Consider the following 57,671-nt stretch of genomic DNA (forward strand, 5'->3'; position numbering starts at 1 on the left):
TCCTTCAGCGGATCGAGATATTCCGGCTCGCCGGTGAGGAAGGACACCACCGAACGGTTCTTGAACAGGCCTCGCGTATTGCCTTCGCGAACGAGCTTCACGAGATCTGCGCCGAAGGTGACGTTGAGTATCGCCTCGGGATTGGCGGCGGCGACGGCCTGCACCACCGGGCCCGCGTCGATCTTGCCCTGCGGCGGCCACTGCTCGTCGACCCACACGATATCTGGACGCTTCTCCGACATCAGCTTCTTGAACACGGCGACGGCCGACTGGCCGTATTCATAATTCGGCGCGATCGTGGCCCAGCGTTTGGCCGGCAGTTTGGCGGCTTCTTCCACCAGCATCGCCGCCTGCATGTAGTTGGAAGGACGCAGGCGGAACGTGTAGCGGTTGCCCTTCGACCAGGTGATGGCGTCGGTCAGCGGTTCGGCTGCGAGAAAAAACACCTTCTTCTGATTTGCAAAATCGCTGACGGCGAGGCCGATGTTGGACAGGAACGTGCCGGTCAGCATCGCGACGTTCTCGCTCGACACCAGTTCGTTAGCCGCGGTCTGTGCGTCAGCCGGCTTGCCGCCGTCGTCCTTGGAGATGACCACGAGCTTCTTGCCGTTGATGCCGCCGGCGGCGTTGACCTCCTCAACCGCGAGCTGCCAGCCCTTGCGGTAGGGTTCGGTGAAGGCGGGCAGCAGCGAATAGCTGTTGATCTCGCCGATCTTGATCTCTCCGCTCTGCGCCATGGCTGAACTCGCCATGCCCGCAACCGCGATCGCCAATCCCGCTCCCAGCAAATAACGTCGTCGCATACCCTCACCCTCCAATGTTGAAGAAACTATCTTAATCCGTCTTCACCCTTGACTTCAGCAACCGTCAATCCGCCGACCCGCGGCAGCGGCCTGCCGCTGTCGGTGACGGCAACAGCGACCATGATCTCGTTGGCGCGCGGCGCGTCGTTGATCTGCACTTCCATGCCGTCGAAATGGCTGCGCACGAAGGCCGCGTCCTTGTGACCGAGCGGAATATCCAGCGTGGTGCCCGGACCGCTGCGCTTCTTCGAGGAGGGAATCAGCGCCGCGCCCTTGCTCAGCACCTTGCGCACCGGCGCGCCCATCTTCGGGTGCAGGATCGCGGCCGCGTGCTCGAGCTCGCCGTTCTCGCCGACTGCTGCGGCCTTGCCGTAGCTCTGTGCCTTGGCGCCGTCGATCCCAAGCGCCGCCACCGCGCGCTTCGACAGCAATTCGCCGAGTTCCTCGCCGATTGCGATCAACGGCGAAAGGTCTTCGACATACTTTCCGGCGAACGGATTTTCGATCACGGCAATCGCGGCAGCGCGCCGTGTCGGCGGAGCGATTGTCTTTCCCATCTCCAGATGGGTTTCCTCGACCACCGTGACGATCTTGCGAATGATGGCGCTCATTGGCCCTTTTTCCCGCTCAAGCATGAACTGCACTTTCTATCGCGCTTCCGTGATGGGCATGCAACGCTGGCGCCTGGCCATCAGTAGTTCCGACCACGAGCGTTTCGCCAAGCAGGCGTAACGCCGCGCCTTCGATCAATCCGGCAACCAGTAACTTCTGGGCGCAGGCAACCCCCGCCTCCAGCGCGGCTTCGACCTCGCCTTCGGTCAACGGCCCGACATCGCGGGTGACGCGGCGCGTGCCGAGATCGCTGTCGGGCTGCAATTCATTGGCCTGACAGCGGACAATCGCGGGGTGGCCGGGAAGATCCACGGCATTGGCGATGATGGTGGCTGCGGCATCGGCCATTGAGGCCGTTCGCGCCAGCACGGTAACGGCGTCGGCAATGCCGAGCGAGAAGCTGCGGCCATGGCGCCCGCTGGTCGCGACGCCCCGGACCGGGTCGTCGGCATCGACGATCATCGCGCGCATCAGGCCATGCCGGTCCGGCCGGTCCATCAGGCCGACGGTGAATTGTTCGCCGCCGGTCAGATGCAGCGCGATGTCACCGCCATTATTGACATAGGCGCGATCGAGACGCGCCGCGCCCAGCATCGCGCCGAGAATCTCTTCCGCGACGGAACCTGCCACCGCCGCCATCGGCGTGATGAAATGACCTGACGCAAACGGCGCCACCGCCGCATGCATGCGGCGCGCAACAACGCCCTTCAGTGGGCACTGCACAGGATCGGCCGCCTGGCGCAGCGTCGTCAGCTCTACGCAGAGCTCATCGAGCAGACCGGTGAAACGCCGCACTGCGGCGTCATAGGCGACGCGGACCTCCGCCTCCTGCCCCTTTGCCTCAATGATCAGATCGATTGGACCGTCCTGCAAATGCAGCCGCTTGCCGTCAGGAAGAAGCGCTAGTTGCGGGAGGCGTTTCATGCGTGCCGTCCCGGGATGTAGGGCATCGGGCGGATTTCGGTGTTGTCCTTGAGGGAGGCCAACGGACGAACGTAATCCATATGGCCGCCGAGCGCCGCATAGTCCGACAGCCGCAGCGTGAACTCGATCGGCGCCACCAAGGCAGGCGTTGGCACATAACCGAACGCGCCGGCCGGCATCTGCGTGACATCGACCATGAAGGTGATACCGCCGCCGGGCCAGACATAAACCGGAGCGCCGCCGCTGGTGACCCGCGTCAGTGCGTCCTTGACCGAGCGCGTCAGCCGCACCGGATTGTCGGTGACTCCAGCGCGCAGCGAACCGCCGGCGCCGCCCATGAACAACACCGTGCATAGCGCCGGTTCGCAATTTTCCTGGATACGCTCGACCGAAAGCTTCAGATCGAGCGGCATCTGCGTCTCAACCGGCCTGAGCGCCTCGTCGAGCACGTAATAAGCCGCATGCTCGCCGGTGGTCGAAACCATCAGCATGGTCAGGCCCGGGCGCGCCTCCTTTGGATTGAACGGGCCCAGCACCGACAAGGGATCGGAAATCTTGGTGCCGCCCCAGCCGGTGCCGGGCTCGGCGACCTGGAAATAACGGCCCGGCGTCGAGCGCCGCCCCTTCATCTTGATCCCGGTATCGGGAATATCGAGCAGCTTGCCGGCCTGATGTTCCGAGAGAACGCCGGTGATGTGGTCGTCCACGACAACGACCTCATCGACCTTGCCGTGCCATTGCTTGGCGAACATGCCGATCGTGGCCGAGCCGCAACCGACCCGCATCCGCTCTTCCGCGACGCCGTTGACAACAGGCGGATACCCGGCCTGCACCACCACGGTGGCGCCGCCATCGATCGTCAGTTCGACCGGCTTGCAATTGGAGAGATCCATCAGCGCGTCGCAGGTGACGCGTCCCTCTTTCTTGGAACCGCCGGTGAGATGATGCACGCCGCCGAGCGACAGCATCTGCGAACCATATTCGCCTGTTGTGACATGGCCGATCGCCTCGCCCTGCGCGCGGACGGTCGCGGTCTCGGGGCCGAGATGGCGATCGGTGTCGATCTTCACCTTGACGCCGCAATAGCTGAAAATGCCTTCGGTCACGACGGTGACCATGTCGACGCCGTCGATCTCCGACGACACGATGAAGGGCGCCGGCTTGTAGTCGGGGTACGTCGTACCGGCGCCGATCGCGGTCACGAACACATTGGGCTCGCGAACCAGCTTGCCGTCCCAATCGCCGCCGCCGGCCTGGAACGGCACCAGCCGTCCGCCGTGCGACACGGTTCGCTCCAGCACGATATGCGGATCGACGCGCACCAATACGCCGTCATGATTGGCGTAGCGATCGCACGCGCCCGCCGCGCCCGGCTTGATGTAGCACATCACCGGACAGGCATCGCAGCGGATCTTGTCGCCACCGGCAGTCGTTGTATCCGTCATCGTGAACAAGCCTGCTCGCTGGGAGGCGTCGATCATACCCGCATTCCCGCGAGACGATCATTTTGTTCGTACACGAACGATGTTGCGCGCGGACGGAAACCCTGTCAAGCGGGCGGAACGGCGAAAAAGCGCGGTTGCCGCATAAAAACTCATTTGCCTCGTACCGTTGTTTATAAAGTGGGCGGCAGTCGGCTCGCGGAACGCGCGGCTTGCACGTTTGTATACAAACGGTATCTTCGAAAGACGTTCCGCACGATATTTTGCAGCGCAACCGGACTTAGGGTTTCTTGGGGATCAAGGCGCAGAGCATGACGCAGAGCACGATGCGCCTGACCGTCAACGGCAAAAGCTGCGATGTCGACGCCGCGCCCGACACCGCACTGCTCTATGTGCTGCGCAACGACCTCGCCTTGAACGGACCGAAATATGGCTGCGGGCTCGGCGAGTGCGGCGCCTGCGCGGTGCTGATCGACGGCGAAGCGGCGCGTTCCTGTGTGATCCCGATTGAAGGCTGCGCCGGGCGCGACATTGTGACGCTCGAAGGCCTCGGCTCGCGCGAGCACCCCGATCTGGTTCAAGAGGCCTTCATCCGCGAGCAGGCCGCGCAATGCGGCTACTGCCTGAACGGCATGATCATCAGCACCAAGGCGCTGCTCGCGCGTAACGCACATCCTTCCGAGGCCGACGTGCTGGAGGCGCTACGCTACAATCTGTGCCGCTGCGGCGCGCATATCGAAATCATCCGCGCCGCGATGCGGGCCGCGGGCCATGCCGTCGGGGCCCGCGACTGATGGCAACGCCAGACACTCCAGCGAGCAGCGAAGCGCCGGGATCGCTGTCTGTCGTCCGACCGACAGAGCCGGGCGCGCTCGAAACCTTCATCAAGATTACAGCTGATGGTTCGGTCACCGCCTATAACGGCCATGTCGATCTCGGCACCGGAATCCGCACCGCACTCGGACAGATCGTCGCCGAGGAACTCGACGTGTCCTTTGCCCGCGTCGTGGTCGTGCTCGGCGATACCTCTGTTGTACCCAACCAGGGCGCGACGATCGCGAGCGAAACCATCCAGATCACGGCGGTGCCGCTGCGCAAGGCCGCGGCGCAGGCTCGACGATTTTTGGTCGCGCGTGCGGCGGAACGGCTGGAGGTGCCGATCGAGGATCTCTCGATTGAGGATGGATTGATCCGCGGCAAGGACAACCGCACTGTCAGCTATGGCGAATTGATAGCCGAGGATATCATTCGCCTCGAACTCACCGACGACGTTCCGGTGAAAGACGTCAGCGCCTATTCCGTCGTCGGGCAATCGGTGCCCCGCGTGGACCTGCCGGCGAAGGCAACCGGCGAACTGGTCTATGTCCACGACATACGTTTGCCTGGCATGCTGCACGGCCGCGTCGTGCGGCCGCCCTATGCGGGCATCGATGCCGGTCCGTTCGTCGGCACCAGCCTGATCGCGGTTGATGAGGCCTCGGTGCGCGATATTCCGGGGCTGGTGGCCGTGGTCAGAATCGGCGACTTCGTTGGCTTAGTCGCCGAGCGTGAGGAGAACGCGATCAAGGCGGCGGCGCAGCTCAAGGTGAGCTGGAAGCCGGTGCCTGTCCTGCCTGACCTCGACGATCTCCAAACGGCACTGCGCGCCAATCCATCGACGCCGAGGACGCTGATCGACAAGGGCGATGTCGATGCCGCCATCGCGTCCGCCGCCAAGCCGATGGCGCGGACTTATGTCTGGCCGTATCAGATGCACGGCTCGATCGGCCCGTCCTGCGCGGTCGCCGACTATCAGGACGGCGCGATCCGGGTGTGGTCCGGCACGCAGAACCCGCACATCCTGCGCGTCGACCTCGCGCTGCTGATCGAACGGCCGGAGGCCGAAATCGATGTCATCAGGATGGAGGCCGCCGGCTGCTATGGCCGCAACTGCGCCGACGACGTCACCGCCGACGCGCTGCTGCTGTCGCGCGCGGTCGGCCGTCCCGTCCGCGTGCAGTTGACCCGCGAGCAGGAACACGCCTGGGAGCCGAAGGGCACAGGGCAATTGATGGACGTCAGTGGCGGGCTGAACGCCGACGGCAGCGTCGCCGGATATGATTTCGCAACGCGTTATCCGTCCAACGGCGCGCCGACGCTGGCACTGTTGCTCACGGGGCGGATCGCACCGGAGCCCGCCGTGCTCGAAATGGGCGATCGCACCGCGATCCCGCCTTACGATTACGATCACATGCGCGTGGTGGCCCATGACATGCCGCCGATCGTGCGTGCCTCCTGGTTTCGCGGCGTCTCGGCGCTGCCCAATACTTTCGCGCATGAATCTTACATCGACGAGCTCGCCACCGAGGCCGGCGTCGATCCGATCGAATACCGCCTGCGCTATCTGAAGGACGCGCGGGCCGTCGATCTCGTCAACGCGGTGGCCGAGCGCGCGGGATGGAAACCGCGGCCGGTACGACAGGAGCCCGAAGCCGAGGGCGACATCGTGCGCGGCCGTGGCTTTGCCTATGCGCTCTATGTGCACAGCAAATTCCCCGGCTATGGCGCGGCGTGGTCGGCATGGATCGCCGACGTCGCGGTCAACAAGGCAACCGGCGATGTCAGCGTGACGCGCGTGGTCGCGGGTCAGGATTCCGGCCTGATGATCAATCCGGACGGCGTGCGTCACCAGATCCACGGCAACGTGATCCAATCGACCAGCCGCGCGCTGATGGAGGAAGTGTCGTTCGACCGCGCACAGGTCACGGCGCGCGAATGGGGCGCCTACCCCATCATCAAATTCCCTGACGTGCCCAAGATCGACGTGCTGATGCTGCCGCGGCAGGATCAGCCGCCGCTCGGCGTCGGCGAGTCCGCCTCGGTGCCGAGCGCTGCTGCCATCGCCAACGCGATCTATGATGCGACCGGTGTGCGCTTTCGCGAATTGCCGTTTACGCCGGAACGCATTTTGCGGGGATTGCACGGCGACGCGCCGGTGATGCCGGAGGCATTGCCTGCGCCGCAGCCCGCACCTGATCTCACCAAATGGCAAAACCCGTTTGCCGGACGGCGCGGCGTGCTGGCGACGGCGGCGGCGTTATGCGCGGCGGTGGTCGGCATCGGCGCCGCCGTGCTGCCGTGGCGCGCGATTGCGCCAATCGCGCGGCCGGATGCGTCGGTCTATTCGGAGGCGACCATCGCGCGCGGCCAGCAACTCGCGGCGCTCGGCGACTGCGCGGTCTGTCATACCAGCATCAATGGCGTGCTCAACGCCGGCGGCCGGCCGCTGGAAACGCCGTTCGGGATTATCTACAGCACCAACATCACGCCCGAAGTCGAAACCGGCATCGGCGCGTGGTCCTATCCCGCCTTCGAGCGATCCATGCGCGAAGGCATCCATCGCGATGGCAAGCATCTTTATCCTGCGTTTCCCTATCCGCATTTCGCGAAGACGACCGATGCCGACCTGCAGGCGCTCTATGCTTATCTAATGGCGCAATCGCCGGTGCGCGCGGAAAATCCGGAAAACAAGCTGGCGTTCCCGTTCAACATCCGCCCGCTGCTGGCCGGATGGAACGCGCTATTCCATCAACCAAAACCATTCCAGGCGGATGCAAGCAAATCCGACATATGGAATCGCGGCGCCTATCTGGTCGAAGGCCTCGGCCATTGCAGCGCCTGCCATTCGCCGCGCAACGCGCTGGGTGCAGAGAAGCAAAGTGCTTACCTCGCGGGCGGCTTCGCGGAAGGCTGGGAAGCCCCTGCCCTGACGTCGCTGTCGCAAGCGCCGATCCCCTGGAGCGAGGATGAGCTCTACGCCTATTTGCGAACCGGCGAGTCGCGCTTGCACGGCGTCGCCGCGGGACCGATGGCACCGGTCGTGAAGGAACTCGCCGCGCTGCCCGATCAGGACATCCGCGCCATGGCCGTCTATCTCGGCTCGTTCAACGAGACCGCTACCGATAAGCCCGCACAGGACGCGCTCGCTGCCAAACTCGAGGCCGCGACCAGCACCAGGCTTGTTGCGGCTTCCAGCGTCGGCGCACGGATCTACCAGGGCGCCTGCGCGGTCTGCCACGAGGTCGGCGGCGCGCCCCTGTTCGGCAGCCGGCCGTCGCTGGCGTTGAACAGCAATTTGCACAGCGCCGTGCCTGACAATCTGATCCAGGTGATCCTGCACGGCATCAAAGCCCCCGTGACCAGCGACCTCGGCTATATGCCCGCCTTCAAGGACAGCCTGACCGACGGCCAGGTTGCGGAGCTGGCCGCCTACCTGCGGCGACAATTTGCCCCGGATCGGCCGGGATGGGGCGATATCCACGCAACCGTTGGGCGAATCCGGCAGGAAATGGCGCGCTGAGCTGCCATGCCGCCGTCAAAAACCCACTGGTTGGGCCGTCGCGACCACGATACAGTTCCAGCATGGCAGTCACAGATATTGCATCCCGGACCTACAACCACGGCTGGCGGCTCGATCCAATCGTGCGCAGCCTGCTGGATACCGACTTTTACAAGCTGCTGATGCTGCAGATGATTCGGGAATTCTATCCGGATCAGCAGGTGACGTTTTCGGTGATCAACCGCAGCAAGCATGTGCGGCTGGCCGAGATCATCGATGAGGGCGAGTTGCGCGCCCAACTCGACCACGCCCGCTCCATCCGCTTCACCAAGAAGGAACTGATCTGGCTCGCCGGTAATACGTTCTACGGCAAGACCCAGATGTTCTCCCCGGACTTCATCAACTGGCTCGCCAATTTCCGCCTGCCCGAATACGAGCTGCGCAAGGTGGACGGCCAGTATGAACTGCATTTCCACGGGCCGTGGACCCACACCACGATGTGGGAAATCCCGGCGCTCGCGATCCTGAACGAACTGCGCTCACGCCAGGCCCTGAAAGGCCAGGGGCGGTTCGCGCTCGACGTGCTCTATGCCCGCGCCAAGGCAAAACTCTGGACCAAGGTCGAGCGGCTGCGCAAATTGGAAGGCTTGCGGTTGTCCGACTTCGGCACCCGCCGCCGTCACGGTTTTCTGTGGCAACGCTGGTGCGTCGAGGCGGTCAAGGAAGGCCTCGGCTCCTCCTTCACCGGCACCTCCAACGTGCTGCTCGCCATGGACAATGATCTCGAAGCGATCGGCACCAATGCGCATGAATTGCCGATGGTCGCAGCCGCCCTTGCGAATGACGATACGGAACTGCGCTGGGCGCCCTATCGCATCCTCGATCAATGGCGCCATACCTATGGCGGCAATTTGCTGATTGCCCTGCCCGACGCCTTCGGCACAAAGCCGTTCCTGCGCGATGCGCCGGAATGGGTCGCCGACTGGACCGGCTTTCGCCCCGACAGCGCGCCGCCGATTGCGGCTGGCGAAGACATCATCACGTGGTGGAAGCAGAAGGGCCGTGATCCCCGGGAGAAGCTGCTGGTGTTCTCCGACGGCATGGACGTCGGCTCGATCGAAGAGACCTATCGCCATTTTACCGGACGGGTCCGTGTCAGCTTCGGCTGGGGCACCAACCTCACCAATGATTTCGTCGGCTGCGCGCCGGATGGATCGGCCGATCTCGATCCGATCTCGATCGTCTGCAAGGTAACGTCGGTGGATGGACGGCCGGCCGTCAAACTGTCGGACAATCCGGAAAAGGCGACAGGCTCGCCGTCCGAAGTCGAGCGATACATACGCGTATTCGGAAATGCCGGCCGCGTCCGCGCCGCCGTGCACGTCTGAACCGGCAACACGCAATCCCTGGCTACCCAAACGATTTGACGAGGCCCGCATGCCCGCACCCAAGCCGCCTGCCTTTGAAACCCTGAGCCTGCATGCCGGCCAGCGCCCGGATCCCGTCACCGGCGCCCGCGCGGTGCCGATCTATCAGACCACGTCCTACGTGTTCCAGGATTCCGACCATGCCGCCGCGTTGTTCAACCTCGAACGCGCCGGACATATCTACACGCGCATTTCCAATCCGACGACCGCGGTGCTCGAAGAGCGGCTTGCGGCGCTGGAAGCCGGCGTCGGTGCGATCTGCACCGCGAGCGGCATGGCGGCGCTGCATCTGGCGATCGCCACATTGCTCAATGCCGGCGACCATATCGTGGCGTCCTCCTCGCTCTATGGCGGCACCATCAATCTGCTCGCGCACACGCTGCCGCGCTTCGGCATCACCACGACATTCGTGAAACCGCGTGCGCTCGACGAGTTCCGCGACGCCATCAAGCCGAACACAAAGCTTGTCATCGGCGAGACCATCGGCAATCCCGGCCTCGAAGTGCTGGATATTCCGGCGGTCGCGGAGATCGCCCATGACGCCAAAATTCCGCTGTTGATCGACAACACCTTTGCGACGCCGTTCCTCAGCCGGCCGATCGAACTCGGCGCCGACATCGTGATGAACTCGGCGACCAAATGGATCGGCGGCCACGGCATCGCAATCGGCGGCGTCATCGTCGATGGCGGCCATTTCGATTGGCACGATTCCGGAAAGTTCCCGGTCCTGACCGAGCCCTACGCCGGTTATCACGGCATCGTCTTCGACGAGCAGTTCGGCCAGGCCGCCTTCATCATGCGCGCCCGCACCGAGGGCTTGCGCGATTTCGGTGCGTGCCTGTCGCCGACCAATGCGTTCCAGCTGCTGCAGGGCGTCGAGACGCTGGGCGTTCGCATGGAACGGCATATGAGCAATACGCTCGCGGTGCTGGAATTCCTAAAGGCCAACAAGGCGGTGGAGTGGGTGCTGCATCCCGCGCTGGAAAATCATCCGGACCATCAATTGGCGCTGCGGCTGCTGCCGAAGGGCGCCGGTTCGATCGTCAGCTTCGGCATCAAGGGCGGAAGGCCCGCGGGCAAGAAATTCATCGAGACGCTGCGCATGGTCAGTCACCTCGCCAATGTCGGCGACGCCAAGACGCTGGTGATCCATCCCGCCAGCACCACGCATCAACAGATGGACGCGGCGCAACTCAAGGCCGCCGGCGTCGGCGAGGAACTGGTGCGGTTATCGGTCGGCATTGAAGCCGTGGCTGACATCATCGACGATCTCGGCCAGGCGCTTCGCGCATCGCAGAAGGTGTGAGCCATGCAACTGTCAGTCAAAGGGTCCGATACGTTTGTTGCCACCGGCGGGCGGCCGTTCGATCCGTCCTTGCCCGCGGTCGTAATGCTGCACGGCGCGGGTTTCGATCACTCGACCTGGGCGCTGCACAGCCGCTGGTTCGCCCATCACGGCTATGCCGTGCTGGCGCCGGACCTGCCCGGCCATGGCCGTTCGTCCGGCAATGCCTTGCCGACGATATCAGATATGGCCGACTGGACCGCGGCACTGCTGGATGCGGCCGGCGCGCCCAAGGCAAAACTGGTCGGGCATTCCATGGGATCGCTGATCGCGCTGGAAACCTCTGCGCGACATCCGGACAAGGTTTCAGGACTCAGCCTGATCGGCACCGCGGCCATGATGACGGTCGGCCCCGACCTGCTCAAGGCCGCGGAGTTCAACAATCCCGATGCGATCGACATGGTCTCGATCTGGGGTCTCGGCTTCAAGGCCGAACTCGGCGGCAGCCTCGCGCCGGGACTATGGATGCATCAGGGCGCGCAGCGCGTGCTGCAGCAGACCCGTCCGGGCGTGCTGTACAACGATCTCAACGCCTGCAATTCCTACGAGGGCGCGCTCGCGGCAGCCGCGGCCGTCAAGGTGCCCGCGACGTTCATTCTCGGCGAGCGCGACATGATGACCCCGGCGAAGGCAGGCAAGACGCTGGCGGCGGCAACGCCGAATGCGCGCGTCGTGGTGCTGCCCGGCGCCGGCCACATGATGATGGCCGAAGCGCCGGATGAATTGCTGGCGGCGTTGCGGCAGTAATACCGCGCGAACGACGGGTGTCTCTTCTTCCTTCTCCCCTTGTGGAGAAGCTGGCGCGAAGCGCCGGATGAGGGGTCTCTATCCGCCGAGAGGTCTCTATCCGCGGAGAACAACCCCTCACCCGTCCGCAACGCTACGCGTCGCGTCCACCCTCTCCCACAAGCGGAGAGAGGAAGAGCAGAGCTCGCTGATATAATAATTACTGCCTTGCCGCGCGCTTGCGCTCCACCGGATGAATATCCACCGCCCGCAACCTGCCCATGCGGAGCACGTCCATTTCCAGCTTGCGATCGATGCGGTCGCGGTCGAGTGCGCGGATCAGATCGTCGACGCCGTTGATCTCGACGCCATCCAGTTTGATCACGACATCTCCCGGCAACAGGCCGGCCTGTGCCGCAGGGCTATCAATCTCGATCTGCGCCAGCAGCGCGCCCATTGTGTTGTCGACGCCGGCCACCACCGCATGCCGCCGCGGGATCGGCGCGGTCTGGCCGGACACACCGATATAGGCGCGGCGCACATAGCCGTGGCGGATGATCTCCGACAGCACGAACTGCGCGGTGTTGCTGGCGACCGCAAAGCAGATGCCTTGCGCGCCCTGAATGATCGCAGTGTTGATCCCGATCACTTCGGCTGCCGACGACACCAGCGGCCCGCCGGAATTGCCGGGATTGAGCGCAGCGTCGGTCTGGATCACGTCCTCGATGGTCCTCCCGCTCACCGAGCGGATCGAACGTCCCAGCGCCGACACCACACCCGCGGTCACCGTCGATTCAAACCCTAGGGGATTGCCGATCGCGACCACGAGTTGGCCGCGGCGCAGGCTCTTGGAATTGCCGAGCGATGCATACGGCAGGTCCCGTGCACCGTCGGCGCGCAGCAGAGCCAGATCGGTGTCGGGATCGACGCCAAGCACGTGCGCGGCGGTGACAAAACCTTCGGTATCCCGCAGCCGGATTTCTTTCGACGATCCGACCACGTGGCTGTTGGTCAGCACGAAACCATCCGGCGAGATCACAATGCCCGAGCCAAGTCCGCCGCGCTCGCGCGGGCTACGCACTTTTGGGCCGGTTTCGACGCGAACGACGGCGGGGCCGACGCGCTCGGTCACGCCGATCACGGCGTTGGAATAGGCGTCCAGCAGGGCCTGGTCGCTATCAAGGGCGTGTTCGGTCGCGCGCGATGACGATCCGTCATCGGCGTTATCTGGGGTAAAATCCAACATGGCGAATTCCTTCGCCCGTCAGATGGTTACGGGATTACCTTGCCGCAAGAGCCTCAACCTCCGCGCAAACCTGCCCTGAGCTTACGTGGCCCGCCGCAAGTTCGGCGGCTTCGCCCTGACCGAATCGAGCAGCGACCAGTCGCCCTGTTCCAGTGTATAGCCTTCCGGGAACGGCGCGCGGAGCTCCAGCCCGAGCGATCGCAGCACGCGATCGTCGCGGTAGTAACATTGCAGCACGACGCGAACGAGGGTTGCGGCCGCAGCACCACCCGATGCGCGGAATTCCTCAGCCACCGCATCGCGCCACGCCGGATCAAGCTCGGCGAGCGGCTTGCCGGCAAGCCGCGCGAGATGATCGAGCGCTTGCGCGACCAGCGCGGTGTCGCGCCCGAGTGTCGCCAGCATGTCGGCCTGAACAGCGGGATCGTCGGCGCCGGGCACCTTGTACTCGTCGCTGGCGGGGACGATCATCGCAGCGATGATGCGGAGATCGTCGCGCTGGGTTGAGGTCAGTTCATTGGGTTCGGACATGGCGGCCTCAGTCGAAGAGATTGGCAAGGCGTTGCTTCATCTGGTCGGCGACGTAGAGCGCGATCGCCTGGATGGTCGAGGTCGGGTTCACGCCGCCTGAGGTCACGAACACACTGCCGTCGACGATAAAGAGATTCTTCACGTCATGCGACCGGCCCCATTCATTGACCACGGAGCGCACCGGATCGGTACCCATGCGTGCGGTGCCGAGCAGATGCCAGCCGCCCCATGGGATCGGGTCGTTGATGCAAAGGTCCGTAGCGCCCGCGGCTTCGAGAATTTCCTTACCCCGCGCCAGCCCATGCGCCATCATCTTCCGGCTATTTTCGCTGATCGTGTAGTCGATCTTCGGCGCGGGAATGCCGTGGCTGTCTTTCAGCACGGGATCGAGCGTGACGCGGTTGTGTTCCTCGGGCAGATCCTCGCAAATCGCCGAGACCCCGAGCCGATGGCCATTGAGCTTGCGGAAGACGCGGTGATGATCCGCGCCCCACGGCAAGATGCCCTTCTGCTCGCTCGCGACGGCTTCGAACACCGGCCCTGCGCCGCGGCCGAACTGGATGCCATAGCCGCGGACGAAGCCGCGCGACAGATCGGTGTCGTAAAACTCCTTGCTCCAGAGGCAGGTCGGCGGCGCGCGGTTACTGTCGGTCGGCTCCTTAACGAAGCCGTAGATTTGCGCATAGGGATGGAACATCAGGTTCTTGCCGACCAGTCCGGAAGAATTCGCAAGCCCGTTCGGAAAACGGCCGGAGACCGAATTCAAGAGCAGCCGCGGCGTGCCGACGCCGTTGCAGGCGATGATCACGACCTCGGCCGGCTGGAACTGCTCGACGCCATCCTTGTCGTAGTAGACGACGCCCGAGGCCATGCCGTGCTCGTTGGTCAGGATCTCGCGCACCCGGCAATGGGTTTTGAGTTCGACGCCGGCGCGGATCGCGTGCGGCCAATAAGTGATGTCGGTAGACGCTTTTGCGCCTTGCGCGCAGGCCGGCGTGCAATGGCCGAGATTGATGCAGCGCGCCCTGCCCTCGTAGTCCATCGTCGCGACCGTGGTATCCGACGGCCACCAGTGCCAGCCAAGCTTGTTCATGGCCTTGCCGATCAGCGGGCCGGAGAGCCCGAGCGGCTGCGGCGGCATCGGCGGGCGCGTCAGCGGCGAACGCGGGTCGCCCGATAGGCCCGAGACGCCCATCATGCGGTCGTTCTCTTCAAAGAACGGGGTGAGCGCGTCGTAATCGATCGGCCAGTCGTCGGCGACGCCGTCCAGCGTCTTCACCTTGAAATCGGACGGATGCAGCCGCGGCCAATGCGCGGTGTACATGACAGTCGAACCGCCGACACCGTTGAAATTCACCACCTTGATCGGCGAATTGTCATCGTTGATCGGGTAGTCCTCGGGCCGGCCGCGGATATTCGGGCTGGTCGACCAGTCGCCGTAAAACTTAGCTTCCCAGTCACGCCCGGTGCTCGGATATTCGGAAGAATTCATCCAGCCGCCCTGGTCGAGGCAGAGAATGTGCATCTTGGTATCGGCGAGGCTCCAGGCGACAGCGGCGCCGGAGGCACCGGCGCCAATGATCAGGACGTCAACGGGATCGTTCATTCCAGTTCCTCTTGTCATTCCGGGGCGCGAAGCGAACCCGGAATCTCGAGATTCCGGGTTCGATGCTTCGCATCGCCCCGGAATGACGAGTTCAATTCACAATCCTTACCGGCAGCGAACGAACGCCGCGGATGAAATTCGAATAGAGCCGCTGCGGCGGCCCTGTGATTTCGAACCTGAGATCCCGTTGCAACACTTCCTCCCAAAGAATGCGGATTTGCTGTTCGGCGAGCCGGTCGCCGACGCAGCGGTGGATGCCGGCGCCGAAGGCGAGATGCTGCCGGGGTTTGGCGCGATCGACAATGAATTCGTCGGGGCGATCGATCTTTTCCTCGTCGCGATTGCCGGAGATGTACCACATCACCACCTTGTCGCCTTTTGCAATTTGGCGGCCGGCCAACTCCACATCGTTGCGCGCGGTGCGGCGCATATGCAGTACCGGCGTGTGGTAGCGGATGGATTCGGAAACGAGGTTGGGAATCAGTTCGCGCCGGCTGCGCACCAATTCGAACTGCTCGGGGTTTTCGACCAGCGCCATCAGCCCGCCGGTCATGGAATTGCGCGTGGTGTCGTTGCCGCCGACGATCAGAAGCGCAATCGTCCCGATGAATTCGCGTGCCTGCAGATTCTGGGTCGCCGGCGAGTGCGCCAGCATCGAGATCAAATCGAAGGTTGGTGCTGCGTTGGCGCGGGCATCCCATAATTTGCGGAAGTATTCGCCCATTTTGGTGAGTTCGGCGATGCGCTCCTCCGCCGAATGCACGACAGCATCCGGCGCTTCGACATTGGCGATCGCAACATCGGACCACCAGGTCAGCCTCTCGCGGTCCTCCCAGGGAAAATCGAACAGCGTCGCCAGCATCATGTTGGTGAGATCGGTCGAGACCCGCGCCACCCAGTCAAACGTCTCATGGCGCGGCAGCGCGTCCAGCACGTCCGAGGTCCGCTTACGGATCAGCGCCTCGAGGTTGGCGAGGTTTGACGGCGCCACGATGGGAGAAACGGTGCGGCGATGCGCGGTATGGCCCGGCGGATCCATCCGGATAAAGTTGGCAAACTCCTGGCCGAGGGGCTGATCGGCGATCTGGATACCGCCAAGTTCCGAGTTCGACGAATAGTTCTCGTGGTCGAGTTCGACGGTAAAAATGTCGTCGTAGCGCGTTACCGACCAATACGGCCCGAACGGCGAGGCCTCGCAATAATGCACGGGATCGTCGCGGCGCAGCTGGGCGAATAGCGGCCGCCAATTGTCGTCCTGGTACAAATGGGGATCGCTGACGTCGATCGAGGCCAGCTTGCGCAGCGCCTGGGCCATCGTGTCCCTCCCCTGTTTCCGTCGCCGCTTGCCGGGCGCTCCTGCCTTCGACGATAGGGGCAGATATGGCCATGAGTAAAGGCGCGAGAGGCAGCCCGGCGGCAAACCTGCAACCCTGCCACGCGTCCAGGCGGGGTTTGTCCACCGGCGCAAGAACGGATAGTTTTGGTGCCAAGGACATACATTGAGAACAGACTTGGGAGCAACGCCGATTCCGGATCTTGACGTCATCATCATCGGCGCCGGCCTTTCCGGCATGTACCAACTCTACCGGCTGCGCGAACTGGGCTTGCGCGTGCACGTATTCGAGGCGGGCACCGATGTCGGCGGTACCTGGTACTGGAACCGTTATCCCGGAGCACGCTTCGATTCCGAGAGTTATTCCTATGGTTATTCCTTCTCCAAGGAGTTGCTGCAGGAGTGGGACTGGTCCGAGCATTTTGCAGGCCAGCCGGAAACATTGCGCTACTGCAACTATGTCGCCGACAAGTTCGATCTGCGCCGGGACATTCAGTTCGAAAGGCGGGTCAAGGCCGCGCATTACGACGAAGAAACCCGGAGCTGGACGATCACGCTGGAAGACGGCAGCCGCTTCAACTCCCGCTTCCTGATCACGGCGATCGGTCCGCTCTCGACGCCTACGCTGCCCCGAATCGAAGGTCTCGGCGATTTCAAGGGCGCATCGTTCCACACCGCGCGCTGGCCCAAAGAACCGGTGGATTTCACCGGCAAGCGCGTCGCTGTCATCGGCACCGGCGCAACCGGCATCCAGACCATCCAGACCATCGCCGGGCAGGTCGGACATCTGACGGTGTTCCAGCGAACGGCGAATTGGGCAGCGCCGCTGCACAACGGCAAGATCGACGCCGAGACGCAGAAGAAAATCAAGGCCGGCTATCCCGAGATATTTGCCCGCTGCCAGGAGACTTTTGCCTGCTTCGTCCACACGCCTGATACGCGCGGCGCGTTCGAGGTGTCCGACGAGGAGCGCGAAGCCAACTATGAGCGGCTCTATGGCGAGCGCGGCTTCGGCATCTGGCAGGGGAATTTCAAGGACATCCTGATCGACCGCAAGGCGAATGCGACGATCAGCGATTTCGTTGCACAGAAAATCCGCCAGCGGGTGAAAAACCACGAGGTCGCCGAGAAGCTGATTCCGAAGAACCATGGGTTCGGCACACGGCGGCTGCCGCTGGAGACGTTTTACTTCGAGGTCTACAACCAGGACAATGTCGAGCTGGTCGACATCAAGGAGACACCGATCGAGCGGATCACGCAAGCGGGCATCAAGACCAGCGCGAAGGAATTCGAGTTCGACATCATCATCTATGCGACCGGGTTTGACGCGCTCACCGGCAGCTTCGACAAGATCGACTTCCGCGGCGTCAATGAGGCGCGGCTGAAGGAGAAGTGGAAGCACGGGCCGCAGACTTACCTAGGCATCATGGTCCACGAATTCCCAAACATGATGATGCTGATGGGGCCGCACACCGCGCTCGGCAACATCCCGCGCAGCATCGAATACAGCGTCGATTGGGTGACCGGGCTGGTACGCTTTGCGATGGACAATAAGTTGACGCTGATAGAAGCGACCACCGCCGGCGTGCAGTCATGGACAGATCACGTCAAGGCGCTCGGCGTCGGGCTGTTGTCCAACGAGATCGATTCCTGGATGACCGGCATCAACTCCAACGTCGAAGGCAAGCAAACCCGCATCATCGCCCGCTACAGCGGCAGCGCCCCGGCCTACCGCGCGCGATGCGACGAGGTCGCGGCGAAGGGATATGACGAGTTGCGGCTGGGATAAAATGTCGTCCCGGCCTTGAGCCGGGACCCATAACCCCGGTCATCTATTGTTGAAGCGACGCCGTCGAACAGCGTGCGAAAAACAATTGGCGCTGCGGCGTATGGGTCCCGGCTCAAGGCCGGGACGACGTGGATGGATTCGCGTCCTCACCACGCATCGATACACGGCCGCTTGCGGCCACTCCGCGGCTCCGGCTTCGGCACCGACCTGAGCCCCGACATGATCCAGTGCCTTGTATCAGCGGGATCGATGACCTCGTCGATCTCCAGCACGGAGGCGATCGAGACCGCCTTGCCGTTGGCGTAGAGCTCGGCGACCTTGGCCTTGTAGTATTTCTCGCGCTCTTCGGGATCGGCGATCGCTTCCATTTCCTTGCGGAAGCCGAGCCGAACATAGCCCTCAAGGCCCATGCCGCCGAATTCGCCGGTCGGCCACGCCACCGTGAAGAACGAGGCATGAAAGCCGCCGCCGATCATGGCCTGCGCACCGAGGCCATAACCCTTGCGCAGCACGATGCCGAACAACGGCACCGTGAGGCTGGCGCCGGTCACGAACATCCGCGCCACATGGCGCACGATCGCGGTCTTTTCGGCCTCGGGCCCGACCATGAAACCCGGCGTATCGCACAGCGACACGATCGGAATGTCAAAGGCATCGCACAGCTGCAGGAAACGCGCGGCTTTGTCGCCGGCCGGCGCATCGATGGCACCGCCAAGGTGTTTTGGATTGGTGGCGATCAGCCCGAACGGTTTTCCCTCGATGCGGATGAACGCCGTGATCATGCCGACGCCGAAATCGCGGCGAATTTCGAGTACTGATCCCTCGTCGGCGAGAAGGTCGATCACGGTCCGGATGTCATAGACCCTCAGCCGGTTCTCCGGGATCGCGCGCCGCAGCAGCCGCTGGTCCGGCGCCTTCCAATCCGTCACCGTGCCTTGAAAATACGACAGATACTTTTGCGCGGCGGAGGTTGCTTCGGCTTCGTCCTCGACCAGGATATCGATCACGCCGTTCGGCGACTGGAACGACACCGGGCCGACTTCGGCCGGATGATAGACGCCAAGCCCGCCGCCTTCGATCATCGCCGGCCCGCCCATGCCGATCGACGCGTTTTTGGTGGCAATGATCACGTCGCAACAGCCGAGCATCGCGGCATTGCCGGCAAAGCAATAGCCGGAGACGACGCCGATGACAGGCACCAATCCCGACAGTTTTGCAAATTGCACAAAGGACGGCCCGTCGAGACCGGTCATGCCCAACCGATCCGTATCGCCGGGACGGCCGCCGCCGCCTTCCGCGTAGAACACCAGCGGCATCCGCCATTGTTCGGCGAGCCCGAGCATACGGTCGATCTTCTTGTGGTTCATATGGCCCTGCGTGCCGGCCAGCACGGTGTAGTCATACGAGATCACCATGCAGCGCGCGCCTTCCGCGCCGAATTTTTCCGCGTTCACGGTGGCAACGCCGGAGATCAGGCCGTCAGCCGGCGTGTTCTGAATGAGGTCGTCGACCTTGCGCCGCCGCCGCTGCGCGGCGATCGCCAGCGAGCCATATTCGACGAACGATCCTTCATCGACGAGCTGCGCGAGGTTTTCGCGCGCCGTGCGCTGGTTGGTCTTGCGACGGCGCTCGACCGAGGCCGGCCGGTTTTCGTCCAGCGTGATGGCGTGGCGCGCGATCAATTCGGCGAGGTCAGGGCGGATATGATCGAGATCGACATCCTCTTCCTCCGCCACATCGTGGGCATCAATCTCGGCCGGTTCGAGAAACAGGATGGCCTCATCCTGCATCAGCGTGACGCCGGCTTCCGCAGCGATCCTGGTGACCTTGCCGCCATGCGGCGCGGTCACCAGATGCTCCATCTTCATGGATTCGAGCACCGCGATCTGCTGGCCCGGGCGAACAAGATCGCCTTCCCGCACCTCGATCGCAACGATCGTACCCTGCAGCGGCGCCGGCACCGGGACGGAGCCGGCCGGACCGGCTGACCCGGCCGAGGCTTCGCGGGCCTCGGGGATGGTCACGGCAGCGCCGGCTTCCAGCAGTTCGGGCGCCGAAAGATCGTTTGCCGCGTGGACCAATGCCGCGACATGGGTATCGATGAAGCCGGTATTGATGCGGTTGGCGATGAAATCCGGATGCGCCAGCACCGCGCCGAGGAACGGGATATTGGTGGCGACGCCGCCGATGCGGAATTCGCGCAACGTGCGGGTGGCCTTCTGCACCACGTCGGCCCAATTTGGGCCGGTCGCGCGCACGATGACCTTGGCGAGCAGCGAGTCGAAGGCGGCGCTGGTCTTGTAGCCGGAATAGCCGAACGTATCGACGCGCACGCCGGGCCCGGCCGGCAGGTCAAACATGGAGAGCGTGCCGCCGGTCGGCTTGGTGACGCCGTTCTCGTCCATCACCTCCATGTTGACGCGAAGCTGCATCGCGTAGCCGCGCGGTTTTGGGATGTAGGCCTGCGCGAGGCCGAGCGAGCCCAGCGTGGCGCCGCCGGCAACGGCGAGCTGCGCCTGCACCAGGTCAACGCCGAGCACCTCCTCGGTCACGGTGTGCTCGACCTGAAGCCGCGGATTGGCCTCGATGAACGCAAAAGCCTGCGCATCGCCTTTGGCGTCGCCATCGACCAGGAATTCGAACGTGCCGAGATTGTCGTAGTTCGCGGCCGCCGCGAGTTCCCGGGCGGCGTCAATGATCCGCGTGCGCAGACTGTTGCTCAGGGACGGGCTCGGCGCCACCTCGATCAGCTTCTGGTTGCGGCGCTGGATGGTGCATTCGCGCTCCCACAAATGGCTGATCGCGCCGTGGTGGTCGCCGATGATCTGCACCTCGATATGGCGGGCGTTGCGAATCAGGCGCTCGACATAGACGCCGTCGCTGCCGAAGGCAGCTTTGGCCTCGGACTGGCAGCGCGCATAGGCTTCTTCCAGCTTTGCCGCATCGTCCACGATACGCATGCCGCGCCCGCCGCCACCGGCGATAGCCTTGATCATGACGGCGGCGCCAGAGCCCAGCGACGCGAAGAAGTCCTTGGCCTGGTCGAGCGAGGTCGGGCCGCTGGTACCCTCGATGATGGGCACGCCGCACTCCTTCGCCAGTGCCTTGGCCTTGGCCTTGTCGCCGAACAGATCCAGCGCCTCCGGCGACGGGCCGACGAAGGTGATGCCCTCTTCCGCGCAACGCCGGGCGAGTAAGGTGTTTTCGCTTAGAAAGCCGTAACCGGGATGCAGTGCATCGCAGCCGGTGGCCTTGGCGGCGGCCACGACCGCCGCTATGTCGAGATAGGCCCGTGCACCCCGGCCGGGGATTTCTTGGGCGGCGTCGGCCGCGCGCGCATGCAGCGACAGCGCGTCGTCAGCGGGATAGATCGCGACGGTAGCAAGGCCGGTCTCGCCCGCGGCCCGCGCGATACGAATGGCAATCTCGCCGCGGTTGGCGATCAGGAGCTTGTTGAAGGGCATAAGAAATGTCCGCAAAAGGATTATCGGTCCTTCATGGTCGGATCGAGCACGATACGCAAGGATTCTCCGAGCGCATTGAATGCCAACGAGACCACCAGAATGGCAAGCCCCGGGGCATACATCTGCTCCGGCGCGATCTCCATGTACTGGTAGGCGCGGGCCAGCATCGCGCCCCAGCTCGGGTTTGGCGGCTGGATACCGAGCCCAAGGAAGCTGAGGCTGGCCTCCGCCAGCAGCGCCGCCGCCAGTAAGAGCGTGACCTGCACGATCACCGGCTGCAGGGCGTTCGGCAGCACATGCTTCCACAGGATATGCCAGGCCGGCGCCCCAAAACACCTGGAGGCGTCGACATAGAGCTCCTGCCGCACGATCAGTGTCCGGGCGCGGACGATTCGCGCCAGCGCCGGGAACATCACGATGCCCACGGCAATCATGCCGTTGGTGAGGCCGATGCCGAGCGCGCCGGTGACCGCAATCGCCAGCACGATGGCAGGGAATGACAGGAACGTATCGATGATCCGGCTGATGATATCGTCGGTCCATCCGCCGAAGAACCCGGCGGCCAGGCCGACCGGCAGGCCGATCGCGACCGCCACGCTGACCGCGAGCAGGCTGGCATACACCGTTGCCGGCGCGCCGTAGATCAGCCGGCTGAAGATGTCGCGACCGAGATCGTCAGTGCCAAGCAGATGCCCGGGCCCCGGGGCCGCCAGCATGTTGTTGGCATCCTGCGCGGTCGGCAGATAGGGCGCGATCCAGGGTGCGCCGATCGCGACAATCACCAGCACCAGCAGCACCAGGATCGCGAGCGCGGCGCGCAGATCGCCCGCCAGCCAGCGGAAAAACCGCCGCAGCCGGCTCGGCTGGACCAGTCGCTTGGGGGTTTCGAGCGCCAAATCCGTCATTGTTCGATCCGGGGATCAACGGCCGCGCACAGCAAGTCCGCGATCAGGTTCACCAGAATGACCACGATCACCATCGTGAACACCACGCCCTGCACGATCGGAAAATCACGCTGGATGGCGCCGCGCACGATCAGGCTACCGAGGCCCGGAATCGCAAACACGGCTTCGATCACGACGGTCGCCGCCAGCATGCGGTTGACCAGGATGCTGATGATCGTGAACAGATTGACGCTGACATTCTTGAGCCCGTGCTGCCACAGGATCCGGGTCATCGAGAGGCCCTTGGCGTGCAGGGTGCGCACATATTGCGACGACAGCACTTCCAGCAGCGATCCACGCAACTGCCGCGCCACCTCGGCCATGCCGTAGGCGGCAATCGCAATGCCCGGCAGCAGGGCATGCCGGATCGCCTCGATGGGCGAGACGCTGAAGGATTTCGCGCCGGTTGCCGGCAGCCAGTTCAGCTTCAGTGAAATTTCGGCGACCAGGATCATCGCCAGCCAAAAGCCGGGAATGGCGACACCGAGCGAGGCGATCATGCTGACCGTCTTGTCGACCCAGCCATCGGGCTTGATCGCCGCGATCACCCCCATCGGGATTCCCGTGACCAGCGCCAGCACCAGCGCGATCGCGACAATAAGGAGCGTGTTGGGAAAGGCCCGCGAGATCGAGGTCGCGACCTTCTCGCCCGTCAGCAGTGATTGCGACAGGTCGCCTTGCACGACATTCGCCAGCCACGCGCCATACTGCACCAGGAACGGCCGATCGAGGCCGTAGACCTTCCGGATTTCGGTAATGCGCGCGTCGGTGGCGTTGTCGCCGGCCAACGTCACCGCGATGTCGCCGGGCACCAGCTTGAGCAGCGCGAACACCATGAAGGTCGCGAGCAGGATCACGGGCAGCGCCTGCAGCAGGCGGCCGCCGATGACCCTTGTCGGACTTCGTCGCGCCATTCGGTTAGCTTTCCAGCCAGACGTCGTCGTATTTCGGCTTGCCCAGCAGGTTCGGCCTGTAGCCTTGCACCTTCTTGTTCATCGCCACCAGTTCGAACTGGAACGCGAGCGGCGCCACGAAGGCATTTTCCATCACCAGCCGTTGCACGGTCGCGAACGCCTTGCGGCGCAGCTCGATGTCCTCCGACGCCCGCGACTCCTTGATTGCGGCTTCGAGCTCCGGCGGTACCGCGCCCCGGCCACCATTGTAGTAGGCGTCCTTGGTGAACATCAGCGAATAGGTCAGGCTCGGATCGGGCCGCCCGGTCCAGGCCGCGAGAATGCCGGAGCCGCGTTTCTCGGCGCCGAAGAACGCGGCCGAGGCTTCCGCGATCGGCGCGTTCAGGAAGCGTACGTTCATGCCCGCTTTGCGGAACTGTTCGATCAGGATTTCCTGGCGCTGCACCGAATCCTGATCGGGATAGCCGACCAGCTCGATCGGCAAGCCATCCTTGAATCCGGCCTCGGCGAGCAGCTTCTTCGCCTTGTCGGGATCGTGAGGATAAAGCCCGGCGACGGACTTGTCGTAGGCCCAATGCGCTTTCGGCAGGTTCATGTAAGCGGGCTCGGCAAGGCCCGCGAGCGCCGCCTTGACGAAGGTTTCGCGATCGATCGCAAAATTGAAGGCCTGGCGCACCTTGATATTGTCGAACGGTGGCTTCGCCCAGTTCAGGAAGATCTGGAACACGTACAGCGTCGGCCCGTTGAAGATCTTGATATTGCTGGCGCGCTCCACGATCGCCTTCTGCCGCGGCGGCAGCTGGTACATCAGATCGTTCTGGCCGGCGGTCACCGAGCGTGATCCGGTAGTCAATTCCGGAATGATCGAGAACTCGATTCCATCTGGATAGGGACGGTTGGGCTTCCAGTATTTCTCGTTGCGCTTGATGACGATCTTCTCGCCGTCCGCCCAGCTAACGAAGATATAGGCGCCGGCGCCGACCGGCGTGCGCGCGACATTGCCGGCCGCACTGGCCTTGACCGCGGCCGGCGATACCATCATGCCGGCACGGTCGGAGAGAATGCCGGGCAATGCTGCGTCAGGTGTACTTAGCTTCAACGTGACCTGCAACGGACCGGTCACCGCAGCCGATTCCATCGCGGCAAGATCGGCCTTGATGTTGGATTTCGGATCGCTCTTGTTGCGCTCCAGGTTGAACTTGACGGCCTCGGCATCGAGCGGCGTGCCATCGTGGAACGTCACGCCGGAACGGATGTTGAGCACCAGCGTCGTCGGGTCCGAAAAGCTCCAGCTCTCGGCGAGGCCGGGCTTCGGCTTCAGCGTCTCGAAATCCCATTCGGTCAGCGTGTCGTACATCGTGAACAGGAAGGCATGGTCCGAACCGGCGCCGCCGGTTGCCGGGTCAAGGCTCGACGGATTGGCAGGCGCCGAGATGCGCAGGACCCCGCCGCGCTTCGGCGTGCCTTGCGCAAATGCGTGGCCGCCGAGGGTTGCACCAGCCAGCGCGCCCGATATCAGCGCCATTACCTCGCGTCGCGTCGTCTGTGTCATGGCAATTCCTCCGGCGGTTCTTCTGTTAGTTCGGTGAAAAATTCGGGCGGTCGGCGAAATGGCAAGCGACCCAGTGATCGGGCATCAGCTCGCGCCAGTCCGGCGTCTTCTCGGCGCAGACGGCTTGCGCATACTGGCAGCGGGTGCGGAAGCGGCACCCCGATGGCGGGTCGATCGGGCTCGGAATCTCGCCCTGCAGGACGATGCGATTGTTGCCGCGCATGGTCGACGGCAACGGCCGTGGCTCGGCCGACAGCAGCGCCTGGGTATAGGGGTGCAGCGGCCGTTCCGAGACCTTTTCGGTCGGGCCTAGCTCGACGAAACGTCCCAGATACATCACCGCGATCCGCTCGCTGATATGGGACACCACGGCGAGATCGTGGGTGATGAAGACGTAGGTAAGCCCAAGATCGCGCTGCAGTTCGGCGAACAGATTGAGCACGTCGCCGCGGATCGACATGTCGAGCGCCGCTACCACCTCGTCACAGACGATCAGTTTGGGGCGCAGCGTGAGCGCCCGGGCAATCACCACGCGCTGCTTCTGACCGCCGGACAGCTGGTGCGGATAGCGCTCGCCGAGGTCCTGCGGCAGACCGACCCGGTCCATCGCCTCATGCGCCCGCTGCAGCCGCTCGGCCTTCGATCCTGCGCGCGCCAGTTCGAGCGGCTCCAGCACCGACGATAGTATCGTCATGCGCGGGTTCAGCGCGGCATTCGGATCCTGGAAAATGATCTGGTAGTCGCGGCGATGGCTTTGGAACTGCTGCCGCGGCATCGCCAGCGGATCGACGCCATTGTGCAGGATCGCGCCGCCGCTGGGTTTGAGCAGGAACACCAGCGCACGGCCGATCGTGGTCTTGCCCGATCCGGATTCGCCGATGATGCCAAAGGTCTCGCCGCGACGAACGTCAAAACTGACGCCGTCGACCGCCTTCACAATGGCGCGGCGATCGGTGGTCTGAAAGCCGACCTGGAGATCGCGCACCGAGACGATGGCATTATTGGCGGCTTGCGGCGTCATGGGCTGGCCACCATCGCTGCGATCGGTGCCGTCGCAGCGTGCTGCAAGGCACCGGGCAGATCGAGCTCGCGAAAGCGCCAGCAGCGCACCTTGCGGCCATTGCCGGCGTCGAGCAGCGCCTGCTCTTTCTCGCAGCCGGCGACCGCATGCGCGCAGCGTGCCTTGAAACGGCAGCCATTGGGCATGTCCATGATCGACGGCACCCGGCCCGGGATCGACGGCAGCTTGCCGTGCCGCGGGCTCAGATGCGGCAACGAGCGCAACAGGCCCGACGTATAGGGATGCAGCGGCCGGACCAGCGCGTCATCGACCGCGGCGTCCTCGATCACCTCGCCCGCATACATCGTAATCATGCGCGTGCAGGTTTCCGCGACGACACCGAGATCGTGCGTGATCAGCATCAGCGCCGTATTGGAAGTCTCGCTGAGGTCGCGCAACAGTTCCAGGATCTGCGCCTGGACGGTGACGTCGAGTGCCGTGGTCGGCTCGTCCGCGATCAATAGTTGTGGCCCGCAGATCAGGCTTGCTGCGATCATCACGCGCTGGCGCATGCCGCCGGAAAGCTGGTGCGGATAATCGTCGATGCGGCGCTCCGGCGAGGCAATGCCGACCCGGCGCAGCATCTCGAGCGTCCGTTCCCTCGCCTCCTCCTTGGTGACGCCGGTGTGCACCCGCAGCGTCTCGGCGATCTGATGGCCGACTGTGAACACCGGATCGAGCGCACTCATCGGCTCCTGAAAAATCATCGCGATGCGCCGGCCGCGGATCGCCCGCATCTCGCGCGTGCTGCAGGACGCCAGATCGGTTCCGTCGAAGTGGATCGATCCATCGAGCCCGGCAAGGTTGTTCGGCAACAGCCGCAGAATCGAAAGACCGGTGATGGTCTTGCCGCAGCCGCTTTCGCCGACGATGCCGACCCGCTCGCCGGGGGCGATGTCGAAATCGATCTTGCGGGTCGCCTGCCAGACGCCGTGCGAGGTCTTGAAACGGATGCCGAGGCCGCGCACCGACATCAGCGCTTGCGGGCCGCCCGCAACCACTTCCGATCCGCGCTGTGCCGGCTGGGCCGCTGCCATCAGCCCGCCGCCCGCTTCTTCTCTTTCACGAGCTGTTCCTCCATCAGCATCTCGGTTCCAATGATGCCCTCGCGGGCCAGCTGATCGATCTCGGCATCGGAAAGCCCGAGCAGCCCGCCGAGAATTTCCTGATTGTGTTCGCCGAGCGTCGGCGGCGCGGTTCGGATCGGGAACGGCTTTGCGCTCTCACGGAACGGCATCGAGGGTTGCGGATGTTTTCCGATAAAGGCGCGATCGACTTCCTGAATGAAACCGCGCGCATGCAGCTGCGGATCCTGCAGCAGCTCCATCGGCAGCCGCGCGACGCCTGATGCGATGCCTGCCGCCTGCAACGCCTTCATCGCCGCTTCCGGGTCGCGCGCCGACGTCCATGCATTGATAGCGGCCTCGATCTCGCGCTCGATGGCGCGTCGTCCCACCGCCGTCGTCAGCCAGGCATCGGTGGCCCAATCGGCGCGGCCGAGCAGTTTTGCAAGCCTTGGCCACATCGCATCGCTGGAAACCGCGACCACGATCCAATTGTCGGCGCCGGCGCAGCGGAAGCAGCCATGCGGCACGAAATCCGGATGGCGGTTGCCGTACCTGACCGGCTCCTTGCCGTCGATCGAATGCGCCACGATCCAGGGCGCCGCAAACGGCATCATGCATTCGATCTGTGCCAGATCGATGAACTGGCCCTTGCCGGTGAGCTTGGCGTGGATCAGCGCGGTGAGCACCGCGGCGCAGCCGTTCAATCCGCCGACGGCATCGCCGAACGCGGTGTGGCTCATCACGGGCGGTCCATCGGGATCGCCGACCACGCTCGGCAGGCCCGAGCCTTGTTCAAGCGTCGAGCCATAGGCGCGGCAATCGCGGTGCACGCTGCCAGCGCCGAAGGCCGACATCGACATCATGACAAGCTTTGGATTGAGCTTGCTCAGCACCTCATAACCGAGCCCGAGCTTCGGCAACACCTCGACGGAGTAATTGTCGACAACAACGTCGGCATCGGCCAGCAGCCGTTTTGCCAGATTGAGGCCCTGCGGACGCGTCAGGTCGAGCGTGATGCCGCGCTTGTTGCGGTTCATGATGCAGTAGCGCACCGATTTCTCGTACATCTGTTCGAGAACATAGGCCGGCCGCCGGTCCACCCCGCGCCACCAATCCGGATATTGCGTGGCCTCGATCTTGATGACGTCGGCGCCGAGATCGGCCAGCGTGCGCGTACAGATCGGGCCGGCCCAACCCATCGAGAAATCGACGACGCGGATGCCTTCCAGCGGCAGGCGGTCTGATCCCTGCTCTGCAGGCACCGGTACCCGTTTCGCAGCCTCGCTGACATGCGCACAGCCGAGCATTTGCTCGCCGATATCGGGAACCGCGCCGCCGCGACGTGGCGGTGTTCCGGTCAAGCGTTGCATCGAGCCTGCCGTAAAGCCGGTTTCGTCGCCGATCATAACCGGCACGATTGCGCCGCGCACCTTCTTCTCTTCGTCGGCGATGAGGTCGCCGACATCGGGTACCGGCACGATCGGAATCTTGCGGCGCAGGCTCTCGGCGAACCATTCCTGCGCGGTGCGCTGTTTCAGCCGCGGCACGATCTTGCCCTCGATGTCAGCAATATGCTGCAGGCGATCGACGCCCAAGGACAGCGCCGGATCGTCGCGCAATTCCGGCAGCGCCAGCATCTCGCAAAACGACCGCCATTGCGCCGGAGTTACCGTGGTGACGCCGAGCCAGCCTTGCTTGGTTTCGTAGATGCCGGCCGGGAACGTCGGCCAGAACCTGTTAACCCCCATGCGCCGCATGATGTCGCCGTGCACGAACGACTCGAACATGATGTACTCGGTCACCGCGATGCTGGATTCGAAGATGCTCAGGGAGTTCGCCCGTCCCCGACCGTCCTGCATCCGGCCCAGCACCGAGGAAGCCGCCGCGATAAAGCCCCAGAGGCCGGCGAAGATGCCGGTCTGGAAATCCGGCGCATGCATCGGCGGCCCCTCGACCGGCCCGACCAGCTTTACCAGTCCGCTCAACGCGCGAATCGTCGAGTCCGTCGCTTCGAATTTTGCATACGGCCCCTCACGACCGAACCAGCTTATGTCGAGATGAATAAGGCCGGGGTTGCGCTGTTTGATCGCTGCGAGATCGACAGCCGGACAGTTCGCCGCATCGATGTCGCGGCCGTCGAGCAAAATGTCGCACGCCGCGATCAGTTCGGTCAGGCGCGATGAAGCGTCGGCGTCACTGCAATCGAGCGCCACGCTCGACTTGTTGAAATTAAGAAACGCAAACCAGGCGCTGTGACCTTCCGGCGTCAACGGCGCGGTGCGGCGAAGCGGATCACCCGCCGGCGGTTCGATCTTCTGCACGGTCGCACCGAAATCGGCGAACAACCGCGCGCAATAGCTGGTCGCCGCAGCGCTTCCGATCTCGACAATCCGCAGATGCGACAACGCGCCCATCACGCTTCCTCATGGCCAAACGACCGGCGTCATGTGCGCGCCGGTTCAGTTTTTTATTGCTGACCATGAAACCTTGCCCGCTTGTCGATGCAAGCGGAATTTTCTTCCGTGATACGGAATACGTTTGAGCGACGAAGCAGTCAGTTGCAATGCAATTGCGCTTCGAACCAGTTTTGAAGCGAAGCCGAAAGCGGCGGCCACGCGCGCAGGAAATTTTCGAATTTGCCGGCATTGGCACGGTAGATGCCGCGCAGCTCCTTCTCGATCGCGGGAAGATCGACGCCGGTGCAACGGCCCTCGCTGACGATCGTGTGTCCATCGACAACCACCTCGCGCAACAGCGATGCGTTGCCTCTCGCGAACAGCAGCTCTACCGGATCGACCGGCATGATCTGATCGCGATCGAGACGGTCGAGATCGATCGTTACGAAGTCTGCCGGAGCGCCGGGCGTCAACGCGCCCGTACCCGGCGCGCCGGTCGCCTTGCGGCCGTTGGCGACGGCAAGGCCGAAAAAATCCGCTGGCGTCCAGGTTCGCTTGAAGCCAAGACCGCCGTGGAACATCTGCACCAGCCGCATCTCGCGCAGCACGTCGTCATCCTCGTCCAGCGCCAGGCCATCGACGCCGACGGCGATGGCGCAGCCGCATTGATGCGCGGCGGCGATCGGCGCGAGGCCCGAGCGCAAATGCATGTTGGAACTGAAATTGGTGACGATGCGCGCTCCGGACGCGGCGATCATCTCGATTTCATCCTGCCGCGCATGAATGCAATGCGCCAGCGTCAGCCGATCCGACAGGAAGCCGATGTCGCGAAGGTAGCGAACGATACCGTCAGGGAAATGCTCATCCGCCCAGGCGCGTTGATAGATGGTTTCCAGCAGGTGCATGTGGATCCGGCGGCCGGTCAGCGCCGAATTTTCGGCGACCGCCTCCAGCAACGGCCTTGAACACCACTGCACGCCCGCCGGCCCTAACTGCACGTCGACCTTGGGGCCAGCGATCGCCGACGCGATCGTATCGATAAGGTCGATATAAGCCTTGGGCGACATCGGCGGACGGACGAACAATTCCTCGATCGTCTTCCGATCGTCACTGGGTAACTCCGAGAGTACTGGCTCACTATCGCCATAGACGATTGGATTCTGGTCGCGCACCGCAAGAGCGAACGCGATGCGAATGCCGACATCGGAGGCCGCCCGCGCGATCGCCTTGGCTTCGTCGACCAGCGGCATGGTCCCGCTCGGCCGCGTGTAGTGCACCATCATCGAAGCGCACCCTGCCCGCGCCGAGCGCGCCAGCGCGGAGGCCGCGGTGAGATAGGGATCGACCGGCGTGCCGAGCGCGGATCGCAGGATCCAGCTTTCCAGCGGCATCCCGATCGCGCCAAAGGACGACACGGTCGGCCGCGCATGGTCGTGGGCATTGACGAAGGCCGGAAGGATGAGGGAGCGCGGGCCAGTAGCGGGCGGCATTCCCTCATCAATGGAGGTGATCAAACCACCGTCGTGCCGCAGCACGGCGTTTTCGAGCAGACCGCGGTCAGGACCGGAGAACAGGCTGTGGGCGATAACTTCCATAGGCATTCCAGCACTCCGTCGTCATTGCGAGCGTAGCGAAGCAATCCATGCTTCCACGCGGGGAAAGATGGACTGCTTCGTCCTCGTCCCTTCGCTCCCTTGCGCAAACGCTTCGCGTTTGTCGCAGGCAATGACGAGCTTAGTTCGCCGTATACTTTAGCTCCCTTTCCGCACGCGGCGGCAGGAATTCGCGCGAGAATATTTCCGACGCTGCCGGCGCCCGGGCAAGCTGATAGCCTTCGACGATGATACCGATGGCGCGGGTCATGCGATCGTCCTTGACGTCGCCGACGCCGATTTCCTTCATCTCGGCCGAGACGATCAGCTTGTCGAAGGAATATTGCAGCCGGCGCTTTTCGACGTCGACATTGATCAGATTGTCGTAATTCAGCGCCGCCTTCATGCCGGCGTTCTGGTCCTTTGCAACCGCGATCATTCCCTTGTTGACGGCGCGGACGAGCCCGGCGACCGCCTTTGGATTGGACGCGATCAGCTTGCGGGAGACCATCAGGCCGTTGGAATAGAGATCGAGGCCGTAATCACCGAACGAGAACCATTTATAGTCCTTGTCAGGATCCTGGCGGTTCAGCACGAGGTTGAAATAGCTGGTGATGTTGAACACCAGCGCCGCGTCGATATCGCCCTTGATCAGCATCGGCTCCTGCAGGTTCGGCGCCATGTTGGAGATCTTGATCTTCTCGCCCTCGAGCTTGTTCTTCTGCGCGAACACCGGCAGCAGCCGCGTGGTCGGCGTGCCCTGCGCGCCGCCGAGCGTGCGGCCTTCGAAATCCTTGATGGTGTTGATGCCGCTGGTCTTCTTCGTAACGATTGCAAAGGGCGGCTGGTTCCAGATCTGGTAGACCATCACAGGCGCGTCCTGCGGCTTGGTCGAGGCATTCTGGATGATGGCGTTGACGTCGCCAAAGCCGGCGTCATAGGCGCCCGACATGATGCGCGTCACCGTCGCACCCGAGCCTTCGCCCTGGTCGATCACGACGTTGAGGCCCTCTTCCTTGAAGTAGCCATTGTCCTTGGCATAGAAAAACGCAGCGTCGCTGCCTTGGGTTTTCCAGCCCAGCGTGAACTTGATGGTGGTTTCCTGGGCGTTCGCGGCGCCTGCGAACAAAGCTACTCCCAACAGCGCGGCGCCTATTTTCGTTAACATCGTGAACCTCCTCGAGTGGGTTGGATGGCGGTTGGTGAAATCGTCATGTCGCGATCAAGTCGTTCTTGCGGGTGGCCCAGCCGGTGACGCGGCCCTCGATCAGCGAAAAGATCACGTAGAGCGCGACGCCGAGGCCGGCGAGCACGAACAGGCCGGCGAACACCAGCGGCACGTTGAAATTCGAGGACGCGGTCATCATCACGTTGCCGATGCCGCGGTTCGACGCCACGGTCTCGGAGAGAACCGCGCCGACAAAGGCGTAGCTGATCGCAACCTTCAATGACGCAAAGAAGAACGGCATGGTGCGGGGCAGACCGACATTCCAGAGGATGTCGAGCTTGCTGGCGCCTAGCGCTTTCAGCACGTCTTCGAGTTCGGGTTCGGTGGTCGCAAGCCCCGTCGCGATATTGACGACGATCGGGAAGAAGCAGATCGACAGGGCGGTCAGCACCGCCGGCACGCTACCCGAGCCAAACCACAGCACGAAGATCGGAACGACAGCGACTTTGGGGATCGACGAGAATCCGACCAGCAGCGGATAGGCCGTGTCGTATGCCGTCTTGGAAACGCCGATGACGGCGCCCAGCACGACGCCAAGCCCGACACCGAGCACGAAGCCGATCATCGTCGTCGCCAGCGTTTGCAGGATATGCGGCCACAACAGCGGAAACTTCTGGTACAGCGTCACGAAGACTTCCGACGGCCGCGGCAGCACCAGGTCGGACATCCCGGTCATCACGCAAAACAGTTCCCAGGCGACAAAGAACAGCACGATCAGTGCCGCCGACCAGGCCTTTTGTCTGATATCCGTTGCGGTCATGATGCCGCTTCCTCGGCTGGCGCGCTGCGCGCATCGACGATGAAGGTGCGCAGCTTCTGGTTCAGCGCCACGAAATCGGGCTCGAACGTCATCGCCACCGTGCGCGGGCGGCTGAAACTCACCGGGCTGTCGTCGACGATGCGGCCGGGCCGTGCGCTCATCACGCAGATGCGGCTGGCGAGGAATGCAGCCTCGCGCAGATCGTGCGTCACCAGCAGCACGGTCGCCTTGTGGGTCATCCAGAGCTCTTGCAGGATCGACCACAGTTCCTCGCGCGTGAACTGGTCGAGCGCGCCGAAGGGCTCGTCGAGCAGCAGCATCCGCGGTTCGTGGATCAGCGCGCGGCACAGATTGGCGCGCTGAAGCATGCCGCCGGAGAGCTGCCAGGGAAAACGGCTGCCAAAGCCCTTGAGGCCGACCTGCTCCAGCAGCGCATTGGCCTTGTCGCGGAATTCGGTCTTGCGAAGCTTGCGGAATTGCGAGCGAAACGGCTCGACAATCTTGAGCGGCAGCATGATGTTCCGCTCGATCGTCATCCAGGGCAGCATGGTCGGATTCTGGAACGCCATGCCGACGCGCAGCGCCCGCGCCGCGACTTCCCGGCCACCGACGATGACGACGCCGGTGGTCGGCTGAACCAGCCCGCTGGCCAGCCGCAGGATGGTGGACTTGCCGCAGCCGGACGGGCCGACCAGCGCGACGAACTCACCGTCGGCAATCCGAAGCGTGGTTTTCGACAGCGCCGGCACGGCGCGGTCGCCACGGCCAAAGGTGACGGACGCGTCCGACAGCTCAATTGCGATGGGTACAGCGGGGGCCGGAACGGGCGCGCCGGAGAATTCCGAATCTGGTTGCATGCGCATCATGGCTGGAAGTGCATGCAAGCCGGATGCCAGCAAAACTCGCGTTTGAAATCAATGGGATCGCAAAAGGACGCGCAAACCAGCGGATTCCTTTTAGGCAATCCGGCCGCCAAACTGCATGCAATTCAGGCGCTCAATTGTCTCCCATTTGTGATATGAGGACGCATTCGAAGCACTTCTTTCAAAGGATTCGCCGATGGCGCCTCGTTCGGCCGGCAAGACTGCGGAATCATCCGACAAGGTCGGGGTGATCTGCCGCGCGCTGCGCCGCGCCATCATCGAGCAGGCGCTGGAGCCCGGCGCGAAACTGCCGGAGGATTCCTTGGGCGAGCGCTTTGGCGTCAGCCGCACCATTGCACGCCACGCGCTGGGGCAACTGGCCGCGGAAGGCCTCGTCGAACTTCGCCGCAACCGGATCGCTGTCGTGGCAACGCCGAGCTGGCAGGAAGCCCGCGACGCCTTTGATATCCGGATCGAACTCGAACGCCTCGTGGTGCGTCAACTCGCCGGCAAACTGACCAAAGCCCAGATCGCGACGCTGAACGCCCACGTCGACGCCGAGGATGGCGCCCGCGACGGCACCGATGCGGTATCCATTCGTCTTGCGACCGAATTCCACATCCTGCTCGCGCAGATGACGAACAGCCCGATCCTCGTGCGTTACGTCAGCGAAGTCGCCTATCGCTGCTGCCTCACTCTATCTCTGTACAGCCGGCCGCATTCGTCCGAATGCGCGATCAATGAGCACCGCGCGATTATCGCAGCCCTGGTCAAGGGCGACGAGGCCAAGGTGATGAGCCTGATGCACAGCCATCTGGATTCCGTGGCGAACCGGGCTTTGGTGGCGCCGGCTCCTCAGCGCGGCCGCGATTTGCTGGATATTCTGGCGCCGTACGCCGATGAGGGCGAGAGCGACCGTGTGGTGAAAATGCCGAAGGTCGCGCGGGCCAGGTAATCGGTTTTTCCGTCATGGCCGGGCATAGCCGTCTAAAGGACGGCGTCGCTTACGCTCGCCTATGCCCGGCCATCCACGACTTTCTTGTTGAGCTGAAGCGAAGACGTGGATGCCCGGGTCAAGCCCGGGCATGACGAGTACTGGGATGCCCTACGCCTCAATCCCTCTCTGAACCAGAATGCGTTCCGCACTATCGTTCCAGACATCCATCTTCACGATCTGGCCGCCCCTCACGACAAAGCGATCGACATAGCGGTTGCCCTCGAATGGCGTGCCGTCGATCCATTCGCCGTACAGCGTGCCGATACTGTAGACCACGGTCTCGTCCGCTCCCGGGCAGACGTCGAAACGGTCCATCTTCTTCTTGACCCAGCGGTAGCGCGCTGCGTTGAAGCCGGTCGGCCCGCGCGGATGATCGAATTCGCGCCCGCCGGTAAAGGTGATGATGGTACCCGACTTCATGTAGGCCGCCGCCGCATCCGGATCCGGGATCATCGATGCCGTGAGATAGGCTTCGACCACTTCGGCATCCGAAAGGCGGCGGTCTTGTAGGGGGAGATCTTGGGCTTTGGCGGAAATGGACATGACGGCTGCTCCTGATATCAGGAATACTACAATCGGAGCCTCCAATTGCATGCACATATTTTGAACAGTTTGACCTATAAACTGCACACAATCTGGGGCTGCCTCTAAAGCACTCTTCCGCTAGGCTCCCCTCACCTCAAACCAGCCAAGAAACAGCTAAAGTCCTGATGAGCGCGCGAACCGCCTTCGACCTGATCTTCCGCAACGCCCGGACCCGGGCTTCGGCTACCCCGGTCGATATCGGCGTATCGGAGGGACGGATCGCCGCCATCGAGGCACATCTGGCCTGCGACGCACCCGAAATCGAGATCGGCGGCAAGCTCGCCCTCCCCGGCTTCGTCGATACCCACATCCATCTCGACAAGGCCTGCCTGCTCGGCCGCTGCGGGCACGACCACTCCACCGTGGGCGAGGCGATCGCCGCGGTTGCCGCCATGAAGCGCGATTTCACCGTCGAGGACGTCTATGCCCGCGGCGCGCGGGTGCTCGAACGCGCCATCGTGCACGGCACCACACGGATGCGCACGCATGTCGAGATCGATCCACGCATCGCGCTGCGCGGCTTCGAGGCGGTCAAGGCACTGAAGCGCGACTATGCCTGGGCGATCGATCTGTCGATCTGCGTGTTCCCGCAGGAAGGCCTGACCAACGATCCCGGCGCGGAAGAACTCCTGATCGCGGCACTGCGCGACGGCGGCGAAGCGATCGGCGGCTGTCCCTATATGGATACCGACCCGAACGCGCATCTCGAAAGAGTGTTCGACCTCGCGCAGGAATTCGACGTCGATGTCGACTTGCATCTCGACTTCGATCTCGATCCGTCCTGGTGGCATCTGGAGGAAGTCTGCCGGCAGACCGAGCGGCGCAACTATCATGGCCGTGTCGCAATCGGGCACGCCACCAAACTCTCGGCGTTGCCGCCCGACCGGCTGAAAGCCGCGACCGAACGGCTGGCGAAGGCCGGTGTCGCGGTCACCGTGCTGCCGGCAACCGATCTCTATCTGATGGGCCGCGACGCCACCCACAATGCGCCGCGCGGCCTCACCGTGGCGCACCGGCTGGTCGAGAACGGCGTGCTGTGTTCGGTCGCGACCAACAACGTGCTCAATCCGTTCACGCCGTTCGGCGATGCGTCGCTGCTGCGCATGGCCAATTTCTACGCCAATGTCGCCCACGCCGGAATCAGCGAGTTCGACGCCTGCCTCGATCTGGTGACGGACTTGCCGGCGCGCCTGATGAACCTGCGGGATTACGGCATCGCGCCAGGCAACCCTGCCGATCTGATTATCCTCGACACCGACACCGGCCCGAACGCGATCGCAGAACTGCCCGACGTGCTGGTGGGCTTCAAGAACGGGCGTCAGGTATTCGAGCGACGCCAACCGACGCTGTTTAGGCCGGCTTAGATTTTCCGTCATGGCCGGGCCGTACACTTGTTCCGGGCATGACGAGCAAGGCGCGATTGACGCTCCTGCCAATCCGTTGTTGTTATCGGTCAACGAAAACAACAGCCGGGCAGGAAATCATGACCAAATCATCCAAGATCAGAAGCGTTGAAACGCTCTCCTGCGACGCCGGCTGGCGCAACTATCACTTCGTCAAGATCATGACCGAAGACGGCATCGTCGGCTGGAGCGAGTATGACGAGGGTTTTGGCGCGCCCGGCGTCACGGCGGCGATCGAGCGGCTGTCGGCGCGGGTGGTCGGCAAGAACGCCTTTCAGCACGAGCGGATTTACGCGGAACTGTTTGCCGCAACGCGCCCCGCTGCCGGCGGCGTGGTGGCGCTGGCGCTCGGCGCCATCGAGAACGCGCTGCTCGACGTCAAGGCGAAGGCGCTCGGCGTGCCCTGCTATGAACTGCTGGGAGGAAAAATCCGCGACCGCGTCCGGGTCTACTGGTCGCATTGCGCGACCTGGCGCATCAATCATCCTGATTGGTTCAAGCCCGCGATTACTGATCTCGACGGCGTCAAGTCGATAGGCCGCGAAGTCCGCGAAAAGCGCTTCACTGCGCTAAAGACCAACATCTTCGTCTACACCGACGGCAAGCCGCAGGGCTGGCGGCCCGGCTTCGGCTCGCCATTCGAGCCGGAGATCAACGTCGATCGCACGGTGATCCGCAATCTCTGCATGCACCTCGAAGCTATCAGGGACGGCGCCGGGCCCGATGTCGATCTGCTGCTCGACCTCAACTTCAACGCCAAGACCGAGGGCTATCTGAAGATCCTGCGCGCGATCAAGGATATGGACATGTTCTGGGTCGAGATCGACACCTTCAATCCGCAGGCGCTGGGCTATATCCGCCGCCAGAGCCCGCATCCGATCTCATCCTGCGAGACGCTGCTGGGCCTGCGCGAATTCCTGCCCTACTTCAACGAACAGGCAATGGATGTCGCGATCATCGACACGCCGTGGAACGGGGTGTGGCAATCGATGAAGATCGCCGCCGCCGCCGAGCATTTCGAGGTCAACGTCGCGCCGCATAATTTCTACGGCCATCTCTGCACCATGATGAACGCGCATTTCTGCGCCGCGGTGCCGAATTTGCGGATCATGGAAACCGACATCGACCGGCTGGCGTGGGACCACGAACTGTTTACCCATCTGCCCGAGATCGTCGACGGCCACCTTGTCATTTCCGATCGGCCGGGCTGGGGCACCGAACCCAACGAGGAAGGCCTGCGCGCCCATCCGGCAAAGAGCAAGGGCGGGTTGTTGAATTACGGGCAGAAGAATTAGGTCGCAGACTCAATATGTGTCGTCCCGGCCTTGAGCCGGGACCCATACTCCGCGGCCCTCATTGTTGAAACAAGACAACTGACGCCTCCCGTAACAATTGACTTCACGGCGTATGGGTCCCGGCGTTCGCCGGGACGACGACCGAGAGACCGCCAACCTCAATTATCGCCCGGCCTGCTCACAAACGCGCTTTCGATCACGTCGCCGATCGGCTGCCAGGCGTTGCCGTCGAATTGCACCAGCCGCATCTGCTTGATGGGATGAAAATCCGCAGGTCCCGTGTTGATGGCAATGCCCGGCAGAATGATCGGGCTCTGATAGTTCTTCAGCGACGCGGCCTGCCGCATGATGTTCTCGCGTGACAGGTCGTCGCCGCACTGCGTCAATACCTGGACCAGGGTTTCGGCCGCGGCATAGCCGAAGATCGCGTAACTATCCTCCCTGTCACCATCGGGATAATACTTGTCCATGAATGACAGCCACGCCTTGATCGAAGGGTCTTCCTTCCAGGTGGTGTCGCCGGCGTCCTTGAGGAACGAGGTCGAGATCACGCCGGCGGCGTTCGCAAGCCCGGCAGGTCTCAGCGCATTCGCGATCGAAGCCGCCGCATTGACCAGCACCACCACCGGATACCAACCCAGTTCGGCCGCTCTTCGGATGGCCCGCGCCGAGATTGGCGGTGCGCAATTGAGCACGAGCACTTCGGCCCCGGAATTCTTGAGGATGTCGACCTGCGCATCGATCGACATATCTGCCTCGATGGCGATATCAGCCACGATCATGCGGGCAGTGACGCCGAGCCCTTCCTGCAATCCCCTGAACAGATCGCGTCCGAACTGATCGTTCTGCCAGAGCACCGCGATCTTGCGGCTCGGATAGGAAGCCTGGATATAGTTGGCGTAGATCCGTCCCTCGGCGCGAAACGTCGGCTGCCAGCCCATGGACCACGGAAATCGTTTGGGATGCGCCCACTCCTCGTCACCGGACGCGACAAAGAGTTGCGGCACTTTCTTCTCGTTGAGGTAGGTCCGCGTCGCCAGATTGCTCGGCGTGCCGAACGAGCCAAACATCAGCAGCACGTTCTCCTGCTCCACCAGTTGACTTGTGTGCTCCGCTGCCATCTTCGGATTGGAACTGTCGTCACGGGAGATGAATTTGATCTTGCGACCGTTGATGCCGCCGCGATCATTGATCATGTCGAAATAGGCGGCTTCAGCCCTGCCGATCGCCGCGAACGCGGCCAAGGGTCCGGTATACGGCATGACGTTGCCGATGCGGATTTCGGTATCGGTGACGCCGCCGCCATGGGCCTGTCGCGCCGATATCGGCATACCGGCGAACAGCGCGGCGGCTAGCAGGACCAGGATAGTTCCAGCTTCTTTTATTGTTTTCATGAACATGGCTTCACGCTAACTCAAGCTTGTGACGCCTAACCCAGCACTTGGGACAATACTGCCCAATCCGGCGCCGTTGAAATCAATTTTTGTGTTCAGCGCAGGGTTATGTCCAGCCACCCGAGCGCATTGACGCTGACGCGGTCGCCGCTATCGACCAGCACCGTGGTGGTTTCCGCCTCAATGATGGCAGGACCGGTCAGGGAATGCCCGGGCTGCAGCGCATCGAGCGCATAGACCGGCACCTCGCGCCAGCCGCCAAAGAACGCCTGACGTTTGCCGCGTGGCGCGCAAGCGCCGGCGGACGCCGCCGGGCGCGTGTTCTGATCGTTTGGCGCGACGGCGCCGACCGCCGCGACCCGCGCGTTGACGAACACGACCTCCTGCCCGGGCGAGGCATAGGTATAGAGTTCCTCGTGCTTGCGATGAAAGCGCTGCTCGATCCGATCGACGAGGTCGGCCGCATTCCAGTCGAGACCATCCAGCGAGACGTCGATTTCAAAGATCTGTTCGCCGTAGCGCATTTCAGCGGAGCGTTCGATCGACAGCGGACCGTTGAACCATGAGCGCAGCCGACCGGTAGCCGCCTGCTCCAGTTCGCCGAACAGCTCACGCACTTCGCCGGCGGAAATGCGCGCCGCCCTGCCATAATGCGTGCGGCTCATCTCATAGCGCAGATCGCTGGTCAGCATGCCCCATGCCGACAGCACGGAGGCCACCGTCGGCACGATGATGCGTTTGATCTCCAGTTCGCGCGCAACCTCGGCCGCATGCAAGCCCGCCGCGCCGCCGAAACTCAACAGCGCGAATTTCCGGGGATCGACTCCGCGGCGCAACGTCATCAGGCGGATGCCGTCCGCCATGTTCAAATTGATCATGCGGTAAATGCCGGCGGCGGCCTCGACGCGCGAGAGCTCCATGGATGCGGCGACGCGGTCGACCGCGGCTTCCGACGCCGCGCGATCGAGCGGGCGCTGGCCGCCCATGAAGGCGGCGGCATCGAGATAACCGAGCACGACATTGGCATCGGTGACGGTCGCGGCCTGCCCGCCATTGCCGTAACAGGCCGGACCCGGAATCGAGCCGGCACTTTCCGGACCGACCCGCAGCGTGCGGCTGCCATCGACGCTGGCGATCGAGCCGCCGCCGGCAGCGATGCTCGCAATATCAAGGCTGCGCAAGGCAATGCGCTGGCCCGCCAGCAGGCCATCGGCGGAGAGCGAGGCCTGTCCGTCCGAAATGAGAGAGATGTCCGTGCTGGTTCCGCCCATGTCGAACGGCACCAGATCGGGAATGCCGAGCAGCTCGGCGCAGCGCCGACCGCCCGACATGCCGCCCGCCGGCCCTGACAGCACCGTGCCCGCGGCGAGGCGCGAGGCTTCCTCGACCGGCGCCATGCCGCCATGCGACAGGATGACGAACAGGCTGCCCTTGAGGCCGGCCTCTTTCAGGCGCCGCTCGAGATTGGTGAGATAGCGCCGCACGATCGGTTCGACATAGGCGTTCACGATCGTGGTCGAGACGCGCTCGTACTCCTTGATCTGCGGCAGCACGTCGCTGGAACGCGACACGCTGACGTCAGGCAGTTCCCTGGCCAGCCGTTCGACTGCGGCAAGTTCATGCACCGGGTTGAGATAGGAATGCAGGAAGCAGATCGCGACCGAGGTCGCGCCGGATTTCCGGATGCCAGCGATGGCCTCGTCAAGCGAGCGCTCATCAAGCGCAGTCAAAACCTCGCCATTCGCCTTCAGCCGCTCGCGAACACCAAAACGCAGTTCGCGCGGCACCAAGGGCTCCGGCGGCGGCGAGCGCAGATCGTAGCGGTCGGGCTTGAGGCCTTCGCGCATTTCGATGACGTCGCGATGGCCCTCGGTGGTCAAGAGCGCGACCTTGGCGCCCTTGCGCTCCAGCAACGCGTTGGTCGCAACCGTCGTCCCGTGCACCAGCCGATCGGTAGCAGCTAGCATCTCCGCACGCGTCGTGTTCAATCGCCGCGCCAGTTCTTCGAGGCCGGTCATGACGCCGATCGATTGGTCGGCGGGTGTGGATGGCGATTTTGCGAATATGGTTCGCCCGGACGAATCCGTGGCCACCAGGTCGGTATAGGTTCCGCCGACGTCAACTCCGATTGTGTACATCGTCAGCCACGTCGCTCCACGGAAACACTGGTCAATCCCTGCTCGGCGTCGCGCCGCCGCGCTTCCGCTGAACGTTTCGACGGTGGCCCCCAGCCACCGCCGCCGGAGGAGCGTATCTCGAGGCAATCACCGGGATGGAGCTCGATGCCGACTTCCTTGGTGCGCAACACGCGCGGCTCGCGGCCTTCGGACAGCAGGCGGTAATGATGCGGCTCGCCGTCCTCGCCGCCGAGCATGCCGCAGGGACCATGGCGCGCGCCGTCGCCCGCGGTGTTGCCGCGTGACGGCTTTGCGGTCTCCAGCACCAGATCGAGGGCAACGCCGAGACCGCCGCGGAACTGTCCGTCGCCACCGGAGCCTTCGCGGAATTCATGCTGGCGGAAGTGCAACGGAAAGCGCGCCTCGGCGACCTCGATACTTCCGAACTTCAATCCACCGACGCTGTGCCATTCCCCGATCGACGAGTAACCGTCGCCGCCGGACGAAGCACCGCCGCCCGGTCGAGCCTGAAACAAATGCCAGATGAACTGCTTTCCGGTACGCGGATCCTCGCCCTGAATCGCGATCCGGAATCTGCGGCTCCATCCGGCCATCGCGCGCTCCGGACAGGAGGCGGACATGGCCTTCACAATCGCTTCGACGATCTCGTTGGAGGGATGGCTGGTGCACAAGGTCACCGGCCGGCCCGGATCGGCCCAGACAATCGTCCCTTGTTTGGCGATCACCTTCAGCGGCCGCAGCGCGCCGGTGTTCTTGGGAATTTCAGCGTCGATCAGATAGGCAAAGGCCATCGCGACCGCGGCCTGCATGTTGGCATGCGAGGAATTGACAAAACTGGTCGACTGCGGATCGGACTGCGTCAGATCGACCTCGACATCGCTGCCCTTCTTGGTGACCTTGGCCGCGATGCGGATATCCGTGCGGCCGTGGCCGTCATCGTCGAGAAACGCCTCGCCATGGAAGACGCCGTCCTTCCAGGTCGAGACCACGGCGCGGGTCTGCGCTTCGGTTGCGTCCAGAATTGCCTCGATCGCGGCTTCGACGACCGGCGCGCCGAATTCGCTGAACAGTTTTGCGACGCGACGTTCGCCGAGATGCGCCGCGCCCAGCATCGCGGCAAGGTCGCCGCGAAATTCGCGCGGGTTTCGCACGTTCAGAGCCAGCATCTCGAGCAGATCCTCGCGCGGCCGCCCCGCCTCGGAAAGTTTGATCGGCGGAATCCGCAAGCCCTCCTGCCAGATTTCCGTTGCCCCGGGATTGTAGGCGCCGTGGGTGGCGCCGCCGATATCGCTTTGGTGGGCGCGGACGATGGTCCAGAGCAACCGCTTGTCGCCGTCGAACACCGGCACGAAGACCGTGAGATCAGGCAGATGGCTGCCGCCATAATAGGGATCGTTGAGCAGGAAGACGTCGCCTGGCTTGACGTCCTTGAACCGCTCCTCCACCGCGATCGTCGCCCATGGCAACGCGCCGACATGCACCGGCAGATGATCGGCCTGGGCGATCAGGCGGGCGCGCGTATCGCAAATCCCTAACGAAAAGTCGCGGCTGGAATTGAGGATCTGCGAATAGGAGGTGCGAAGCATGGCTTCGCCCATCTCTTTTACGATCGAACTGAGCCGATGCTGGACGACGGACCGTGTGATGGGATCGATCTTGGCGGACATTCTTGCCTTGTTGTTCTTGAATCTAGAGCGAGGCCGACACTTCCGATATCGCGCCCGATACGGCATCGATGATCGCATGTATATCGGCATCCGTCATCGGGGTCGACAATGCCATCAATCCATTGCCCGCCGCCAGCACGCCACGATTGAGCAGCGCCTGGTTGAAAACCACCTGACGCCCGGCTTCCGCTTCGGTCGGATAGGCCGAGCGATAGTCGCGCACCGGACGATCGACGAGATGTATCTTCAGCAACGACCCGAGCCCGACGGTGCGGCCGGGAACATTGTGGCGGCGGAACGCCGCGTCGATCCCTGATCGAACCGCCTCCCCCATTGCATCGAGCCGCGCGAACGCCGCCTCGTCCAGCAGTTCCATCGCCGCGATACCGGCGCGCATCGTCACCGGATTGGCAGAGAATGTGCCGCCATGCGGCAGCGCAGGCTTGCCCGAACGGGGATCGAACACGGCCATGAACTCCTTGTGACCGCACACCGCGCCAACCGGAAACCCGCCGCCGATGATTTTTGCGAGCGTGGTCAGATCGGGGTCGATATTGAACAGACCCTGCGCGCCGCGATAGCCGAGCCTGAACGTGATGACTTCATCGAAAATCAGCAACGCACCGACCTCGCGCGTGACCTTGCGCAGCGCCTCCAGATAGGCCCGATCGGCCGGCGCCAGCCCGGCGCGATTGGGCATGGGATCGACAAGGACGCAGGCGAGTTCAGGTCCATGCTCGCGGATCAGGCTGACCGCGGCCTCGGTATCATTGAAGGGAATGGTCAGGACATCGGCCAGCACATTGTCGGGCGTGCCCTTGGCATAGGCGACGGACACCGGCGCGTTGCGGCCCCAGGCTTCCGGCGTCGGATCGAGGCTGACCTCGGCATAATCGTAGGAGCCATGATAGGCGCCCTCGCATTTTGCAATTTTGGGGCGGCCGGTATGGGCGCGGGCGGCCTTCAGCGCCATCATGACAGCCTCGGTGCCTGAATTGCAGAACCGCACCTGGTCGACCGACGGCAATCGCGCGGCGAGCAGTTCGGCAAGGTCGACCTCGGATTCGGTCGGCATCCCGAACGCCGATCCCAGCGCAAGTTGCGCGGTCGCGGCCTTGATCAACACAGGATGTGCATGGCCGTGAATCTGCGAGGTGAAATTGTTGATGCAATCGATAAACTCGTTGCCATCGAGGTCCCACACCCGACATCCCTCGCCGCGCGCGGCGTAGATCGGATACGGTTTCATGAAGACGGTGGTGCGCGTATTGCCACCGGGCAGGCTCGCCAGTGCGCGGTTGTACATTTTTTGCGACGAGGAATTTGGATCCGGATACATGCGATCTTCCACCAGCGCTAGAACTTCAGCCTGATCTTGTAGCCGCTTATGACGGAAACCGGAAACGGTCCGCTAGGTATACAGCAAAAACAGCATTGTCCCGATGATCAGCGCCGCGGCCATGAACAGCAGCACGGCAGGTAGTCCAAGGAGCGCCGCGACCACGCCGGTTGCCGATTGCATCAGCGCCGCTCCCAGGAAGAACGCCAGATTGATCGCTGACAGCGCCTTGCCGGTATTCTGCTGGTCCACGAGTTGCCGCGTCATGCCGAACACCAGCGGCTGGGCCGACATTGCAAAACCGATCAACACGAGCAGGACGGTGTCATACTGAGCCGGCATCGCCGCAACGCCGAACAGGACCGAGATCGGAAAATGAGATGCGCCCGCCGCCATCAAGGCGAGCAGCAGCGCAGCCAGGAAATGCGAGGCCGCCAGCACTTCGCGGCGATGGCCAAATCTTCGGTCGAAAATACCGATCAGAGCCGGCCCGATGATCAGCGCCATCGTGAACAGTCCAAGTGCGTTGCCGGCGCCGATCCGGCTGAGCCCCTTGATCTCCATCAGCCACGGCCCGCCCCACAATCCCCGCAACACCAGCACGGCCGCCAGCGAGACCAGCGCAATGGCAATCAGGCCGCGCAGCCGATACGACAGGCCGATGCGCAAGACACTGGCCATCTGCGAGAGCGGCGACGAGCGATCGGCATGCTCAGCCCGCTGGTTCGGCACCAGAGCGTAGACGGCCAGCGCTACCGCCACGCCGAAGGCGGCGGAAATCCAGAACCCTGCCCGCCATCCCCAGAGTTCGACGACAACAGCGAGCGGGCTCGACGACAGCAGCATGCCGATATTGCCGATCGACAGGATCAGTCCGGACCACAGGCCGAACCGCCCCGGGGACAATTGCTTTGCGGCCAGCGTCATCGGACACATCAGCATGCCCGAGTTCGCAACCCCGAGCAGGAATTGTCCGAACAGAAAACTCTCCGGCCCCGTTGCCAGGCCCGATGCCAGCGCGCCAACGATGGTACCAATCAAGAGACTGAGGGAAACCGGCCGGACGCCAAAACGGTCCATCGCGGCGCCGGCCGGAATCTGCGATGCGGCGAACGCGAAATGATAGATCGAGGTCAGGCTCGCCAGCACCTGCGGCGACGTTTTGAAATCCGCGGCCATCACGTCGAGGCTGACGGCCGGGATCGTGCGCAGCAGGGTCGACAGCATGTGACCGCAGGCCAGCGCCAGAAGCGCAAAAATCAATGCGCGGATGTTGACATCCGCGTCGTCGGCCTTGCCGCCGTCCATGTTCCGTTTCTTCCCGGCCTTGTTGCAGCCGGGCGTAACACCGATACGCCGGGAATACCAATCGGTATTCCCGGCGGGCGATCAGTGCTTGTGGAACACCAGCGTCCGCAACTCGATGCTTTCGCGCGGCGCGGCGTCTTTCGGCGTCGTTGGATCGATGAAGGCGGTGTGCGGCCCGAATCGCGTGCGGCCGTCGGTGGCGGAATCGTAGCACTTGAGCAGCAGCGCCTCGTCCGCGGTCATCTCCGGAATGTAGTACCAGCGATGGTCGGGGTTGTACTTCACGGAATAGGTTTCGCCCTGCCGGTTCGGATAGATCAGGTCGGAGGCGACGAGATCGCCGGGCGCGACGGTCTGGCCATCCAGCATCGCGAGCGGCGCATCGCGCAGCGGTCCGCGGATCGGCCGCCACAGATTGATCACCTGGACCCGGCCCCTCAGGAGTTCGTCCGCCTCGTCAGGCAGATGCTCACGAACGCGATTGGCGCCTGATAGATCGGTCTGGTCGACATGGACCCGCGTGGCCGGCTGGCGCGGGCCCGCTCCCCGCACATCGGCCGCGCCCTCCACGCGCTTGCGAACGGTATGGTCGAATATCACGACGCGATCGGCTTTCAGCGTTGCGCGGAGAAAAGCCTCAGCGGCGGGATAGTAGACGTTCCGCACCTCCTTCTCGTCGTAGAAATTCCGGACGCTGGTCGGGTGCCGGACCAGGGCAAAACCCTCGCGGTCCAGCGAAAGACTGCCGGCGATCAGGCGGGCGTCGAAGATCGGAACTTGATGGGGTTCGGGCAGCGCCGTCGATCTGGGCTCGCCCGGCGGCGGATCGAAGGCGTAGGTGCGCGGCTTTCCGGGGGTGGGCGCGAGGTAGTTGAGCTCGCTGGTGACGAAGGGAAGCGACTCGAGTTTTGCTTGCTGCAGGCCCATGGCATTCTCCTGGACTCTATTGTTGGTTCGATTTGATTTTGGCTCGCCGGGCCTCCCCCGCAAGGCCGCGCTGCAAATAGCAAGATTGCCGTTCCCGCAGGTGCGAAGCGCGAAAGATCCTTGTCGCGCGCACCGGCTCTCCCGGATGGATATTTCTGCGCTTCACGGGTTCGTCAGACCGCAAAACGCAAGCCTCGCCATGCCCGGGGAGAACTACCCTCCCGGCCCGTATGGCGTTACAGCACTGAGCGGTGGCAAAGACGCCGCATCCAGGGAGGAAAAAAATGGACGTCACCATGAAGGGCCGCGTTGCCGCCGTCACCGGCGGCAGCAAGGGTATCGGGCTCGCCGTCGCGCGGCGCTTTGCCGAGTCCGGCGCCAAGGTCGCGATCCTGGCGCGCGGCGCACAGGACTTGAAGGCCGCGCGCGAGGCACTCGCCAAGGAAGGCGTCGAGGTTCGCGACTATGTCTGCGACGTCTCGAAGGCGGCGGATATTGCCAAGGCCCATGACAGGATCGCCGCCGATCTCGGCCCGGTCGACGTCCTCGTCAACAATGCCGGCACCTCGCGCGCGATGGCGTTCGAGACCGTGACCGACGAAATGTGGCAGGACGACCTCGACCTGAAACTGTTCGCCGCGATCCGTTTCAGCCGGTTGGTCTGGCCGGGCATGAAGGCGCGCAAATGGGGCCGCATCATCAACGTGCTGAACATCGGAGCCAAGGCGCCGGCTGCCGCGTCAACCCCGACCTCGGTCTCCCGGGCGGCCGGCATGGCGCTGACCAAGGCCATGGCGAACGAAGGCGGCCCGCACAACGTTCTGGTCAATGCGATGCTGGTCGGGCTGATCGTGAGCGATCAATGGGTCAAGCGGCACGCCCAGAAGGCGCCAGATACCGATTTTGACGCTTTCACCCGCGACCTCGCCAAGGGCGTCCCGCTCGGGCGGATGGGCACGGCGGAGGAATTCGCCAACCTCGCCTGCTTCCTCGCCTCGGAGCAGGGATCATACATCACCGGCACGGCCATCAATGTCGATGGCGGCCGGTCGCCGGTGGTCTAGCGGCACCCCGGCTCTGATAGGTTCAGAACCGGAATCCCGGTTTTATTTTGACGCGTTTTCTTTGCGCGAACCGGTGACCACTTCGCTCGAAAACGCTATGGCCCGAGCAAAAAAGGCCTCCGTCGCCGGAGGCCTTTTCGCTATCACACCGCGTCTTTGGCGGCCTTGACCGGGCGGGCGCGGACGATCTTGCGCGCCGGCTTGGCCTTGAACATCATTTCTTCGCCCGTGAAGGGGTTGGTGCCCTTGCGAGCCTTGGTCGCGGGCTTCTTGACCACGACGAACTTGGCGAAGCCGGGGACGAGGAACACCCCGTTCTTCTTCAGCTCCTTGTGACCGACGTCAACGAGCGCGTCCATCACGCCCTTGACTTCCTTCTTCGAAACTTCGGTGGACGTCGCGATCTTCTCGATCAGCTGCGACTTAGACATTTGGGTAGCCATGGTTGCTCCATTTGATTCTGGAAGAGGCACGATATGGCGGAAATTGCCTAAAAAAACAGGCTTTTCGACATTCTGCACAACTATATCGCTATTTGACTTGCACTGATTCGCGGGAAATAGGCTAGTTTTTAAGGCTTTGGCGGTGCATTAAACCGGTTGAATGCGGCGAAATGCCTTGTCAGACAGCCTTTTTCGACGATCTCCGGCCACTCCCCGCGCCTGATCGCCGTCATGGCGAGCGCTGGTTCTGGTGCCGAATAAAACGGCGGCGATCGCAACGCTGATGCGCACGTCCGGATTTCCGGAAGGATTTTCCGAACCGGGCGGCGATTAGAAAATGACTCCAGTTCCCCTTCCATCGTAGCATCGAGGAGAGCCCGCCGCCGGCTGAACGGCGCACCGCCTGATGTACCTTTCGGAGAGTTTCGCATGGATTTGACCCGCCTCGAGATCAATCGCCGCACCGCGCTGCTGACATCAGCCGCGATTGCCGCCAATGTCATCAATCCGATGCGGGCCTTCGCGCAGGAAACGCCGAAGAAGGGCGGCGTGTTCAACGTTCATTACGGCGCCGAGCAGCGCCAGCTCAATCCGAGCATTCAGGCGTCCACCGGCGTCTACATCATCAGCGGCAAGATTCAGGAAAATCTGGTTGACCTCGACACCAACGGCAAACCCGTCGGCGTACTCGCCGAGAGCTGGGAAGCCTCGCCCGACGGCAAGACCGTCACCTTCAAGCTGCGCAAGGGCGTCACCTGGCACGACGGCAAGCCGTTCACTTCGGCCGACGTCGAATTCACCGCCATGAACATGTGGAAGAAGATCCTCAATTACGGCTCGACGCTGCAGCTGTTCCTCACCGCCGTCGACACGCCCGATCCGCAGACCGCAATCTTCCGCTATGAGCGGCCGATGCCGCTCAATTTGCTGCTGCGCGCGCTGCCCGACCTCGGCTACATCTCGGCCAAGCATCTCTACGAGAGCGGCGACATCCGCCCGAACCCGACCAATCTCGCGCCTGTCGGCACCGGCCCGTTCAAGTTCGTCAAGTACGAGCGCGGGCAATATGTCATCGCCGACCGCAACCCGGACTACTGGCGCCCCAACGCGCCCTATCTCGATCGCATCGTCTGGCGCGTGATCACCGATCGCGCCGCGGCGGCGGCGCAGATGGAAGCCGGCGAACTGCATTACAGCCCGTTCTCGGGCCTCACGATCTCGGACATGGCGCGGCTCGCCAAGGACAAGCGCTTCGTCGTTTCGACCAAGGGCAATGAAGGTAACGCCCGCACCAACACGCTCGAGTTCAACTTCCGCCGTAAGGAACTGTCCGACATCAAGGTCCGCCGCGCGATCGCGCACGCGATCAACGTGCCGTTCTTCATCGACAACTTCCTCGGCGACTTCGCCAAGCTCGGCACCGGCCCGATCCCCTCGACGTCGACGGATTTCTATCCCGGACCGAACACGCCGCAATATCCCTACGACAAGCCCAAGGCCGCGGCACTGCTCGACGAGGCCGGCTTCAAGGCAGGCGCTGGCGGCACGCGGTTTTCGCTAAAACTGCTGCCGGCGCCGTGGGGCGAGGACATCTCGCTGTGGTCAACCTTTATCCAGCAATCCCTGGGCGAGATCGGCATACCCGTCGAGATCGTGCGCAACGATGGCGGCGGCTTCCTCAAGCAGGTCTATGACGAGCACGCCTTCGATCTCGCGACCGGCTGGCATCAGTACCGCAACGACCCTGCGGTCTCGACCACGGTCTGGTATCGCTCCGGCCAGCCCAAGGGCGCGCCCTGGACCAACCAGTGGAACTGGACGGACGCAACCGTCGACAAGACCATCGACGATGCGGCCACGGAAGTCGATCCCGCCAAGCGCAAGGCGCTCTACGCCCAGTTCGTCAAGGAAGTGAATACCGAGCTGCCGGTCTGGATGCCGATCGAGCAGATTTTCGTCACCGTGATCTCGGCCAAGGCGCGCAACCACTCCAACACCCCGCGCTGGGGCTCGTCGAGCTGGCACGATCTTTGGCTTTCCTCCTGACATCTTATCGGCAGGCTGGTTCTGATTAAATCAGAACCAGCGTCGCTCTTGTTTTGACGCGTTTTCCTTGCGCGAACCGGTGTCCACCTCGCTTGAAAACGCTATAGATAGGTCCATGCGCATCCTAGGCCTTGCGGGGCGACGGCTCGCCGCCTCGATCCCGACCCTGTTTTTGATCCTGATCGGCGTGTTTCTGCTGCTGCAGTTCGCGCCGGGCGACACCGTCGATGCGATGATGGCGCAGATGGGCGGCGGCGACGCCGCAACCGCGCGCGAGCTGCGCAAATTTTACGGCCTCGACCTCTCGGTGCCGGCCCAGCTCGGCAACTACCTCTGGCGCCTGGTGCGGCTCGATCTCGGCTTCTCTTCGATCTATGGCAAGCCGGTGGCTTCGGTCATCCTGGAGCGGCTGCCGCCGACCATTCTTTTGATGACGGCGTCGCTATCCTTTGCGTTCTTCTTCGGTCTGTTGTTCGGCGTGATCGCGGCGCGTGGTGTCAACCGCTGGCCGGATACGCTGATCTCGACGCTTGGCCTCGTGTTCTACGCCACGCCCTCCTTCTGGTTCGGGTTGATGGCGATCGTGGTGTTCTCGGTCTACCTGCAATGGCTGCCGCCCGGAGGTTTCGAGAATATCGGCACGGTGCAAGTAGGTATCTGGCGCACCATCGACATCGCCCAGCATCTCGTGCTGCCGACGCTGACGCTCGGACTGATTTTCCTTGCGATTTACCTCCGCATCATGCGCGCCTCGATGCTGGAGGTGCTCAACCTCGATTATGTCCGCACCGCCCGCGCCAAGGGCCTCGACGAGACCCGCGTGGTGACGCGGCACGTGCTGCGCAACGCCCTCCTCCCGATGGTGACGCTGATCGGCCTGCAGGCCGGCACCATGCTGGGCGGGTCGGTGGTGGTCGAAAGCGTGTTCTCGCTGCCGGGGCTCGGACGGCTGGCCTACGAGTCGGTCGTGCAGCGCGACCTCAATACCCTGCTGGGAATCGTGTTCGTCTCCGCCCTCCTCGTCATTGTCGTCAACTTCGCCGTCGATCTCCTCTATGCGCGGCTTGACCCGCGCATCTCGGCGGAAGGGTAGAACGATGGATGCGGTCAAACGCTATTTCCGCAGTCCCGCCGCTGTCGCAGGCCTGGTGTTGCTGCTGATCGTGATCGCAATGGCGGTCAGCGCCGGCTGGTTCTATCCGCGCGATCCGCTCGCACTGGCCGGCCGGCCCCTGATCTGGCCGTTCTCCAATCCGCGCTTCCTGCTCGGCACCGACAATTCCGGCCGCGATATCGCCGCACAGATTCTTTACGGCGCGCGGATCTCGCTGCTGATCGGCGGCGTCGCCACGGCGATTGCGATTTTGATCGGCATCTTCGTCGGCGCTTTCGCCGGCTATTATGGCGGCTGGGTCGATACCGTGCTGATGCGGATCACCGAGGCCTTCCAGACCTTGCCGAACTTCGTGCTGCTGCTGGTTCTGGTCGCCGTGTTCGGGTCGACCCTGACCACCGTCACCATCGCGGTCGGCGTGGTGTCGTGGCCGGCGCCGGCGCGGCTCACCCGCGCCGAATTCCTGTCGCTGCGCAACCGCGAATTCGTCCAGGCCGGCCGCACGCTTGGCATGAAGGACATTCAGCTGATCCTTGGCGAAATCCTGCCCAACGCGTTGCCGCCGGTGATCGTCTACGCCAGCGTGGTGATGGCGGTCGCGATCCTGCTGGAGAGCGCGCTGGCGTTCCTGCGCCTGTCCGATCCCAACGTGGCGTCCTGGGGCAACCTGATCGGCCTCGGCCGCGATGTGCTGCGGGTGCAATGGTATGTTTCGGCGATCCCCGGCATCGCCATCCTGGTCACGGTGCTCGCCGTGTCGCTGGTCGGCCAGGGCCTCAACGATGCGCTCAATCCGAGGCTGAAGAGCCGATGAGCGAGCCGCCGAACACCGTCCTCTCGATCGAGCACCTCGGCGTCCGCCTGCCGGCGGGCGCGGATCGGCGGCACGCATTGTCTGATGTGTCGCTGTCGATCGCATCGGACGAGATCCTCTGCGTGGTCGGCGAATCCGGCTCCGGCAAATCGATGATGGCCAACGCCATCATGCGCCTGCTGCCCAATGAGGTATCCATCGACGGCGGCCGGGTGATGTTCGAGGGCCGCGATCTCGCCTCCGCCACCGTCGCCGAAATGCGCCAGGTGCGCGGCGCCGGCATTGCGATGATCTTCCAGGAGCCGATGACCGCGCTCAATCCACTGCGCACCATCGGCGATCAGATCGCCGAGATGTTTTCTATCCACACCGAACTGTCCAAGGCCGAAATCGCCGCCAGGGTTTTGGCCCTGCTCGCCGACGTGCGGATCCCCGATCCCAAGGTCGCGGCGAAGGCCTATCCGCACGAACTGTCCGGCGGCCAACGGCAGCGCGCGATGATCGCGATGGCGCTTGCGCTCGACCCAAAGCTCCTGATCGCGGATGAGCCGACCACCGCGCTCGATGTCACGACGCAGGCTCAGATCCTGAAGCTGATCCGTGACCTGCAGCAGCGACGGAAGGCCGCGGTGCTGTTCATCACCCATGATTTCGGCGTCGTCGCCGAGATCGCCGACCGCGTCGTGGTGATGCAGCACGGCGCGATCGTTGAACAGGGCCCGGCCACTACGGTGCTGAACGATCCCAGGCATGCCTACACCAAGCAACTCATCGCCGCCGTGCCGCCGCTGAAGGCGCCGCCGCCGCGCGCGCTCTCGACCGAGAACATTTTGACGATATCGGATGTTTCCAAGACCTACCGCACCGGCGGTTTCCTCGGCCGCGGCGCGCGCGTGACGCCCGCGGTCAAGGACGTATCGCTCTCCCTGCCCAGAGGCGCGACGCTCGGCATCGTCGGCGAGTCCGGATCAGGCAAGTCGACGCTGGCGCGCTGCATCGTTCGGCTTATCGATCCGGACCAGGGAGCGATCCTGCTCGAGGGCAACGACTGGGCGAAGATGTCGCGTGAGAACGTCCGCCGCGAGACCCGTCACATCCAGATGGTGTTCCAGGACCCGTTCGCCTCGCTCAATCCGCGCCGCAAGGCGGCCGAACTGGTGGCGCAGGGACCGATCGTGCACGGCACGCCGCGCGCCAAGGCAATCGCCGATGCGCGGGAATTGTTTGCGCTGGTCGGGCTCGATCCTTCCGCCGGCGACCGGTTTCCGCATGAATTTTCGGGCGGCCAGCGGCAACGCATTGGTCTTGCACGTGCGCTCGCGCTCAAGCCGGCCGTGCTGGTCGCGGACGAACCGGTCTCCGCGCTCGATGTCTCGGTGCAGGCGCAGGTGCTAAAGCTGCTCGCCGAATTGCGACAGCGGCTCGGTCTCTCCATCGTCTTCATCACGCATGATCTGCGGGTCGCCGCGCAAATCTGCGATCTCGTCGCCGTGATGAAGGATGGCGCCGTGGTGGAGCAAGGCCTCGCGGGCGAAGTGTTCGGCAACCCGCAGCATCCCTATACGCAGGCGTTGCTGGCTTCGATCCCCGGCGGCGACTTCACGCGCAAGCGCGACGCCCTGATCGTCAGCTAGAACGATCGCTGCTCAGCGGTCACTGCGGCCGGCGCGAGGCGAGAAAATACTCCGCCCATTGGAGCAACTCGAAACGATCGCCCTTCATCAATTCCTGCGCGTCGCGCTGCCGGTAGAGCACCAGCATCCAGGGGGCGATTTTGCGCAGCACTCCGTGCATCACGAACGGCACCGGTTCCGTGAACGGCAGCGCCAGTTCGCTTTCCGGCACGCCGCGGACCGCCTTTGACAATTCGTTGCCAAGCGGGATCGTCAGCGCGACCGCGCGGCCGTTGCAGCCGGTCCAGCCATAGGCGTTGGGCCCGAGTTTGTGGATGCGCGGCAAGAAGTCCGCCGTCATCCCGACATAACCGTTCCAGACATAATCGAACGCGACCTCGCCGATCTGTGGCCACAGCCGCTGCAGCCGTTCCGTCACAAGAGCCTTGATCCGTTCGACCTTGTTGCCGGGGCCGAGCACGGCGCCGCCGGTAATCAGGCGATTTCGCGCGTCATAGCGCGCGAAATACAATTCGCCGTGGGTATCGGAGAGCGCTTGCCGGCCGGGGATGATCGTCTTGCGGACATTGTCCGACAGCGGTTGCGTCGACATCTGCCAGGACAGCACCGGCATCACCTCGTGTGCCATGTCGGGCACAAGCGATTTCGAGAATTCACCGCTATAGGCGTTGCTCGCAACCACCAGCGCACGGCCGCTGATCTCGCCCTTTTCGGTCTTTACCACCCAGCGATCGCTGCGACGCTCGAAACTGATTGCCGGCGAACGGGCGTAGATACGCGCGCCAAGGGCCAGCACCGCGTGTGCAAGCCCGCGCGCCAGCGCCAGCGGATTGATGTGGCCGCCGGTCTTGTTCCAGAAGCCGCCGTACCATGCATCCGACCCGGTCATGTCGCGCGCCTGCTCACGCGACAGCAGTTCAACCGGCGCGCCGAACTTCGACCATTGCCGCACACGCCTTTCCGCAATCTTGATGCGGCCCGGTGAATGCACCGGTTGCACCCATCCGGCCTCCTCCTGCTCGGCCTCGATCTTGTAACGCCGCGCCACCTCGAACAGCGTCGACGCGCTATCGCGCAGCATTCCGACGAAGCGCTCGCCGACCACGCCGTGTTTGGCAATGATGTCTTCCGGGTCGGGCCGCGACAGCGTCGGAATTACCTGGCCGTTGTTACGACCCGACGCGCCCCATCCCGGCTCTGCGGCTTCCACGATCGCGACATCGACCCCGGCCTCGCGCAGATGTAGCGCCGTCGATAACCCCGTGAAGCCCGCACCGATCACGATCACATCGGCCTGCTGCGTCCCGGTCAATTCCGGAAGCTTAGGCCCTGACGGCGTCACTGCTGCCCACAGCGAAGGCGGCCAGCGGACTTCGGCGCTATTCATCGTGATCCTTTCTTGCGGGCGGCAGATCGAATGGTTAGCTTAGTACGCATCATCAGCCCGGGGAAATAGCAGAGTGGCACTCAAGAACGTCATCGGAATCGATCACGCCGTGGTCATGGTGAAGGACCTCGACAAATCAGCTGAAAATTACAGGCGGCTCGGCTTCACGGTGTCGCCGCGCGGCACCCACAGCGCGCATATGGGATCGGGCAATTACACCATCATGTTCGACCCTGACTATATGGAATTGCTCGGTGTCTTGACGCCGACAGAACATAATGCTCCGGCGCGCGCGTTTCTGGAAAAGCGCGGCGAGGGCATCGAACGCATCGCTTTTACCGCGGTGGATTCCGCCGACGGCGCCGAAGAAATCCGCGCGCGCGGCTATCCGCCGGTTGGACCGACCGATTTCGAGCGGCCGGTGACGATGCCCGATGGCACCCTCTCGGCGGCAAAATTCCGGACGTTCCAATGGCCGACCGCGGAAGCGCCGGGCGGCGTGCGCATCTTCGCCTGCCAGCACAAGACGCGCGAGACGGTGTGGATTCCCGAACTGATGAAGCATGCCAATGGTGCCAAACGACTGCGGCAGGTGCTGATCGTTTCGCCGGAACCCGCCAACGACGCCGCGCATATGTCGCGCATGATCGATCGCGACGCGAGAACCGAGCAGGACGGCGCCATCGCAGTACCCTCAGGCTCCGATCGCGCCGACTTCGTGTTCCTGACCAGGGATCAACTGAGCAAGCGTTACCCCGAGGTATCGCTGAACGGTCTGCCCGAGCGTGGCGGCGCGGGACTGGTGATTGAGGCCGACGTCACCGCAGCCGAGAAGGCGCTTGGCGCAACCGGGGTTCGCAACGGTGGTGGCGGCGTGATCGTGCCACCTGCCGCGGGCAACGGCACCCTGCTCGCCTTTGTCAAGGCGTAGCCGACCGCGCTTGTCGCTGTATCAGGGGACAGCCGGATCATGGCGAAGGGCAAGGGCGAACCGGACGGCGACACGGCAACGACCCGCCGTGGCCGCCCCCGTTCCGCCGAGACGACCAACGCTATTCTGCAGAGCGCCTACACCCTGATGGCAACCACGGGCCTTGCCGCCACCAGCATCGATGCGGTGGCGCGGGATTCGAACGTCTCGAAGATGACCATCTACAAATGGTGGCCGTCGCGCGAGGCGCTGCTGATTGATGCGTTCCTGAACCATGCTTCCTTGATGCTGCCGCTGCCGAGCATCGGCACGCCGGCAGACCGCCTGAGAAGCCACGCCGCCGCCTATGCGAAGGCGCTGCAGGGTGAGTTCGGCAAGGTACAGCTCGCGGTGATCTCCGAATGCATTTCGAACACCGGGTCGGCGGAAATCTTCTACGAGCGCTATCTGCAATACCGAAGGACAGCCCTGGTTGAACTGATCGCTGCCGGCCAGCAGGATGGCAGCATCGGAGCGGCGGGCGCGCCGGAAGACCTGTATGACGCGATCTACGGCAGCCTGTTCTATCGCTACATCTTCGGCATCAAACCGATCTCGCCGGCGCAAGCCCGCAATCTCGTCGACACCCTGCTGATCATCAAGAGCCGCTGACACCATCGACGTGCTTGCGCCGCTCGCGGCGGAACCAGGCCCACGTCTCGCGCGTCACGGCCAGATAGCCCTGCCCCCGGAACGCAATCCGGTCGTCGACAATCCGGTTCAATTTTGGCAGCGCATGGAAGGGTATCGACGGGTAGGCGTGATGCTCGACGTGATAGGGCATGTTCCATGCGAACCACTTCATCACGGTGCCGGTATAGGTGGTGCGGGTGTTGTCGAAGGCGCTGCGCGTTCGTTCGCATCCGGTGTGTTCCGCATAGAGGTAGGGCCGCAGGATCAACTGGCCGATCAGCAGCGGAACGATCCAGACCCAGAGCAGGATAGCGGTATGCAGCGCGAGCGAGATCAGCAGCAGTGCTATGTAACCCGCGAGATAGAGGCGCGCTTCCCGCACGATGATGTGGCGCTTGTTCTCGGGAATCCAGGGCAGCGCAACCTTGCCGGTCAGGGCGTGACGCAGCATCAGCGCCTCACGGCCGGCGATCTGAACAAGCCCGCTATAGGCGATCGCGAGTTGCGTGTCCGAGGACGGCTTGGGGCCGACGATCAACTCCGGATCCTTGTCGGGATCCTGCGTGTAGCG

General features: G+C 63.5%; 45 protein-coding genes (2 of these 45 running past the window's edge). 16 read left to right on the forward strand and 29 right to left on the reverse strand.

What is annotated here, in order from left to right; translation table 11 throughout:
• The 4 genes in view from JQ597_RS15385 to JQ597_RS15400 are tightly spaced (at most 26 nt apart) and all read right to left on the reverse strand, a layout consistent with a single transcriptional unit that may run on beyond the window.
• A protein-coding gene (locus tag JQ597_RS15385) for an ABC transporter substrate-binding protein (RefSeq protein ID WP_212265104.1) crosses the window boundary here: on the reverse strand, positions 1 to 803 show its 5' portion. 403 nt of this gene lie to the left of the window's left edge; only the first 803 of its 1,206 coding nucleotides appear in the window; its start codon is at positions 801 to 803; its stop codon lies off the left edge, out of view.
• A gap of 26 nt (positions 804 to 829) precedes the next feature.
• Positions 830 to 1,414: an amino acid synthesis family protein gene (locus JQ597_RS15390; protein WP_192734881.1), complete on the reverse strand. Its 585-nt coding sequence runs from the start codon at positions 1,412 to 1,414 to the stop codon at positions 830 to 832.
• 16 nt (positions 1,415 to 1,430) lie between these two features.
• Positions 1,431 to 2,339, reverse strand: coding sequence for a UPF0280 family protein (locus JQ597_RS15395; protein WP_212265105.1), 909 nt, complete (start codon positions 2,337 to 2,339; stop codon positions 1,431 to 1,433).
• Positions 2,336 to 3,784 (reverse strand): 6-hydroxynicotinate reductase, encoded by a 1,449-nt coding sequence (locus JQ597_RS15400; protein ID WP_212265106.1) that lies wholly within the window; start codon positions 3,782 to 3,784, stop codon positions 2,336 to 2,338. The genes JQ597_RS15395 and JQ597_RS15400 overlap by 4 nt, the downstream gene beginning before the upstream one ends.
• A 308-nt stretch (positions 3,785 to 4,092) precedes the next feature.
• On the opposite strand from JQ597_RS15400, the gene JQ597_RS15405 reads away from it, so the two are divergent.
• From JQ597_RS15405 to JQ597_RS15425, 5 genes are all read left to right on the forward strand, one after another.
• Positions 4,093 to 4,575: a (2Fe-2S)-binding protein gene (locus JQ597_RS15405; protein ID WP_212265107.1), complete on the forward strand. Its 483-nt coding sequence runs from the start codon at positions 4,093 to 4,095 to the stop codon at positions 4,573 to 4,575.
• Positions 4,575 to 8,120, forward strand: coding sequence for a molybdopterin cofactor-binding domain-containing protein (locus JQ597_RS15410; RefSeq protein WP_212265108.1), 3,546 nt, complete (start codon positions 4,575 to 4,577; stop codon positions 8,118 to 8,120). Before JQ597_RS15405 ends, JQ597_RS15410 begins: the two co-directional genes overlap by 1 nt.
• A gap of 62 nt (positions 8,121 to 8,182) precedes the next feature.
• A complete protein-coding gene (gene pncB / locus JQ597_RS15415) occupies positions 8,183 to 9,487 on the forward strand; it encodes a nicotinate phosphoribosyltransferase (RefSeq protein ID WP_212265109.1) in 1,305 nt (434 codons plus the stop codon).
• A 49-nt stretch (positions 9,488 to 9,536) separates the two neighbouring features.
• Entirely contained in the window at positions 9,537 to 10,832 is a 1,296-nt protein-coding gene (locus JQ597_RS15420; RefSeq protein WP_212265110.1) for an O-acetylhomoserine aminocarboxypropyltransferase, read from the forward strand.
• Between the two features lie 3 nt (positions 10,833 to 10,835).
• Positions 10,836 to 11,618, forward strand: a complete 783-nt coding sequence (locus JQ597_RS15425) for an alpha/beta fold hydrolase (protein ID WP_212265111.1) — start codon at positions 10,836 to 10,838, stop codon at positions 11,616 to 11,618.
• A 199-nt stretch (positions 11,619 to 11,817) separates the two neighbouring features.
• On the opposite strand, the gene JQ597_RS15430 is transcribed toward JQ597_RS15425, so the two are convergent.
• The 4 genes from JQ597_RS15430 to JQ597_RS15445 all read right to left on the reverse strand — a co-directional run bounded on the left by JQ597_RS15430 (position 11,818) and on the right by JQ597_RS15445 (position 16,295).
• Positions 11,818 to 12,843: a S1C family serine protease gene (locus JQ597_RS15430; RefSeq protein WP_212265112.1), complete on the reverse strand. Its 1,026-nt coding sequence runs from the start codon at positions 12,841 to 12,843 to the stop codon at positions 11,818 to 11,820.
• An 81-nt stretch (positions 12,844 to 12,924) separates the two neighbouring features.
• Positions 12,925 to 13,374, reverse strand: a complete 450-nt coding sequence (locus JQ597_RS15435; RefSeq protein WP_212265113.1) for a hypothetical protein — start codon at positions 13,372 to 13,374, stop codon at positions 12,925 to 12,927.
• A gap of 7 nt (positions 13,375 to 13,381) precedes the next feature.
• A complete protein-coding gene (locus tag JQ597_RS15440) occupies positions 13,382 to 14,980 on the reverse strand; it encodes a GMC family oxidoreductase (RefSeq protein ID WP_212265114.1) in 1,599 nt (532 codons plus the stop codon).
• Positions 14,981 to 15,071: 91 nt separating this feature from the next.
• Entirely contained in the window at positions 15,072 to 16,295 is a 1,224-nt protein-coding gene (locus JQ597_RS15445; protein ID WP_212265115.1) for a cytochrome P450, read from the reverse strand.
• 196 nt (positions 16,296 to 16,491) lie between these two features.
• Here JQ597_RS15445 and JQ597_RS15450 point away from each other — a divergent pair, with 196 nt between their 5' ends.
• A complete protein-coding gene (locus JQ597_RS15450) occupies positions 16,492 to 18,102 on the forward strand; it encodes a flavin-containing monooxygenase (protein ID WP_249147880.1) in 1,611 nt (536 codons plus the stop codon).
• Positions 18,103 to 18,248: 146 nt separating this feature from the next.
• On the opposite strand, the gene JQ597_RS15455 is transcribed toward JQ597_RS15450, so the two are convergent.
• The 11 genes from JQ597_RS15455 to JQ597_RS15505 form a co-directional block, all read right to left on the reverse strand.
• Positions 18,249 to 21,566 (reverse strand): carboxyl transferase domain-containing protein, encoded by a 3,318-nt coding sequence (locus JQ597_RS15455; protein WP_212265116.1) that lies wholly within the window; start codon positions 21,564 to 21,566, stop codon positions 18,249 to 18,251.
• A 20-nt stretch (positions 21,567 to 21,586) separates the two neighbouring features.
• Positions 21,587 to 22,471, reverse strand: coding sequence for an ABC transporter permease (locus JQ597_RS15460; protein ID WP_212265117.1), 885 nt, complete (start codon positions 22,469 to 22,471; stop codon positions 21,587 to 21,589).
• Positions 22,468 to 23,424: an ABC transporter permease gene (locus JQ597_RS15465; protein ID WP_212265118.1), complete on the reverse strand. Its 957-nt coding sequence runs from the start codon at positions 23,422 to 23,424 to the stop codon at positions 22,468 to 22,470. The genes JQ597_RS15460 and JQ597_RS15465 overlap by 4 nt, the downstream gene beginning before the upstream one ends.
• A 4-nt stretch (positions 23,425 to 23,428) precedes the next feature.
• Positions 23,429 to 24,976: an ABC transporter substrate-binding protein gene (locus JQ597_RS15470; protein WP_212265119.1), complete on the reverse strand. Its 1,548-nt coding sequence runs from the start codon at positions 24,974 to 24,976 to the stop codon at positions 23,429 to 23,431.
• A 25-nt stretch (positions 24,977 to 25,001) separates the two neighbouring features.
• Positions 25,002 to 25,997, reverse strand: coding sequence for an ABC transporter ATP-binding protein (locus tag JQ597_RS15475; RefSeq protein ID WP_212265120.1), 996 nt, complete (start codon positions 25,995 to 25,997; stop codon positions 25,002 to 25,004).
• Positions 25,994 to 27,073 carry an ABC transporter ATP-binding protein gene (locus tag JQ597_RS15480; protein ID WP_212265121.1) on the reverse strand — a complete coding sequence of 360 codons (1,080 nt, stop codon included), beginning with the start codon at positions 27,071 to 27,073 and terminating at the stop codon, positions 25,994 to 25,996. The genes JQ597_RS15475 and JQ597_RS15480 overlap by 4 nt, the downstream gene beginning before the upstream one ends.
• The gene (locus JQ597_RS15485) at positions 27,073 to 29,517 is read right to left on the reverse strand and encodes a CaiB/BaiF CoA transferase family protein (RefSeq protein WP_212265122.1); all 2,445 of its coding nucleotides are present in this window, start codon (positions 29,515 to 29,517) and stop codon (positions 27,073 to 27,075) included. Before JQ597_RS15485 ends, JQ597_RS15480 begins: the two co-directional genes overlap by 1 nt.
• A gap of 140 nt (positions 29,518 to 29,657) precedes the next feature.
• Entirely contained in the window at positions 29,658 to 31,100 is a 1,443-nt protein-coding gene (locus tag JQ597_RS15490; RefSeq protein ID WP_212265123.1) for an amidohydrolase family protein, read from the reverse strand.
• A gap of 133 nt (positions 31,101 to 31,233) precedes the next feature.
• Complete coding sequence (locus JQ597_RS15495; RefSeq protein WP_212265124.1) at positions 31,234 to 32,259, reverse strand: ABC transporter substrate-binding protein; 1,026 nt, start codon at positions 32,257 to 32,259, stop codon at positions 31,234 to 31,236.
• Between the two features lie 43 nt (positions 32,260 to 32,302).
• The gene (locus JQ597_RS15500; protein WP_212265125.1) at positions 32,303 to 33,079 is read right to left on the reverse strand and encodes an ABC transporter permease; all 777 of its coding nucleotides are present in this window, start codon (positions 33,077 to 33,079) and stop codon (positions 32,303 to 32,305) included.
• Complete coding sequence (locus tag JQ597_RS15505) at positions 33,076 to 33,942, reverse strand: ABC transporter ATP-binding protein (protein WP_212265126.1); 867 nt, start codon at positions 33,940 to 33,942, stop codon at positions 33,076 to 33,078. The genes JQ597_RS15500 and JQ597_RS15505 overlap by 4 nt, the downstream gene beginning before the upstream one ends.
• Before the next feature lie 196 nt (positions 33,943 to 34,138).
• Here JQ597_RS15505 and JQ597_RS15510 point away from each other — a divergent pair, with 196 nt between their 5' ends.
• The gene (locus JQ597_RS15510; protein ID WP_212265127.1) at positions 34,139 to 34,897 is read left to right on the forward strand and encodes a GntR family transcriptional regulator; all 759 of its coding nucleotides are present in this window, start codon (positions 34,139 to 34,141) and stop codon (positions 34,895 to 34,897) included.
• A 150-nt stretch (positions 34,898 to 35,047) separates the two neighbouring features.
• Here JQ597_RS15510 and JQ597_RS15515 read toward each other — a convergent pair whose 3' ends face one another.
• The gene (locus tag JQ597_RS15515; protein WP_212265128.1) at positions 35,048 to 35,482 is read right to left on the reverse strand and encodes a nuclear transport factor 2-like protein; all 435 of its coding nucleotides are present in this window, start codon (positions 35,480 to 35,482) and stop codon (positions 35,048 to 35,050) included.
• Between the two features lie 167 nt (positions 35,483 to 35,649).
• Here JQ597_RS15515 and JQ597_RS15520 point away from each other — a divergent pair, with 167 nt between their 5' ends.
• Positions 35,650 to 36,888 (forward strand): amidohydrolase family protein, encoded by a 1,239-nt coding sequence (locus JQ597_RS15520; protein WP_212265129.1) that lies wholly within the window; start codon positions 35,650 to 35,652, stop codon positions 36,886 to 36,888.
• A gap of 119 nt (positions 36,889 to 37,007) precedes the next feature.
• Positions 37,008 to 38,222: a mandelate racemase/muconate lactonizing enzyme family protein gene (locus JQ597_RS15525; RefSeq protein WP_212265130.1), complete on the forward strand. Its 1,215-nt coding sequence runs from the start codon at positions 37,008 to 37,010 to the stop codon at positions 38,220 to 38,222.
• Positions 38,223 to 38,380: 158 nt separating this feature from the next.
• Here JQ597_RS15525 and JQ597_RS15530 read toward each other — a convergent pair whose 3' ends face one another.
• From JQ597_RS15530 to JQ597_RS15555, 6 genes are all read right to left on the reverse strand, one after another.
• On the reverse strand, positions 38,381 to 39,616 hold the full coding sequence (locus JQ597_RS15530) for an ABC transporter substrate-binding protein (protein WP_212265131.1): 1,236 nt from the start codon (positions 39,614 to 39,616) through the stop codon (positions 38,381 to 38,383).
• A 95-nt stretch (positions 39,617 to 39,711) separates the two neighbouring features.
• Positions 39,712 to 41,754 (reverse strand): hydantoinase/oxoprolinase family protein, encoded by a 2,043-nt coding sequence (locus JQ597_RS15535; RefSeq protein WP_212265132.1) that lies wholly within the window; start codon positions 41,752 to 41,754, stop codon positions 39,712 to 39,714.
• A 2-nt stretch (positions 41,755 to 41,756) separates the two neighbouring features.
• Positions 41,757 to 43,421: a hydantoinase B/oxoprolinase family protein gene (locus tag JQ597_RS15540; protein WP_212265133.1), complete on the reverse strand. Its 1,665-nt coding sequence runs from the start codon at positions 43,419 to 43,421 to the stop codon at positions 41,757 to 41,759.
• A 22-nt stretch (positions 43,422 to 43,443) separates the two neighbouring features.
• Positions 43,444 to 44,760: an aspartate aminotransferase family protein gene (locus JQ597_RS15545; protein ID WP_212265134.1), complete on the reverse strand. Its 1,317-nt coding sequence runs from the start codon at positions 44,758 to 44,760 to the stop codon at positions 43,444 to 43,446.
• Between the two features lie 72 nt (positions 44,761 to 44,832).
• The gene (locus tag JQ597_RS15550) at positions 44,833 to 46,068 is read right to left on the reverse strand and encodes an MFS transporter (protein ID WP_212265135.1); all 1,236 of its coding nucleotides are present in this window, start codon (positions 46,066 to 46,068) and stop codon (positions 44,833 to 44,835) included.
• Between the two features lie 81 nt (positions 46,069 to 46,149).
• A complete protein-coding gene (locus tag JQ597_RS15555) occupies positions 46,150 to 46,995 on the reverse strand; it encodes a CmcJ/NvfI family oxidoreductase (protein WP_212265136.1) in 846 nt (281 codons plus the stop codon).
• Positions 46,996 to 47,279: 284 nt separating this feature from the next.
• Here JQ597_RS15555 and JQ597_RS15560 point away from each other — a divergent pair, with 284 nt between their 5' ends.
• On the forward strand, positions 47,280 to 48,059 hold the full coding sequence (locus JQ597_RS15560) for an SDR family oxidoreductase (protein ID WP_212265137.1): 780 nt from the start codon (positions 47,280 to 47,282) through the stop codon (positions 48,057 to 48,059).
• Between the two features lie 143 nt (positions 48,060 to 48,202).
• On the opposite strand, the gene JQ597_RS15565 is transcribed toward JQ597_RS15560, so the two are convergent.
• Positions 48,203 to 48,502 carry an HU family DNA-binding protein gene (locus JQ597_RS15565; RefSeq protein WP_192734913.1) on the reverse strand — a complete coding sequence of 100 codons (300 nt, stop codon included), beginning with the start codon at positions 48,500 to 48,502 and terminating at the stop codon, positions 48,203 to 48,205.
• A 429-nt stretch (positions 48,503 to 48,931) separates the two neighbouring features.
• On the opposite strand from JQ597_RS15565, the gene JQ597_RS15570 reads away from it, so the two are divergent.
• From JQ597_RS15570 to JQ597_RS15585, 4 genes are all read left to right on the forward strand, one after another.
• Positions 48,932 to 50,548, forward strand: coding sequence for an ABC transporter substrate-binding protein (locus JQ597_RS15570; RefSeq protein WP_212265138.1), 1,617 nt, complete (start codon positions 48,932 to 48,934; stop codon positions 50,546 to 50,548).
• A gap of 115 nt (positions 50,549 to 50,663) precedes the next feature.
• Positions 50,664 to 51,641 (forward strand): ABC transporter permease, encoded by a 978-nt coding sequence (locus tag JQ597_RS15575; protein ID WP_212265139.1) that lies wholly within the window; start codon positions 50,664 to 50,666, stop codon positions 51,639 to 51,641.
• A gap of 4 nt (positions 51,642 to 51,645) precedes the next feature.
• Positions 51,646 to 52,476, forward strand: coding sequence for an ABC transporter permease (locus tag JQ597_RS15580; RefSeq protein WP_192734916.1), 831 nt, complete (start codon positions 51,646 to 51,648; stop codon positions 52,474 to 52,476).
• On the forward strand, positions 52,473 to 54,110 hold the full coding sequence (locus JQ597_RS15585; RefSeq protein WP_212265140.1) for an ABC transporter ATP-binding protein: 1,638 nt from the start codon (positions 52,473 to 52,475) through the stop codon (positions 54,108 to 54,110). Before JQ597_RS15580 ends, JQ597_RS15585 begins: the two co-directional genes overlap by 4 nt.
• A gap of 19 nt (positions 54,111 to 54,129) precedes the next feature.
• Here JQ597_RS15585 and JQ597_RS15590 read toward each other — a convergent pair whose 3' ends face one another.
• Positions 54,130 to 55,497, reverse strand: a complete 1,368-nt coding sequence (locus JQ597_RS15590) for an NAD(P)/FAD-dependent oxidoreductase (protein ID WP_212265141.1) — start codon at positions 55,495 to 55,497, stop codon at positions 54,130 to 54,132.
• A 73-nt stretch (positions 55,498 to 55,570) separates the two neighbouring features.
• Between JQ597_RS15590 and JQ597_RS15595 the strand changes: the two genes are divergently transcribed.
• The gene (locus JQ597_RS15595) at positions 55,571 to 56,428 is read left to right on the forward strand and encodes a VOC family protein (RefSeq protein WP_212265142.1); all 858 of its coding nucleotides are present in this window, start codon (positions 55,571 to 55,573) and stop codon (positions 56,426 to 56,428) included.
• A gap of 39 nt (positions 56,429 to 56,467) precedes the next feature.
• Positions 56,468 to 57,079, forward strand: a complete 612-nt coding sequence (locus JQ597_RS15600) for a TetR/AcrR family transcriptional regulator (protein WP_212265143.1) — start codon at positions 56,468 to 56,470, stop codon at positions 57,077 to 57,079.
• On the opposite strand, the gene JQ597_RS15605 is transcribed toward JQ597_RS15600, so the two are convergent.
• Positions 57,066 to 57,671, reverse strand: the 3' portion of a protein-coding gene (locus JQ597_RS15605; protein ID WP_212265144.1) for a fatty acid desaturase. It continues 363 nt past the right edge of the window; only the last 606 of its 969 coding nucleotides appear in the window; its start codon lies beyond the right edge, outside the window; it ends in the stop codon at positions 57,066 to 57,068. The two genes, JQ597_RS15600 and JQ597_RS15605, sit on opposite strands and share 14 nt — an antisense overlap.

It is taken from the genome of Bradyrhizobium sp. AUGA SZCCT0177, assembly GCF_018130125.1.
GTDB lineage: Bacteria > Pseudomonadota > Alphaproteobacteria > Rhizobiales > Xanthobacteraceae > Bradyrhizobium.

Excerpts from the sequence above, each read along its gene's own strand:
- JQ597_RS15585 (WP_212265140.1), top strand. The coding sequence starts at position 52,473 with ATGAGCGAGCCGCCGAACACCGTCCTCTCGATCGAGCACCTCGGCGTC.
- JQ597_RS15495 (WP_212265124.1), bottom strand. The coding sequence starts at position 32,259 with ATGTTAACGAAAATAGGCGCCGCGCTGTTGGGAGTAGCTTTGTTCGCA.
- JQ597_RS15580 (WP_192734916.1), top strand. The coding sequence starts at position 51,646 with ATGGATGCGGTCAAACGCTATTTCCGCAGTCCCGCCGCTGTCGCAGGC.
- JQ597_RS15515 (WP_212265128.1), bottom strand. The coding sequence starts at position 35,482 with ATGTCCATTTCCGCCAAAGCCCAAGATCTCCCCCTACAAGACCGCCGC.
- JQ597_RS15475 (WP_212265120.1), bottom strand. The coding sequence starts at position 25,997 with ATGACGCCGCAAGCCGCCAATAATGCCATCGTCTCGGTGCGCGATCTC.
- JQ597_RS15480 (WP_212265121.1), bottom strand. The coding sequence starts at position 27,073 with ATGGCAGCGGCCCAGCCGGCACAGCGCGGATCGGAAGTGGTTGCGGGC.
- JQ597_RS15390 (WP_192734881.1), bottom strand. The coding sequence starts at position 1,414 with ATGAGCGCCATCATTCGCAAGATCGTCACGGTGGTCGAGGAAACCCAT.
- JQ597_RS15460 (WP_212265117.1), bottom strand. The coding sequence starts at position 22,471 with ATGACGGATTTGGCGCTCGAAACCCCCAAGCGACTGGTCCAGCCGAGC.
- JQ597_RS15590 (WP_212265141.1), bottom strand. The coding sequence starts at position 55,497 with ATGAATAGCGCCGAAGTCCGCTGGCCGCCTTCGCTGTGGGCAGCAGTG.
- JQ597_RS15425 (WP_212265111.1), top strand. The coding sequence starts at position 10,836 with ATGCAACTGTCAGTCAAAGGGTCCGATACGTTTGTTGCCACCGGCGGG.
- JQ597_RS15520 (WP_212265129.1), top strand. The coding sequence starts at position 35,650 with ATGAGCGCGCGAACCGCCTTCGACCTGATCTTCCGCAACGCCCGGACC.
- JQ597_RS15430 (WP_212265112.1), bottom strand. The coding sequence starts at position 12,843 with ATGTTGGATTTTACCCCAGATAACGCCGATGACGGATCGTCATCGCGC.
- JQ597_RS15485 (WP_212265122.1), bottom strand. The coding sequence starts at position 29,517 with ATGGGCGCGTTGTCGCATCTGCGGATTGTCGAGATCGGAAGCGCTGCG.
- JQ597_RS15445 (WP_212265115.1), bottom strand. The coding sequence starts at position 16,295 with ATGGCCCAGGCGCTGCGCAAGCTGGCCTCGATCGACGTCAGCGATCCC.
- JQ597_RS15510 (WP_212265127.1), top strand. The coding sequence starts at position 34,139 with ATGGCGCCTCGTTCGGCCGGCAAGACTGCGGAATCATCCGACAAGGTC.
- JQ597_RS15540 (WP_212265133.1), bottom strand. The coding sequence starts at position 43,421 with ATGTCCGCCAAGATCGATCCCATCACACGGTCCGTCGTCCAGCATCGG.
- JQ597_RS15545 (WP_212265134.1), bottom strand. The coding sequence starts at position 44,760 with ATGTATCCGGATCCAAATTCCTCGTCGCAAAAAATGTACAACCGCGCA.
- JQ597_RS15400 (WP_212265106.1), bottom strand. The coding sequence starts at position 3,784 with ATGACGGATACAACGACTGCCGGTGGCGACAAGATCCGCTGCGATGCC.
- JQ597_RS15420 (WP_212265110.1), top strand. The coding sequence starts at position 9,537 with ATGCCCGCACCCAAGCCGCCTGCCTTTGAAACCCTGAGCCTGCATGCC.
- JQ597_RS15565 (WP_192734913.1), bottom strand. The coding sequence starts at position 48,502 with ATGGCTACCCAAATGTCTAAGTCGCAGCTGATCGAGAAGATCGCGACG.
- JQ597_RS15600 (WP_212265143.1), top strand. The coding sequence starts at position 56,468 with ATGGCGAAGGGCAAGGGCGAACCGGACGGCGACACGGCAACGACCCGC.
- JQ597_RS15500 (WP_212265125.1), bottom strand. The coding sequence starts at position 33,079 with ATGACCGCAACGGATATCAGACAAAAGGCCTGGTCGGCGGCACTGATC.
- JQ597_RS15560 (WP_212265137.1), top strand. The coding sequence starts at position 47,280 with ATGGACGTCACCATGAAGGGCCGCGTTGCCGCCGTCACCGGCGGCAGC.
- JQ597_RS15410 (WP_212265108.1), top strand. The coding sequence starts at position 4,575 with ATGGCAACGCCAGACACTCCAGCGAGCAGCGAAGCGCCGGGATCGCTG.
- JQ597_RS15550 (WP_212265135.1), bottom strand. The coding sequence starts at position 46,068 with ATGGACGGCGGCAAGGCCGACGACGCGGATGTCAACATCCGCGCATTG.
- JQ597_RS15530 (WP_212265131.1), bottom strand. The coding sequence starts at position 39,616 with ATGAAAACAATAAAAGAAGCTGGAACTATCCTGGTCCTGCTAGCCGCC.
- JQ597_RS15435 (WP_212265113.1), bottom strand. The coding sequence starts at position 13,374 with ATGTCCGAACCCAATGAACTGACCTCAACCCAGCGCGACGATCTCCGC.
- JQ597_RS15570 (WP_212265138.1), top strand. The coding sequence starts at position 48,932 with ATGGATTTGACCCGCCTCGAGATCAATCGCCGCACCGCGCTGCTGACA.
- JQ597_RS15440 (WP_212265114.1), bottom strand. The coding sequence starts at position 14,980 with ATGAACGATCCCGTTGACGTCCTGATCATTGGCGCCGGTGCCTCCGGC.
- JQ597_RS15465 (WP_212265118.1), bottom strand. The coding sequence starts at position 23,424 with ATGGCGCGACGAAGTCCGACAAGGGTCATCGGCGGCCGCCTGCTGCAG.
- pncB (WP_212265109.1), top strand. The coding sequence starts at position 8,183 with ATGGCAGTCACAGATATTGCATCCCGGACCTACAACCACGGCTGGCGG.
- JQ597_RS15505 (WP_212265126.1), bottom strand. The coding sequence starts at position 33,942 with ATGCGCATGCAACCAGATTCGGAATTCTCCGGCGCGCCCGTTCCGGCC.
- JQ597_RS15575 (WP_212265139.1), top strand. The coding sequence starts at position 50,664 with ATGCGCATCCTAGGCCTTGCGGGGCGACGGCTCGCCGCCTCGATCCCG.
- JQ597_RS15490 (WP_212265123.1), bottom strand. The coding sequence starts at position 31,100 with ATGCCTATGGAAGTTATCGCCCACAGCCTGTTCTCCGGTCCTGACCGC.
- JQ597_RS15455 (WP_212265116.1), bottom strand. The coding sequence starts at position 21,566 with ATGCCCTTCAACAAGCTCCTGATCGCCAACCGCGGCGAGATTGCCATT.
- JQ597_RS15395 (WP_212265105.1), bottom strand. The coding sequence starts at position 2,339 with ATGAAACGCCTCCCGCAACTAGCGCTTCTTCCTGACGGCAAGCGGCTG.
- JQ597_RS15555 (WP_212265136.1), bottom strand. The coding sequence starts at position 46,995 with ATGGGCCTGCAGCAAGCAAAACTCGAGTCGCTTCCCTTCGTCACCAGC.
- JQ597_RS15525 (WP_212265130.1), top strand. The coding sequence starts at position 37,008 with ATGACCAAATCATCCAAGATCAGAAGCGTTGAAACGCTCTCCTGCGAC.
- JQ597_RS15470 (WP_212265119.1), bottom strand. The coding sequence starts at position 24,976 with ATGACACAGACGACGCGACGCGAGGTAATGGCGCTGATATCGGGCGCG.
- JQ597_RS15535 (WP_212265132.1), bottom strand. The coding sequence starts at position 41,754 with ATGTACACAATCGGAGTTGACGTCGGCGGAACCTATACCGACCTGGTG.
- JQ597_RS15405 (WP_212265107.1), top strand. The coding sequence starts at position 4,093 with ATGACGCAGAGCACGATGCGCCTGACCGTCAACGGCAAAAGCTGCGAT.